Origin of the sequence: Falsiroseomonas sp. (genome assembly GCF_041690465.1) — a bacterium.
Classification (GTDB): Bacteria; Pseudomonadota; Alphaproteobacteria; order Acetobacterales; family Acetobacteraceae; genus Falsiroseomonas.
Map to the genome: position 1 here is coordinate 1 of NZ_JAWLHG010000041.1, position 44,581 is coordinate 44,581.

General features: G+C 71.0%; 45 protein-coding genes, 1 tRNA gene, 1 other RNA gene and 1 pseudogene. 17 read left to right on the forward strand and 31 right to left on the reverse strand.

The annotated features are described in order from the left end of the window. The 3 genes and pseudogenes from ACESM1_RS25010 to ACESM1_RS25020 form a co-directional block, all read left to right on the forward strand. Positions 1–185 (forward strand): integrase core domain-containing protein (locus tag ACESM1_RS25010; RefSeq protein WP_372623951.1); only part of this gene is annotated, 185 nt, incomplete at its 5' end. Positions 186–213: 28 nt separating this feature from the next. After that, positions 214–530: pseudogene (locus ACESM1_RS25015) on the forward strand (integrase core domain-containing protein); the annotation flags it as partial. Further along, positions 529–1,294 (forward strand): IS5 family transposase gene (locus tag ACESM1_RS25020; RefSeq protein ID WP_372623952.1). Its coding sequence is split into 2 segments (ribosomal slippage): positions 529–863 and positions 862–1,294, totalling 768 coding nucleotides; the frame shifts between segments, so codons are not numbered across the junction. The pseudogene ACESM1_RS25015 and the gene ACESM1_RS25020, both read left to right, overlap by 2 nt. Positions 1,295–1,310: 16 nt before the next feature. On the opposite strand, the gene ACESM1_RS25025 is transcribed toward ACESM1_RS25020, so the two are convergent. Continuing rightward, the gene (locus tag ACESM1_RS25025; RefSeq protein WP_372623953.1) at positions 1,311–2,018 is read right to left on the reverse strand and encodes a hypothetical protein; all 708 of its coding nucleotides are present in this window, start codon (positions 2,016–2,018) and stop codon (positions 1,311–1,313) included. A gap of 366 nt (positions 2,019–2,384) precedes the next feature. Between ACESM1_RS25025 and ACESM1_RS25030 the strand changes: the two genes are divergently transcribed. Continuing rightward, positions 2,385–3,319, forward strand: a protein-coding gene (locus tag ACESM1_RS25030) for an IS630 family transposase (RefSeq protein WP_372623954.1) whose coding sequence is annotated in 2 segments (ribosomal slippage) — positions 2,385–2,723 and positions 2,726–3,319 — 933 coding nt in all. Because the reading frame shifts where the segments join, the coding sequence is not laid out codon by codon here. Between the two features lie 24 nt (positions 3,320–3,343). Here ACESM1_RS25030 and ACESM1_RS25035 read toward each other — a convergent pair. The 7 genes from ACESM1_RS25035 to ACESM1_RS25065 form a co-directional block, all read right to left on the reverse strand. Further along, positions 3,344–4,324, reverse strand: a complete 981-nt coding sequence (locus tag ACESM1_RS25035; RefSeq protein WP_372623955.1) for a hypothetical protein — start codon at positions 4,322–4,324, stop codon at positions 3,344–3,346. 232 nt (positions 4,325–4,556) lie between these two features. Continuing rightward, positions 4,557–4,632 (reverse strand) — tRNA-Lys (locus ACESM1_RS25040). A 92-nt stretch (positions 4,633–4,724) separates the two neighbouring features. After that, positions 4,725–5,876, reverse strand: a complete 1,152-nt coding sequence (gene rodA / locus ACESM1_RS25045; protein ID WP_372623956.1) for a rod shape-determining protein RodA — start codon at positions 5,874–5,876, stop codon at positions 4,725–4,727. Between the two features lie 151 nt (positions 5,877–6,027). Then, entirely contained in the window at positions 6,028–7,887 is a 1,860-nt protein-coding gene (mrdA, locus tag ACESM1_RS25050; RefSeq protein ID WP_372623957.1) for a penicillin-binding protein 2, read from the reverse strand. Then, positions 7,884–8,417 carry a rod shape-determining protein MreD gene (mreD, locus tag ACESM1_RS25055; protein ID WP_372623958.1) on the reverse strand — a complete coding sequence of 178 codons (534 nt, stop codon included), beginning with the start codon at positions 8,415–8,417 and terminating at the stop codon, positions 7,884–7,886. Before mreD ends, mrdA begins: the two co-directional genes overlap by 4 nt. An 8-nt stretch (positions 8,418–8,425) precedes the next feature. Then, positions 8,426–9,289, reverse strand: coding sequence for a rod shape-determining protein MreC (mreC, locus tag ACESM1_RS25060; protein WP_372623959.1), 864 nt, complete (start codon positions 9,287–9,289; stop codon positions 8,426–8,428). A 74-nt stretch (positions 9,290–9,363) separates the two neighbouring features. Further along, on the reverse strand, positions 9,364–10,407 hold the full coding sequence (locus tag ACESM1_RS25065; RefSeq protein ID WP_372623960.1) for a rod shape-determining protein: 1,044 nt from the start codon (positions 10,405–10,407) through the stop codon (positions 9,364–9,366). Positions 10,408–10,645: 238 nt separating this feature from the next. Between ACESM1_RS25065 and ACESM1_RS25070 the strand changes: the two genes are divergently transcribed. Then, positions 10,646–10,879, forward strand: a complete 234-nt coding sequence (locus ACESM1_RS25070; RefSeq protein ID WP_372623961.1) for a YMGG-like glycine zipper-containing protein — start codon at positions 10,646–10,648, stop codon at positions 10,877–10,879. Positions 10,880–10,882: 3 nt separating this feature from the next. Here the strand turns inward: ACESM1_RS25070 and ACESM1_RS25075 are convergent, their stop codons facing one another. From ACESM1_RS25075 to ACESM1_RS25090, 4 genes are all read right to left on the reverse strand, one after another. Beyond that, positions 10,883–12,736, reverse strand: coding sequence for an ABC transporter ATP-binding protein/permease (locus ACESM1_RS25075; RefSeq protein WP_372623962.1), 1,854 nt, complete (start codon positions 12,734–12,736; stop codon positions 10,883–10,885). An 8-nt stretch (positions 12,737–12,744) separates the two neighbouring features. Beyond that, the gene (locus ACESM1_RS25080; RefSeq protein WP_372623963.1) at positions 12,745–13,416 is read right to left on the reverse strand and encodes a hypothetical protein; all 672 of its coding nucleotides are present in this window, start codon (positions 13,414–13,416) and stop codon (positions 12,745–12,747) included. A gap of 25 nt (positions 13,417–13,441) precedes the next feature. After that, positions 13,442–13,606, reverse strand: a complete 165-nt coding sequence (locus ACESM1_RS25085; RefSeq protein WP_372623964.1) for a DUF1328 domain-containing protein — start codon at positions 13,604–13,606, stop codon at positions 13,442–13,444. Between the two features lie 193 nt (positions 13,607–13,799). Beyond that, entirely contained in the window at positions 13,800–14,540 is a 741-nt protein-coding gene (locus ACESM1_RS25090; protein WP_372623965.1) for a PhyR family response regulator anti-anti-sigma factor, read from the reverse strand. 91 nt (positions 14,541–14,631) lie between these two features. Between ACESM1_RS25090 and ACESM1_RS25095 the strand changes: the two genes are divergently transcribed. From ACESM1_RS25095 to ACESM1_RS25110, 4 genes are all read left to right on the forward strand, one after another. After that, positions 14,632–15,135: a sigma-70 family RNA polymerase sigma factor gene (locus ACESM1_RS25095; protein WP_372623966.1), complete on the forward strand. Its 504-nt coding sequence runs from the start codon at positions 14,632–14,634 to the stop codon at positions 15,133–15,135. 65 nt (positions 15,136–15,200) lie between these two features. Next, positions 15,201–15,776, forward strand: a complete 576-nt coding sequence (locus tag ACESM1_RS25100) for a sigma-70 family RNA polymerase sigma factor (RefSeq protein ID WP_372623967.1) — start codon at positions 15,201–15,203, stop codon at positions 15,774–15,776. A 63-nt stretch (positions 15,777–15,839) separates the two neighbouring features. Continuing rightward, positions 15,840–16,091, forward strand: coding sequence for a hypothetical protein (locus tag ACESM1_RS25105; protein ID WP_372623968.1), 252 nt, complete (start codon positions 15,840–15,842; stop codon positions 16,089–16,091). 97 nt (positions 16,092–16,188) lie between these two features. After that, complete coding sequence (locus ACESM1_RS25110; RefSeq protein WP_372623969.1) at positions 16,189–17,766, forward strand: sensor histidine kinase; 1,578 nt, start codon at positions 16,189–16,191, stop codon at positions 17,764–17,766. A gap of 111 nt (positions 17,767–17,877) precedes the next feature. Here the strand turns inward: ACESM1_RS25110 and ACESM1_RS25115 are convergent, their stop codons facing one another. Then, a complete protein-coding gene (locus ACESM1_RS25115; protein WP_372623970.1) occupies positions 17,878–19,464 on the reverse strand; it encodes a 2-isopropylmalate synthase in 1,587 nt (528 codons plus the stop codon). 350 nt (positions 19,465–19,814) lie between these two features. Here ACESM1_RS25115 and ACESM1_RS25120 point away from each other — a divergent pair, with 350 nt between their 5' ends. Then, the gene (locus ACESM1_RS25120; RefSeq protein WP_372623971.1) at positions 19,815–20,768 is read left to right on the forward strand and encodes an endonuclease/exonuclease/phosphatase family protein; all 954 of its coding nucleotides are present in this window, start codon (positions 19,815–19,817) and stop codon (positions 20,766–20,768) included. Between the two features lies 1 nt (position 20,769). Here ACESM1_RS25120 and puuE read toward each other — a convergent pair whose 3' ends face one another. The 8 genes from puuE to miaA all read right to left on the reverse strand — a co-directional run bounded on the left by puuE (position 20,770) and on the right by miaA (position 28,246). Further along, complete coding sequence (gene puuE, locus ACESM1_RS25125) at positions 20,770–21,711, reverse strand: allantoinase PuuE (RefSeq protein ID WP_372623972.1); 942 nt, start codon at positions 21,709–21,711, stop codon at positions 20,770–20,772. Positions 21,712–21,743: 32 nt separating this feature from the next. Continuing rightward, positions 21,744–22,367 carry an SOUL family heme-binding protein gene (locus ACESM1_RS25130; protein ID WP_372623973.1) on the reverse strand — a complete coding sequence of 208 codons (624 nt, stop codon included), beginning with the start codon at positions 22,365–22,367 and terminating at the stop codon, positions 21,744–21,746. Between the two features lie 40 nt (positions 22,368–22,407). Further along, on the reverse strand, positions 22,408–23,028 hold the full coding sequence (locus ACESM1_RS25135; RefSeq protein WP_372623974.1) for an aspartate/glutamate racemase family protein: 621 nt from the start codon (positions 23,026–23,028) through the stop codon (positions 22,408–22,410). An 80-nt stretch (positions 23,029–23,108) separates the two neighbouring features. After that, positions 23,109–24,125: a ketol-acid reductoisomerase gene (gene ilvC / locus ACESM1_RS25140; RefSeq protein WP_372623975.1), complete on the reverse strand. Its 1,017-nt coding sequence runs from the start codon at positions 24,123–24,125 to the stop codon at positions 23,109–23,111. 17 nt (positions 24,126–24,142) lie between these two features. Next, on the reverse strand, positions 24,143–24,727 hold the full coding sequence (locus ACESM1_RS25145) for a hypothetical protein (RefSeq protein ID WP_372623976.1): 585 nt from the start codon (positions 24,725–24,727) through the stop codon (positions 24,143–24,145). 57 nt (positions 24,728–24,784) lie between these two features. Next, positions 24,785–25,309, reverse strand: a complete 525-nt coding sequence (gene ilvN, locus ACESM1_RS25150; protein ID WP_372623977.1) for an acetolactate synthase small subunit — start codon at positions 25,307–25,309, stop codon at positions 24,785–24,787. 71 nt (positions 25,310–25,380) lie between these two features. Then, positions 25,381–27,183 carry an acetolactate synthase 3 large subunit gene (locus ACESM1_RS25155; protein WP_372623978.1) on the reverse strand — a complete coding sequence of 601 codons (1,803 nt, stop codon included), beginning with the start codon at positions 27,181–27,183 and terminating at the stop codon, positions 25,381–25,383. Between the two features lie 100 nt (positions 27,184–27,283). Further along, positions 27,284–28,246, reverse strand: a complete 963-nt coding sequence (miaA, locus tag ACESM1_RS25160; protein WP_372623995.1) for a tRNA (adenosine(37)-N6)-dimethylallyltransferase MiaA — start codon at positions 28,244–28,246, stop codon at positions 27,284–27,286. Positions 28,247–28,353: 107 nt separating this feature from the next. Here miaA and serB point away from each other — a divergent pair, with 107 nt between their 5' ends. Then, on the forward strand, positions 28,354–29,244 hold the full coding sequence (serB, locus tag ACESM1_RS25165; RefSeq protein WP_372623979.1) for a phosphoserine phosphatase SerB: 891 nt from the start codon (positions 28,354–28,356) through the stop codon (positions 29,242–29,244). A gap of 78 nt (positions 29,245–29,322) precedes the next feature. Here serB and ACESM1_RS25170 read toward each other — a convergent pair whose 3' ends face one another. The 4 genes from ACESM1_RS25170 to hflK all read right to left on the reverse strand — a co-directional run bounded on the left by ACESM1_RS25170 (position 29,323) and on the right by hflK (position 33,503). Beyond that, positions 29,323–30,858 carry a DegQ family serine endoprotease gene (locus tag ACESM1_RS25170; protein ID WP_372623980.1) on the reverse strand — a complete coding sequence of 512 codons (1,536 nt, stop codon included), beginning with the start codon at positions 30,856–30,858 and terminating at the stop codon, positions 29,323–29,325. A 166-nt stretch (positions 30,859–31,024) separates the two neighbouring features. After that, entirely contained in the window at positions 31,025–31,216 is a 192-nt protein-coding gene (locus ACESM1_RS25175; protein ID WP_372623981.1) for a DUF2065 family protein, read from the reverse strand. A 17-nt stretch (positions 31,217–31,233) separates the two neighbouring features. Beyond that, a complete protein-coding gene (hflC, locus tag ACESM1_RS25180; protein ID WP_372623982.1) occupies positions 31,234–32,274 on the reverse strand; it encodes a protease modulator HflC in 1,041 nt (346 codons plus the stop codon). After that, the gene (gene hflK / locus ACESM1_RS25185) at positions 32,271–33,503 is read right to left on the reverse strand and encodes an FtsH protease activity modulator HflK (protein ID WP_372623983.1); all 1,233 of its coding nucleotides are present in this window, start codon (positions 33,501–33,503) and stop codon (positions 32,271–32,273) included. Before hflK ends, hflC begins: the two co-directional genes overlap by 4 nt. Before the next feature lie 250 nt (positions 33,504–33,753). Here hflK and ACESM1_RS25190 point away from each other — a divergent pair, with 250 nt between their 5' ends. Continuing rightward, positions 33,754–34,866: an Mrp/NBP35 family ATP-binding protein gene (locus tag ACESM1_RS25190; RefSeq protein ID WP_372623984.1), complete on the forward strand. Its 1,113-nt coding sequence runs from the start codon at positions 33,754–33,756 to the stop codon at positions 34,864–34,866. Here the strand turns inward: ACESM1_RS25190 and ACESM1_RS25195 are convergent. From ACESM1_RS25195 to thyX, 4 genes are read right to left on the reverse strand one after another with little or no spacing between them, the layout of a single operon-like run. Beyond that, positions 34,856–35,746 (reverse strand): ribokinase, encoded by an 891-nt coding sequence (locus ACESM1_RS25195; protein WP_372623985.1) that lies wholly within the window; start codon positions 35,744–35,746, stop codon positions 34,856–34,858. The two genes, ACESM1_RS25190 and ACESM1_RS25195, sit on opposite strands and share 11 nt — an antisense overlap. Further along, positions 35,743–36,348 (reverse strand): HD domain-containing protein, encoded by a 606-nt coding sequence (locus tag ACESM1_RS25200; protein WP_372623986.1) that lies wholly within the window; start codon positions 36,346–36,348, stop codon positions 35,743–35,745. Before ACESM1_RS25200 ends, ACESM1_RS25195 begins: the two co-directional genes overlap by 4 nt. Before the next feature lies 1 nt (position 36,349). Next, entirely contained in the window at positions 36,350–36,592 is a 243-nt protein-coding gene (locus ACESM1_RS25205; protein ID WP_372623987.1) for a hypothetical protein, read from the reverse strand. Continuing rightward, positions 36,585–37,526, reverse strand: coding sequence for an FAD-dependent thymidylate synthase (thyX, locus tag ACESM1_RS25210; protein ID WP_372623988.1), 942 nt, complete (start codon positions 37,524–37,526; stop codon positions 36,585–36,587). Before thyX ends, ACESM1_RS25205 begins: the two co-directional genes overlap by 8 nt. A 38-nt stretch (positions 37,527–37,564) precedes the next feature. Here thyX and ssrA point away from each other — a divergent pair. Beyond that, positions 37,565–37,921: a transfer-messenger RNA gene (ssrA, locus tag ACESM1_RS25215) on the forward strand. Positions 37,922–38,061: 140 nt separating this feature from the next. Continuing rightward, the gene (locus ACESM1_RS25220) at positions 38,062–38,565 is read left to right on the forward strand and encodes an SspB family protein (RefSeq protein ID WP_372623989.1); all 504 of its coding nucleotides are present in this window, start codon (positions 38,062–38,064) and stop codon (positions 38,563–38,565) included. Between the two features lie 24 nt (positions 38,566–38,589). On the opposite strand, the gene ACESM1_RS25225 is transcribed toward ACESM1_RS25220, so the two are convergent. Both ACESM1_RS25225 and ACESM1_RS25230 read right to left on the reverse strand, forming a co-directional pair. Further along, a complete protein-coding gene (locus ACESM1_RS25225; protein ID WP_372623990.1) occupies positions 38,590–39,582 on the reverse strand; it encodes a Bug family tripartite tricarboxylate transporter substrate binding protein in 993 nt (330 codons plus the stop codon). Next, entirely contained in the window at positions 39,552–41,822 is a 2,271-nt protein-coding gene (locus ACESM1_RS25230) for a DUF3604 domain-containing protein (RefSeq protein WP_372623991.1), read from the reverse strand. Before ACESM1_RS25230 ends, ACESM1_RS25225 begins: the two co-directional genes overlap by 31 nt. A gap of 98 nt (positions 41,823–41,920) precedes the next feature. On the opposite strand from ACESM1_RS25230, the gene ACESM1_RS25235 reads away from it, so the two are divergent. From ACESM1_RS25235 to ACESM1_RS25245, 3 genes are all read left to right on the forward strand, one after another. Then, complete coding sequence (locus ACESM1_RS25235) at positions 41,921–43,570, forward strand: fumarate hydratase (protein WP_372623992.1); 1,650 nt, start codon at positions 41,921–41,923, stop codon at positions 43,568–43,570. A gap of 64 nt (positions 43,571–43,634) precedes the next feature. Next, positions 43,635–44,033, forward strand: a complete 399-nt coding sequence (locus ACESM1_RS25240) for a RidA family protein (protein ID WP_372623993.1) — start codon at positions 43,635–43,637, stop codon at positions 44,031–44,033. After that, positions 44,033–44,452 carry a VOC family protein gene (locus tag ACESM1_RS25245; RefSeq protein ID WP_372623994.1) on the forward strand — a complete coding sequence of 140 codons (420 nt, stop codon included), beginning with the start codon at positions 44,033–44,035 and terminating at the stop codon, positions 44,450–44,452. Before ACESM1_RS25240 ends, ACESM1_RS25245 begins: the two co-directional genes overlap by 1 nt. Positions 44,453–44,581: the final 129 nt, after the last annotated feature.

Consider the following 44,581-nt stretch of genomic DNA (forward strand, 5'->3'; position numbering starts at 1 on the left):
CGCCAATGGAGAGCTTCTTCGCCACGCTGAAGGGCGAACTGGTGGAGAAAGCCGACTACCAGAGCCGCAGCCAGGCGAGGGTCGACGTGTTCCACTACAATCGACGCCGCTTGCACTCCGCGCTCGGCTATCTCACACCCGAGCAGAAGGCAGCGGCGTTCCATCCAGCGGCATCCGCCGCGTAACCGTGTCCGCGAAAGCGGGGCAAGCCCAGCCCATGCCGGGTTTGTCCTCGATGCTCTTGAGCAGGCGCTGCACGACCGGCGGCCTGTTCAGGGCACGGGTCTCGTGCACCACAGCGACCGCGGGGTCCAATACGTGTCCATCCGCTACACCGAGCGCCTGGCCGAAGCCGGGATCGAGCCTTCGGTCGGCAGCGTCGGCGACAGCTATGACAACGCGCTGGCCGAGAGCGTCATCGGCCTGTTCAAGACCGAGGTCATCCGCCGCCGCGGCCCGTGGCGTGGCCTGGAGGGCGTCGAGTTCGCTACCCTCGAATATGGGTGGACTGGTTCAACACCCGCCGCCTTGGCGGTGCTGGATCGGCTCGTTTTGAACGATGCGCAGTGGGATCGGATGGCGGGTTTGATCCTCGGTCTGCCGGAGGCGCCCGGCTCGACCGGCCGGGACAATCGGATGTTCGTGGAAGGCGTGCTCTGGGTTGTGCGGACCGGCGCGCCCTGGCGCGACCTGCCGGAGATCTTCGGCAACTGGAACAGCGCCTTCCGCCGGTTCAGCCGCTGGGCGGCGAAGGGCGTGTGGCACCGCATCTTTGCCGCCATGTCGGACGACCCGGACTTCGAATACCTGATCCTCGACAGCACGATCGTGCGGGCCCATCAGCATGCAGCCGGGGGAAAGGGGGCCTGCCGCTCAGGCCATCGGCCGCTCGCGCGGCGGCTTCACCAGCAAAATCCACCTCGCCGTGCGTGGCCTGGGCTGCCCGGTCGGCATCGTGCTGACCGCCGGCCAGGCGGGCGACGCGCCCCGCGCACACGACCACCTCGACCACTTGCCCGCCGAAGGTGGGGTGGTTATCGCCGACACCGCCTTCGACGCCGACCATCTGCGCGAGAAGGTCGCAGCCAGCGGCGCCATCGCCGTCATCCCGAGCAATCCCTCCCGCACCCGGCGCCTGCCGCTCAACAAGGCGCTCTACAAGGAACGCCACCTCGTCGAGTGCTGCTTCAGCAAGCTCAAGCACTTCCGCCGGGTCGCAACGCGCTACGAGAAGACGGCCAGAAATTACCTCGCCGTCGTCACACTCGCCGCCACCATCCTCTGGCTCAGGTGACTGTCCACAGAACCTACTACACCGGCTGCGGCGGCATTGCTCCCGGGGTGCCCTTCGTCTGGATGGTGGGACTGGGATCGACCCTGTTGTTCCGGCGGGCCGCCGCGTTCGGCGTGATGATGATCTTGTCCCAGAGCGCGTGGTACCGGCCCGCGACCGAGTTGTAGGAGGGCATGTCCCCCTCGGCGCGGCCGCCCTCGCCATGGCTGGCAAGGTAGTGGGTGGTGCCCCAATCCGTGCGCGCCGTCACCTGCCCCACCTGCCCCATGAAGGCCGCGAAGGCGAAGGCGAACGACTGTCCCGGCTGCACCGTCCAGGTGTCAAAGTTTCCTTCAACACCATTCCCCTTGTTGCCGCCGCTGTAGCAGGCGTCGAGGCTGACCGTGCCGATGCGGTAACCCCCCGTCCACTGCCAGACCAAGCCGGCCAGCTCCTCGGGTGCGTACCTCCTCGCGTTCAGTGTAGTCCCGTCCGCGAGAATGGTCGAACCGGCGTTGCCATGGGCGACGATGATGAGCCGGTTCGGCAGGCCGTCGACGACGACGGAGAAGAAGGCTTCCAGGTTGACCGGGGCACCGGCGAGGAACAGCGTGACGTCGTCTGCGTCGTCTCCGGCGAGTAGTCGCTTGACGTTTCTTGACGTGGCCGCCCTGTTCAGATCCGCCGCCAGGCAGACGATGGCCGAACGGCCGTATTTCATTTTTTTGGGCGCCGCATACGACATCTCTCGCTCCTGTGGGTGTGTCGGGCAGGCGGGTCGGTCCTCGCGCGACCGGCACGATGCCGGACTTGGGTCAGAGGGAGCCGGGGGGCTCGGCCGCCGGCGCGTCGCAACCTAGGTGGTGCCGTCGCGGGCCTTCAACGACTCTGTGCCGAAGCGGGCGGCGCTGACGGAGACGTGTGGCGCGTGCGGCCGCAGGTCCGCTCCCCCCTTCCCCTCCGCGCATGATGACGTTGCCCGCGCGCGGAGATGCGTTGGATCTGGCAATGGTGATGGTTCGGGAGCGATTTGCGCACGCCTAGACCACTTTGAGGTTGCACGGAATCGCGGGTTCTGATTCGACGCTGCTGGTTGAGCGTCGAGGTAGCGATGACGGCACCCTTGTCGGCGGATCTGCGGCGGCGGCTGGTCCGCGCGGTCGAGGCGGGCAGTTCGGTCCGGGAGGCGGGGCGGCGCTTCGAGGTGAGTGCCTCGGCGGCGATCAAGCTGGTGCGGCGAGTGCGCGAGACCGGCAGTGCTGCGCCGGCCAGGATCGGCGGCTACCGCAAGCCGCTGCTGGCCGACCACGAGGACCTTCTGCGGGAACTGACCAAGGCCAAGCCCGGCATCACACTGGCGGAGCTCCAGGCGGAGTTGACCCGGCGTGGGATCCGGGCTGGCTCGCTGACGACGATCTGGGCAACGCTGCGCCGGCTCGGCTTGCGACGTGAAAAAAGTCGCTGAGGGCGGCGGAGCAAGATCGGCCCGATATCGCCATCGAGCGCCGCCACTGGCGCGTCTGGCAGCGCTACATGGACCCGGCCCGCTTCGTGTTCCTCGACGAGACCGGGGCGAGCACGAACATGGTGCGGCGCTACGGCTGGGGGCCGCGGAGCGGGCGCCTGGTGGATGCCGCGCCGCACGGCCACTGGCGCACCACCACCTTCGTCGCCGGCCTGCGCAGCTCCGGCTTCGTCGCGCCCCTCGTGCTGGACGGGCCGATGACCGGCGAGGCCTTCCGCGCCTATGTCGAGCAGTTCCTCGCCCCGGCCCTCGAGTCCGGCGATATCGTGGTGATGGACAACCTCGCCGCCCACAAGGTTGCCGGCGTCCGTGAGGCGATCGAGGCCGCCGGTGCCAGCGTGATGCCGCTGCCGGCCTACTCGCCGGACCTGAACCCGATCGAGCAGGCCTTCGCCAAGCTGAAGGTCGGGCTGCGCAAGGCAGGTGCGCGATCGCGCGACGCCCTCTGGACCACCGTCGGCCGCCTGCTCGGCGAGTTCAGCTCCAGCGAGTGCCGGAACTACATCGCCAACTCAGGCTAGGCGTTCGACTAACCCGAAAATGCTCTAGCCGGTAGTGGCCGTTCTCCGAAGCCGCCGGACTGGCGGGCCTGCAACCGCAGTCGGCGCTGCTTCCGCTACAGCGCAGGCAGCTTGATACGCAAGCTTGAACCGGTCGCTCTTGGGGTGTTGCTGCGTCAGATACGTCAGGTGCTCCAAGGCCTCGGCGGCGCGCCCCACCCGGCATAGGAACTGTGCAAGATGCCACCGAACCAGCACGTTGTGCGGCGCCAGCGCAAACGCCGCCCGTAGCTCCGGCTCCCGCTGCCGCATCGGCAGTTTCTGCGCGCGAGTGATGTGGAATCTCGCGCTGCGCTCGGTCCCTGAGATCATCGCGGCCAGATCATCCGCGGTCGGCTCGGCGGCCAGGATTGCCCGCGTGATGGTCGCGAGGCACCCGGCCTCGGCGAGCACCGCCGCAACCACATGGCCACCGCACTCCACCGGGACCAGAGCAACAGCCCGGCCGCGCTCGGCGATCATGCGCGCGTGCTTCGCATCCTGGGTCAACGGATCGAAGAAGATGTAATGACGGGCGTTCTGCGCCACGTCGAGGTCGTCGGGGCGGAACGCTATGCTTTCCGCTGCCTTGTGCCATCGGTGCTCAAACGGCACCGCGGCGCGTTGAATGGAGAACTGCGGGCCAAAGCTGATGGTCTTGGCGACGCCAATTCGGTCGCCGTAGGTCGTCGCCGCATACCCGCCCATGCTGCTGCCGGTAGCCGTCGCGCCGGGCGCCGTCACGGCCGCCACAGCCGCCAAGCAGTCGTCGAGGTCGGGGTACTGATACCAGTGCCAGCCGGCGGGGATAATGTGGACGGCGTTCAGTCCGTATTTCGTGGCGAAGCCGGCACCGAAGGGCGGGCGACGCGCGTTCCGCGCCGCCAGCGGCTCGAAGGTTACGAGATCGGCCAGCGGGCGATCCGGCGCGCCTCGCGTCCAGACCGCGCGGAGGTAGTCGGAATGGTAGATTGCCGAAGGCTCCATAGAACCATGTAAGCGAACCGGCTGGCGCTCGCTAGGGCGGTCCTGAGTGCATGCGCGACCCTCCACTAGGATGATCGGCAGGGTGAATGTCGGCAGGGCGGTGGACGCTGCCGGGTGATCTAAGCCGAATTGCCCGAGGCGATGCCAAGTGCGAGGCACTGAAAATTCGCCTCAGAGGGTCCGCCCGGGGTCCGCAGCCCAAATCCGCTTGTGGGCAACTTCGGCCAAGTGATGGTGGGCGCACTAGGGCTCGAACCTAGGACCCGCTGATTAAGAGTCAGCTGCTCTACCAACTGAGCTATGCGCCCGCCGAGATGCGGGAATTAGTGGCTTGCGCCGGCTTTGTCCAGCCCACCCGCGCAAGGCTGCCGCGAGGCCGCCGCAGGGCTTGGCCGGCGTGTCATCGTTCCGCCTCGGCGGAACCGAGATCGGCATGCCGGTGCACATGCGCCGACATCAGCAGGCCGAAGCCGAGCATCGCGGTCAGCATCGCGGAGCCGCCATGGCTGATCAGCGGCAGCGGCACGCCGCCCACAGGGATCGTTCCGGTCACCATGGCGATGTTCACGAAGACGTAGAGGAAATAGTTCGTCGCCAGGCCAACCGCCAGCAGCCGGCCGAACTGGCTGCGGCTGCGCAGCGCCACCAGGAAGCCGAAGCCGATCACCGCCGCCAGCAGCCCGAGCACCGAAAGCGCGCCGACCAGCCCGAACTCCTCGGCCAGCATGGTGAAGATGAAGTCGGTCTGCTTCTCCGGCAGGAAGTTCAGATGACCCTGCGTGCCCTGGAGGAAGCCCTTGCCCCAGAGACCGCCCGAGCCGAGCGCGATCTTCGACTGGATGATGTTGTAGCCGGCGCCGAGCGGGTCGCTCTCCGGATCAAGGAAGGTCGTGATGCGCGCACGCTGGTAGTCGTGCAACTGGTCGTAGGCGATCGGGGCGATCAGCGCGATCGCACCCAGCACCAGCGCGAACTTCCACAGCCGCACGCCGGCGGCGAAGAACACCGCGCCGCCGACCATCAGGGTGATCAGCGCGTTTCCGAGGTTCGGCTGCTTGAAGATCAGCGCCGCCGGGATCGCCACGGCGATCAGCGGCGGCACGAGGAACAGCGGGTTGCCCATCCGCTCCCAGCTCGCCCCGTGGAACCAGGAAGCCAGCGCAACCACCAGCAGGATCTTCATCAGCTCCGAGGGCTGCAGCTGCAACGGGCCGAGATCGATCCAGCGCTGCGCGCCCTTCCCTACCTCTCCATGCAGGGCCACCAGCACCAACAGCCCGATGCCGGCCGCATAGCCGAGCCAGGCCAGGCGCTGCACCAGGCGGATGTCCACCAGCGCGATGCAGAGCATCATCACCAGGCCGAAGCCGAAGCGGATGGCATGGCGCGACGCATAGGGCTCCGCCGCGCCGCCGCCGGCCGAATAGAGCGCGACGTAACCAACCGCCGCCAGCGCGCAGAGCAGCAGCACGTAGATCCAGGGGATGCGCCAGAACTTCTCCAGCACCCCGGTGCCACGCTCGCGCAGCAGCAGCCGCCGCTCGAAGATCATGTCTTCACGCCTTTGGACGCCGGGTGCGCGTCTCGCCGCAGGCGTGCTGAAGCACGACGCGCTTGGCTTCCGCCGCTGCAGCGCGGCGGCCATTCGGCCGTTCGGCCCGTCAGGCGGGCCGCTGTCGGATCACGACCGGAGCGCAATGGCGTCATCCCCGCGTCGCCTCCGCCACGCGCGGCGCCGGGCGCAGCCGCTGGAAGGCCTCGACCAGCACGTCGCGCGCCAGCGGCGCCGCGGCGGCGGAGCCGCTGGTGCCGTGCTCCACCACCACCGAGACGGCGAACACCGGGTTGTCGTGCGGGGCATAGGCGACGAACAGCGCATGCGGCCGCCATTCGCGCGGCATCTGCTCCACCCGGAAGCCGCGCTCCCGCTGCTCGCGGGAGACGCGGCGCACCTGGGTGGTGCCGGTCTTGCCGGCCATCTGCACACCGAGATCGGCCGGCAGCTTCGCCGCCAGCGCGGTGCCGCCCGGCTCATTCACCACCGCCCACATCGAGTCCCGCATCAGCCGCAGATGCGCCTCCGGAATACCGAGGCTCGGCCAGTCCTCGGCGCGGGTCCCGCGCACCGGACGATCGCCGATGCTGCGCGTCAGGTGCGGCTGCACGGCGCGGCCGGTGGCCAGCCGCGCGGCCATCGTCGCCAGGGAGAGCGGCGTCAGCTGGTAGAAGCCCTGGCCGATGCCGTGCACCACCGTGTCGCCCGGCGACCAGGAGCCGCCCTGCGCGCGGCGCCATTCGCGCGTCGGCACCAGCCCGTCGCGCGCGCCCGGCAGCTCGATCTCGAGCGGCACGCCGAGCCCGAAGCGGCGTGCCATCGCGGCGATCCGGTCGATGCCGAGCCGCTTCGCCATCTCGTAGTAGTAGATGTCGCAGGAGACCTTCAGCGACTGGCGAAGGTCCACATGGCCGTGGCCGCCGCGGCGCCAGCAATGGAAGCGCGCATTGCCGAGGTCCATGTGCCCGGGGCAGAACACCCGCTCGCCGGGGGTGGCGACGCGGGCCTCCAGCGCGGCGAGGCCGACCATCATCTTGAATGTCGAGCCCGGCGCGTACAGCCCGTTGGTCGGCTTGTTGATCAGCGGCGTCGCGCGGTTGCGCGTCCATTCCCGCCACTGCGCGGCGGAGACGCCGGAATTGAAGATGTTGGGATCGAAGGAGGGCTGGCTGGCCATCGCCAGCACCTCGCCGTTGCGGGCATCCATCAGCACGACGGAGGTGCCTTCCTCGATCTTCCCGCGGATCGCCTTCTGCAGCTCGGCATCCACGCTGATCTGCACGTCGTCGCCCTGCACGCCCTCGCGCCGGTCGAGTTCGCGGATCACCCGGCCGACCGCGTTCACCTCCAGCTGCACCGTGCCGGCACGGCCACGCAGCGCGCGGTCGTGGTGGCGCTCCACGCCGGAGCGGCCGACCCGGATGCCCGGCAGTTCCAGCAGCGGGTCGCCATCCATGTCGCGCTCCGAAGGGGGCGCGACATAGCCGACGACATGCGCCAGGTGCTCGCCTTCGGGATAGACGCGGGTGGTGCCGACATCGACGCTGATGCCGGGCAGGTCCGGCGCGTTCAGCTCGATCCGCGCCATCTCCTCCCAGGTCAGGAATTCCCGCACCACCACCGGCACGAAGCGGCGGCGGCGGCGCACCTCGCGCTCGATGCGGGCGCGTTCGGCATCGGTCAACGGGACGATGTGGGCGAAGGTCTGCAGCGTGGCCGCGACATCGGTGGTCTGCTCGGCCACCAGCAGGGCGCGCCAGTGCTGCTGGTTGCCGGCGACCACCCGCCCCGCGGCGTCCAGCACGCGGCCGCGCGGCGGCGCGAGCAGCCGTGCCGAGAGGCGGTTCTCCTCGGCCAGCGTCGCGTAGCGCTCGCCCTCCACCACCTGCAGCCGGTGCAGCCGGTGCGCGAGCACGGCGAGCAGGCCGAGCTGCCCGGCGCCGAGCAGCAGCGCCCGGCGCGCGAAGATGCCGCGTACCCGCTCCGCCTCCTTCTGGCGGCGGCTCAAGGCCCCTCCTCCGCGCGCAGCATCAGCGCGTGCATGCGGCCGAGCACGAAGGCGAGGGGTGGCCAGAGCCCGGCCGTCAGCGCCGCCTGGTGCAGCGCCGGCGCGGCCGGTGGCAGCGAGACGGACAGCAGCGCGGTCAGCAGCCAGCCGAGCGCCGCGGCGCCGGCGGCGAAGCCGCAGAAGACCAGCCAGGCGAAGAGGAAGCCCTGCCGCGCCAGGATGCGCCGCACGGCGACGGCGACCGCATGCGCCAGCAGCAGCGTCAGCACGCCGCTGCCGAGCGGCGCGAAGGTCAGCAGGTCGAGCAGCAGCCCCAGCCCGAAAGCGGCCGCCGGCGACATCGCACCGGGCCGCACCACCGACCAGAACACCACCTGCGGCAAGGCCACCGCCGGCACCAGCGCCGGCACGCCGGTCGGGCCGGCCGCCAGCACCATCGCCACGGCGGTGTAGAAGGCCGGCACGGCGGCCCGCGCCATGGCCTCGGACCGGCGCAGCAGGCCGCGCGGAGGCTCGGGCCGGCCGACCATGGCGCTGCTCACCGGCGCCCGCGCGGCTCCGGCCGCGCGACCGCCTCCGGCGGCAGCAGCGCGCCGAGGCCGAAATCGAACAGCCGCACCAGGTCCAGCCGATCCAGCCGGGCGAACAGCTCCACCTCGGCGCCGCCGGTCGGCGTCCTGCGGACCACGCCAACCGGCAGCCCGGCGGGGAAGGCAATGCCCTGCGCGCTGGTCACCAGCCGCTCGCCTTCGGCGGGGCGGGTGTCCTCGGTCCAGAACTGCAGCCGCGGACGGCCGCCGTTGGTGCCCACCATCATGGCGCGGGAGCGGCTGCCCTCCAGCGTCACCGGCACCCGGCTGTTGATGTCGGTGGCCAGCAGGATGCGGGCCGAGCGGTTGCCGACCTCGGCCACCCGGCCGACGAAGCCGCGCTCATCCAGCGCGATCTGGCCGCGGCTGACCTCGACCCCGGGCGGCAGCGCCACCAGCACCGCGCGGGCATAGACGCCGCCGCCATCGGCCACCACCCGCGCCGTCTGGAAGGCCGGCGCGCGCTCGGGGATGAAGGCGAGCTGGCCGCGCAGCTGCACATTCTCCGCCTCGAGCGCCAGCGCGGCGGCCTGCCAGCGGCGGAGTCGCTCGTTCTCCTCGCGCAGCCGGGCATTCTCCTCCCGCAGGGCGAGCAGGCCGGGCAGTTCCGCCACGGCATCGCGCACCGCGCGGGCCGGCTGGGCGAAGGCGGCGTAGAAGGGGGTGAGCACATCGGCCAGCACGGTGCGCGCCCGCTCCGCCAGCAGCGCATCGGCCTTGCCGAGCAGCATCGTCCCGAAGGCCGCGGCGACCAGCACGGGCAGCGACAGGCGCGAGAGCGTCTGGCGCAGCGGGATGCTCAGACGGATCAACCGGCCGGTCCCCCAGGGTGAGAAAGCAGGACGAGAAGGCAGTCAGCCCGGGCGACTCAACCGCCCGTTGCGAATCAATACATCGAAGTGAGCACGTGGCGAAGCCGCTTCAGCTCCTCGAGCGCACGGCCGGTGCCGAGCGCCACGCAGGACAGCGCATCCTCGGCCACCACCACCGGCAGGCCGGTCGCCGTGCGCAGCACCGCATCCAGCCGGTTCAGCAGCGCCCCGCCGCCGGTCAGCACGATGCCCTTGTCCACGATGTCGGCGGCAAGCTCGGGCGGCGTGTTCTCCAGCGCGACCTTCACCGCCTCGACGATGGCGCTGACCGGGTCGTACAGGCTTTCGGCGATCTGGCGCTGGCTGACCACCACCTCGCGTGGCACGCCGTTCATGAGGTCGCGGCCCTTGACCTCGGTCATCGGCCCCTCGTCGCCCTCGCCCGGCGGGGCGGCGGCGCCGATCTGCATCTTGATCCGCTCCGCGGTGCTCTCGCCGATCAGCAGGTTATGGTTGCGGCGGATGTAGGAGATGATCGCCTCGTCCATCTTGTCACCGCCGACCCGGACGCTGCGGGCATAGACGATGCCGCCGAGCGAGATCACCGCAACCTCGGTGGTGCCACCGCCGATGTCCACGATCATCGAGCCGGAGGGCTCGGTCACCGGCAGGCCGGCGCCGATCGCGGCGGCCATCGGCTCCTCGATCAGCAGCACCTTGCGCGCGCCGGCGCTCTCGGCGCTCTCCTGGATCGCACGGCGTTCCACCGCCGTGCTGCCGGACGGGACGCACACCACCACCATGGGCGAGGCAAAGCTGCGGCGGTTGTTCACCTTGCGGATGAAGTGCTTGATCATCTCCTCCGCCGCCTCGAAATCGGCGATGACGCCGTCGCGCAGCGGGCGGATGGCAGCGATCGAGCCGGGCGTGCGGCCGAGCATCAGCTTGGCCTCCTCCCCCACCGCCAGCACCTGCTTCTTGCCTCGTACGTCGGAGATGGCGACCACCGAGGGCTCGTTCAGCACGATGCCGCGCCCCTTCACGTAGACGAGGGTGTTCGCCGTGCCGAGATCGATGGCCAGGTCGGCCGAGAAGAAGCCGAACAGCCGGGAGAACATGCAGGGGACCTTCCGATCGGGGGCAGCGAACCGAATTCTTCCGCCCACCCGCGACCGTACGCCAGCCCGGCGCGGCGACCGGGGCCCGCCGGCGCCTGCTGCTCACGGTTTCGCGGGGGCGCGAGCGCGGTGCTTAGCCTTCCCCCGCCCCGCGCTCAAGCCCAAACCGCTGCGGCCGAACCCTCGGCTTCGGAGGGCGTTACGCGGGCGTCACCGGACGAAGAGAGGAGACGGGAACATGCGCAGACTTCCCCTGGCGATCGGGCTCGCCGCCATGCTGGCCGCCTGCGGCCAGACCACGGGCGACCGGGCGGTTTCGGGCGGGCTGCTCGGCGCCGGCACCGGCGCCGCGATCGGCTCGCTGACCGGCAGCGCGGGCACCGGTGCGCTGCTCGGCGGCGCCGCGGGTGCGGCCGGCGGCGCGCTGACCAACCCCGGCACGGTGGATCTCGGTCGCCCGGTCTGGCGCTGAAGCTCACCCGCGCCTCAGCATCCGGCGCAGCGCCCCGCTGCCGGCCGCCACCAGCGGCCCGGCCCGGCGGGGCGGCTTGTGCGCCATCCGCCGCCGCACCTCGAGCCTGGCGCCATCCGGCGCGCGCAGCAGGTGCAGCGTGCGGTCATGATAGACGTCGAGGCCAGGCCGGTGGCCGATCGAGACCAATGCGCTGTCGGCCAGTTCCTCACGGAACAGCCGCATCATCTGGTCCTGGTTGTCGTCGTCCAGCGCGGCGGTCGCCTCGTCCAGGAACACCCAGCGCGGCCGGTGCAGCAGCAGCCGCGCGAAGGCTAGGCGCTGCTGCTCGCCGAGCGACATAACCCGGTCCCAGCGATCCTCCTCGTCGAGGCGGGACATGAAATGCGGCAGCGCGCAGCGTTCCAGCGCAGCCTGGATCGCCGCATCGGCGAAGCGCTTCGGGCCGGCAGGGTAGGCGATGGCGGCGCGCAGCGTGCCGAGTGGGATGTAGGGGCGCTGCGGCATGAAGAACATGCGCTCCCGCGGCGGCGTGCGGAGCTCGCCGGATCCCCAGGGCCAAAGGCCCGCGATGGCGCGGAACAGCGTGGACTTGCCGGTCCCGCTCTCGCCGACGATCAGCACCTTCTCGCCGGCGCGGATGGTCGCGGTGGCGTCCTGGATCACCACGTTGCCGTCAGCATGCCCGACCTGGAGGTCGCGGAAGGTCAGCACCTCCTCGCCATTCTCGTCGGGTCCGACCTTCAGCGTGATCGCCTCGTCCGCCTCCAGCCCCTCGGCGGCTTCGAAGCTGTCCTCCAGCACGGCGACGCGCTCGATATGGCTGCGCCAGTCGGCGAGCAGCGGATACTTGTCCACGAACCAGTTCAGGCTGCGGGTCACTTCCAGGAAGGCCTGGGTGATCTGCATCAGAACGCCGAGCGTGATCGCGCCGGCGAAGTAGCGGGGGCTGGCCACGATGATCGGCACCACGCCGGCGGCCATACCATAGGCGGAGGTGAGATACATCAACGCCCGCTCGCGCGAATAGAGTTCGTGCATCACCGCGACCACGCGGCCGAAGGCGGCGCGCAGGCCACGATCCTCGTCCGGCTCGCCGCGGATCAGCGCGATGCCCTCGCTGTTCTCGCGGATCCGGATCAGCGCGAAGCGGTGGTCGCCCTCCGCCTGGTTGCGGCGCATGTTGATCTCGACCAGCGGCCCGCCGAGCAGGAAGGTCAGCACGCTGCCGAGGGTGGCGTAGAGCAGCGCCGCCCAGACCATGTAGCCGGGAATGGTGAACTCGGTCGCCGCCATGGCGACATGCAGGGGGCCGGAGAGCGTCCAGAGCACGCCGAGGAAGGTGGCCAGCGTCAGGATGGAGCCGAGCAGCCCGACCAGCAGGTCCACCGCCATCGCCGTCGCCCAGCGGGTGTTCTCGGTGATGCGCTGGTCCGGGTTGTCCGCCGCGTCGGGCATGAAGTTGAGCTGGTAGTGCACGCCACTCTTCAGCCAGCGCCCCTGCAGGCTCTGCACCAGCGCGCGGCGCCAATCGAGCGAGAGCATCTGCTTCGCCCAGAGCTGCGCCACCGCGCTGACCATGGCGGCGAACAGCAGCAGCAGCAGCGTCCAGAGCTGGCCGTAGAACTCGGCGCGGTCGCGCGCCTCCAGCGCGTTGAAGAAGTCACGATTCCAGATGTTGAACCGCAGTTGCACCAGGATCTGCAGCAGCGTGAGGCCAACCACCGCCACCGTGTAGCCCCAGGCGCGCAGGCGGTCGCCCGGCGAGCCGTAGTAGATGCGGATGATGCGCCAGAACTGGCCGAAGAAGCCGCGCCGGCGGGCGTCGGCGGCTCCCGCGGTTCCGGCATGGTCCATGGTTCCGCTCAGGGCTGGCGCGGCGCAGGCCGCGGCACCGGGCGCAAGGCGTCGGCGGTTTCGCCGAGCCGCTCGGCGGCAAGTGCGCGCCCCGCATCGCTGGCCACGCCGCGCCCCTCGGCCGCGAGCCGCGCGCCGCGGCGCAGCAGGTGGCGGAATGGTTCAACGCCGCCAGGAGGGACGGTGATGACGGTGCCGTCCTCCAGCACGGCGCCGGCGACCTCGCCCTGCGGCGTGTAGTAGGGAGTCTTGACCGTGCCGGAGACGCTCAACGACTCCGCCTGCTCGGCAGGGGCGCGGCCGAGCTGGCGCCAATAGACACGCTCCACCACCACCGGCGCTGCTTCGTCGCTGGGGGCGAAGGCCAGCACGGTGATCACCGGCGCATGCCGCGCGCGGATGCCCCAGACGATGATCGGCCGCCCCGGCGCGGCGGCCTGCCGCACGGCGTCGCCGAATTCCGGCGGGAAGACGATCTGCGGGCCTTCGCGGAACAGCAGCGCATCGGTCTCGCCGCGCGGATTGATCAGGTAGCGCTCGACCGTGCCGGTGAAGGCCGGCAGCTGGGTGGGATCGAACCAGAACTCGGCCACGGCACTGCGCGGCGGCGGCCCCTGCGCCAGCGCCGCGACAGGCATCGCGGCGAGCAGCAGCAGCAAAGGCAGGATCTTCGCGCGCATCGCCTCCCCCCCGCGTGCCCCCGCATCAGCGGCTGCGCAACGCACCAAAGACCAGGCTCAACAGGAACAGCACGAGGAAGACGGCGAACAGGATCTTGGCGATTCCGGCAGACGCGGAGGCGATGCCGCCGAATCCGAACAGCCCGGCGACCAGCGCGACGACAAGGAAGATCAGGGTCCAGTAGAGCATGCGCGGCCTCCGCCCGTAGGTGGGGCAGGAACGCGCCCCGCCGATACCGGTTGCCGTGCGCAACGGCGCCAAGGGCGCCCGTTGGGGTGCGCCGAGGTTGAACCGCCGGCGCTTCGCTCGGTCCGCTGCGCTGGCGGCGCTCGCGGCCTGGTCTGCTACCCGGCCCGCAGATCGATCCTCCCGGAGCCGGGCCTCAGCCGGTGCCGATCGGCAGGCCGCGCGTCACCGCTTGGTAGGTGGCTACCGCCAGCATGGTCGGCTCGAACGGCTTGGTGATGACGAAGGCCGGCTCCACGCGGCTGCCGGTGAGCAGCCGCTCCGGATAGGCGGTGACGAAGATCACCGGTGCCGCGTGCCGCGCCAGGATGCGCTCCACCGCGGTGGCGCCGTCGCCGCCCTGGCCGAGATTGACATCGGCCAGCACCAGGCTCGGCCGCTCGCTCTCGGCGATCGCCACCGCCTCGTCCTCGCTGGCCGCCACGCCGACCACATCGTGGCCGGCGCTCTCGACGAGCTGCTGCAGGTCCATCGCGATGATCGGCTCGTCCTCGATGATCAGCACGCGCGCGGTGCTCGCCGAGCGCAGCCGCTCGCGCGCGCTGGCCAGCATCGCCTCCGCCGAGTCGGGATCGAGCCCGAGCACGGCGGCCGCCATCGCGCTGTCGAGCTCCTCGAGCGAGGTGAGCAGCAGCAGCATGCGCTCGGTGCGGGAGAGCGCACCTGATGCCTCCTCCGGCCGTGCGCCGATGACGCGCGCGACTCCGGCGAACAGCGACAGGCGTGCGCCATCCGGCCCGGGCACCGGGCGGACGCCCTCGCGCAGCGCCTCGGCCACGATCGCGTCGCCTTCATTTTGCGTGCCGGACAGGGCGCGGGCGAAGCGCCTGGCATAGGGTAGGGCCGCCAGCAACGCCGCGCGGTCGATTTCGCTCATCGCCTTTTCATCTCCCGCTCCTGGCTTTGCGATGCCGGGCGTCGTGATCGTTGATATGCAGCGTACCGTGGACGGACAAGACAACTCTGACGTGTTGCGGGCCGGTATCGCGCAGTTGTTGCCGGAACTGCGCGCGGCCGCGCGCCTGCTCACCGCATCGCGAGCGGAAGCGGACGACCTCGTGCAGGAGGCGGTGCTGCGCATGCTGCGCGGATTGGACGGCTTCGCGCCACCCGATGCGCATGATGGCGACACCGCGGCAGCGCTGCGGCCCTGGGGACTCGCCGTGCTGCGCAACGCCTTCCGCGAAGGCTGGCGGCGGCGGCGGCGGGAACTCGCGCATCTCGAGACGCAGCCGCGCGACGAGGAGGGCCGCAGCGGCGGGCAGGAGACCGTGTCACGCATGCGCGAGCTTGCGCGCGCACTCGCGACGCTGCCGCCCCCGCTGCGCGAAGCGCTGGTGCTGGTCGGTGCACAGGGGCTGAGCCACGAGCAGGCCGCCGCGATCTGCGCCGTGCCGGTCGGCACGATGAAGGCGCGGGTCTCGCGCGCGCGCCGGCAGCTCGCCTCCACTCTCGGCGCTGTGATGGACTGACGGATCCGCGATGCAACCCGCCCCGGAGGCCATTCATAGAGAGGGTATCTGGACCGGAGAGAATGATGCCCAACGAGTTCCACGCCCAGCTGATCACTCTGCTGCCCCGGCTTCGCGTGCAGGCACTTGCCCTCACCCGCAACCGCGCCGCGGCGGAGGACCTGGTGCAGGATGCGGTGGCGAATGCGCTGGCAGCACAGGACAGCTTCACGCCCGGCACCAACTTCGCGGCCTGGATGCATCGCATCCTGCGCAACCGCTTCATCTCGACGCTGCGCAAGCAGCGCGACACCACGGACATCGAGGACCTGCCGGCAAGCGCCTTCGCCGTCGCCGCGACGCACGAGGACCGGCTGGTGCTGAAGGAGCTCGGCCGCGCGGTGAACCGGCTGCCGGTGGACCAGCGGGAAGCACTGTTCATGGTGGTGCTGCAGGGCATGTCCTACGAGGATGTGGCGAGCGCCACGGGTTGCGCGGTCGGCACCGCCAAGAGCCGCGTGTTCCGGGCGCGCCGGCAGTTGCAGGCCTGGCTGATGGGCGAGGACCGCGCGACGGGGCGCAGCGGCGAGGCCCAGCCCTCCGAGACCGACAGCCGGCGGGACCACCGCCTCCGCGCCGACGCGGCGGCGTCGGGCGCGTAGTCCGCGACCCATCGGCGCCGCCCCCTCCAGCGACGGGGGGCGGCGCCGTTCAGGGCGGTGGGGATGGACGACGACCGGCGGATTCCGCAGTTGCCTCGACGCGAGGATCGTGGCGCGCCGCACCGGCGGCGCGTCGAGGAGGCGTTTGCGGTGTGGCTCGAGCAGAAGCTGCACGAACTCTACGACAGCGTGACCAGGGAACCGCTGCCGCCCGAACTGCTGCGCCTGATCGAGGGGCAAGGCGCGGAGCACGAACCGGAAGAAGGTGCGGAGCGCAAACCGAGAGAAAACCCGGAGCGCGAGCCGAAAGACTGATACCTTCTCCCGCTGAGCGTGGCCGATCACGCGCCACCGGCGGGGGCAGGGTGGACTCGAAGAGAACCGGCACCACGCAGCGGGAAGGCGGCGTACCGTGAGGCGTCCGCGCCTGCCACCGACGCTGCGTGGCCGGATGCTCGGCCTGCTTCTGCTCGCCGCCTTGCCGGTTCTCGCGCTGGCGGCGCTCGGCATTGCCGCTTCCTGGCAGGCCGAGCGGGAGGAGGTGGAACACCGGCTCGCGCGGGATCGCGACCATGTGATTGCGCTCAACCGTGCGGCGGTGGAAGCCGCTGCGGCCGTGCTCGCGACCGTTACGGCGGCCGCGAGCACGGGCGGAGCACGCTGCGACGCGCTGCTCGCGCCGGCGCGCAGCCTGGGCCTGGCGCCCGTCGTCGTGGATGCCGAGGGCGCGGTGGTGTGCGGCACCGCGGTACCGCCGCCCGGACTGGCGCGGCTGCGGGGCGCGGCGCGGCCCGTGGTGGCGCCCGGGCAAGGCGCCGCCGTGCTGGTGGCGCAGCCGCTGGCCGGCAATGGCGGCTTCGTCGCGACCGAGGTGCCGCTGCGGACATCCGCGCCGGAACTTCGGCTATGGCTGCTCGACGCGACGGGCGGTGCGCGGGCGGTGCGCGCAGGCACCAGCGCGCCGCCGGCGCCCGAAGGCTCCGGTGCGGAGCGCCTGACCGCCGAGGACGGCACCACCTGGCTCGCCGCCGCGGGCACCATCGCACCCGGGATCAAGGTGCTGGTGGCGCGCCCGGACGCGCCGCTGCGCCGCGCCGCGCGGTTGATGGCGCTGCGCCGAATGAGCGAGCTGGCGGCGCTGCTCGCCTTGGGCGGGCTGGCCGTCTTCCTCGGCCTTGGTCACTCGGTGACCCGCCCGCTGGCGCGGCTGCGGGCCGCCGTGGCGGGCTGGATGGACGGGCAACCGCTGGATGCCGAGGCGACCGCACGGCTGCCCGAGGAGCTTCGCGACCTGGCGCAGGCCTTCAGCGAGGGCGCGGCGGTGCTGGCCGAGCGCGACGCCGCACTCAGCGCGGCGGTCTCACGCGCCGAGCTGCTCGCGGAGGAGGTTCACCACCGCGTCAAGAACAACCTGCAGATCGTCAGCAGCCTGTTGGCGCTGCAGGCCGGGCGCGTGGCCGATGCCGCCGCGCGCGCCGAGTTCGAGGCCACGCGCGACCGCGTCGCCGCGCTCGCCACGCTGCACCGGCACATGTACCTGCATCACGACCCGGATGCGATCGATCCGCGCGCCTTCCTGCAGGAACTTGGCGAGCAGCTCTTCGCGGCGGTGGGCGAACGGCCAGGGCGGCGCATCGCCTTCCAGGTGGATGCGTCGCCGCTGCGCATCGCCTCGGACCAGGCGGTGCCGCTGGCGCTGCTGATCACCGAGGCCGTCTCGGTGGCGCTGCGGCACGGCTTCCCCGGCGCGCGGCGTGGCCGGATCGCGATCCGCCTGGTCTCCACCGAGGCGCGCGCGGAGCTCACCATCGAGGATGACGGCGCCTGGCCGCGGGCGGATGACCGGCTGCGCACCTCGCTGATGCGCGGCTTCGCGCGCCAGCTCGGCAGCGAGCTGCGGATGGAGGAAGGCCGCCTCTCGCTGGACCTGCCGCTGCGCCCGCCGCTGCCGCGCCAGGTGCCGCGGCTGCGTGCCGGGAGTGCCACTTGAAGCGGCGCGCACGAATTCCGGCGCATTCATGCCTCGGACGCCGGCGCGCCTCCGGCGCCTGGCTTCGTCATGCCTTGCGGCGGGCCGCAGGTCCGAAGTCGGCCACGCCTCTCAGGCGGCCGGCGCCGCGAGTTCCGCCGGCGCGGTGCGGTCGCGCTTCACCAGCAGCTTGTTCAACGCATGCACATAGGCGCGCGCGGAGGCCACGATGGTGTCGGTGTCGGCACCCTGGCCGTCCACCAGCTTGCCGGCCTCCTCCAGCCGCACCGTCACGCGCGCCTGCGCATCGGTGCCGCCCGTCACGCTCTGCACGGCATAGAGCTTGAGGTTGACGTCGTGCGGGAAGGCGATGCGCAGCGCGTTGAAGGTGGCGTCCACGCCGCCATCGCCGCCCGCCACGCCCTCGCGCACCTCGCCATCCACGTCGAGCGAGATGGATGCGATCGGGCGGGTATGCATGCCGGTGGAAACGGACAGGCCGGTCAGCTTGATGCGGTCGTTGCCGCGCACGACCTCGTCGTCCACCAGCGCGGCGATGTCCTCGTCGTAGACGACCTTCTTGCGGTCGGCGAGATCCTTGAAGCGCTTGAAGGCGTCGTTGAGCGCGTTGTCGCCCAGCTCATAGCCCAGCGCCTTCAGCTTGTCGCGGAAGGCGGCGCGGCCGGAATGCTTGCCGAGCACCAGCGAGGACTTGTTCCAGCCGACGCTCTCCGGCGTCATGATCTCGTAGGTCGAGGCGTCCTTCAGCACGCCGTCCTGGTGGATGCCGGATTCGTGCGCAAAGGCGTTGCGGCCGACGATCGCCTTGTTCGGCTGCACGTCGAAGCCGGTGATGGTCGCCAGCAGGCGGGAGGTGCGCAGGATGCTCGGTGTCTTCACGCCGTTCTTCACCGGCACGGCGTCGTGGCGCGTGCGCAGCGCCATGACGATCTCCTCCAGGCTGGCATTGCCGGCACGCTCGCCGATGCCGTTGATGGTGCACTCCACCTGCCGCACGCCGGCGCGGATCGCGGCCAGGGTATTGGCGACGGCGAGGCCGAGGTCGTTGTGGTTGTGCGCCGAGAACACGACCTTCTCAGCACCCGGCACGCGCTCGCGCAGCATGGTGAAGACCCGGAAGATGTCCTCCGGCACCGCGTAGCCGACGGTGTCGGGGACATTGATGGTGGTCGCACCCGCCTTGATCGCGGCCTCGACGCAGCGGCAGAGGAAATCGTCCTCGGTGCGCGTGCCGTCCTCGGCCGACCACTCCACATCGGCGGCCAGGTTGCGCGCCAGCGTGACGGAGGAGGTGACGAGATCCAGCACCTGCTCCGGCTCCATGCGCAGCTTGACGCGCATGTGCAGCGGGCTGGTGGAGACGAAGGTGTGGATGCGGCCGCGCGCGGCAGGCTTGATCGCCTCGCCGGCGCGCTGGATGTCGCCCGGCGCGGTGCGCGCCAGGCCGCAGACCACCGGACCGTCCTTGGCGAAGCGCTGGGCGATCGCCTGGACGCTCTCGAAATCGCCGATGGAGGCGATGGGGAAGCCGGCCTCCATCACGTCCACGCCGAGCTCCGCCAGGGCCTCGGCCATGCGGACCTTCTCCTCCAGGTTCATGGAGAAGCCCGGCGACTGCTCGCCGTCGCGCAGAGTCGTGTCGAAGATGACGATGCGGTCGGGGTCCAGGGTCCCGAAGGATGGATGCTGGATGGACATGGTGGCGTTCCTTGCGTCGTCGTTCAGCCGTGGCGGCGGCGCGCCCGGCGCGCAGCAGCCCGTTGGGGCTTCCCCTGAGCGGTGCCGGCCGTCAGCGGCCGGGCGTCACGCCCAGGGGCGACGAAGTCGAAGGAGGAGCGCGCGCAGGCGCACGCCACCCTGGCGGGCGGCGGCAGGCTCGGTGCGGGGCGCGCGGAGCGTCATGACTGGCGGGAAGCTAGCGGCGCAGGGCGGCCGTTGCAAGCTTTCCGGTGCCGCGCCTCGCGCGGCGCGGCTTGATTTGGCACTGGAATGTCCCGCCCGCCCCGCGCGAAGCTGCAGGCCGCCACCCAGCACGCCGGAGGCCCGCCATGGCCGAGCGCCACTTCCTCGCCTTCTGGAACCTCGAGAACCTGTTCGACACCGCCGATGCGGCGCGCAGCGAAGGGCTGGCGAAACGGCTGGCCAGGGAGCTGAAGGGGTGGTCGGGCGCGGTGCTGGACCGCAAGATCGCCAACCTCGCCGGCGCGATCCGGGCGATGGATGGCGGCAAGGGGCCGGGAATCCTCGGCGTGTGCGAGGTGGAGAGCAAGGCGGTGCTGCACTGCCTGGCGGCGGCGATCGACGGCGACCGCTACGCCGTGGTGCACGCCGACAGCCTCGACCAGCGCGGCATCGACAGCGCCTTCCTGTTCGACACGCGCCGCTACACGCAGGTACCGAACGCCGTCTTCACCCATTTCGTGATGCGCCGCACCTATACGCGCGACATCCTGCAGGCGAGTTTCCGTACCGCATCCGGGCGGGAGCTGGTGCTGTTCGCCAATCACTGGCCCTCGCGCTCCGGCGGCCGGTTCGAAAGCGAGCCCTACCGCATGACCGCCGGCGAGACGCTCGCCCACTGGCACAACCGCGTGCATGAGGAGCGGGGCGAGAACATCACCGTGCTGGCGATTGGCGACTTCAACGACGAACCCTTCGACCGCTCGCTGGTGGATTACGCGCAGGCGACGAACACGCGCGGCCGGGTGACGCGGGCGCGCAGCGTGCGGCGCTTCCTGAACCTGATGGCGCCGCTGGTGGGTGCGGCCGAGGGCAGCTACGTCTTCGACGGCCAGCCGATCATGCTGGACCAGATCCTGGCCGGAAGATCAGCGGTGAGCGGGGCGGCGGGCCTTGCCGTGGACGGCCCGGCAACGATCCTGCGCCCGCCCGGCGTGAAGGCGGCACCGCGGCCTTTCAAGCGTCCGGCGGTGAAGGGCGGCGCCGATCCTGACGGCTTCAGCGATCACCACGCGGTCGGCGTGGTGCTGCGCGAGACGTGACTCACCGCGGCGGGTGATGCTGCCACCAGTGCCGTGCGATGTCGGCGCGGCGACAGACCCAGACCTCGTTGCGGTGCTGCGCCACATGCGCGAGGAAGCGCTGCAGCGCCCGCGCACGGCCGGGGCGGCCGACCAGGCGGCAATGCAGGCCGACCGACATCATCTTCGGGGACCCTGACCTGCCCTCCTCCAGCAACAGGTCGAAGGCGTCGCGCAGGTGGCGCTCGAAGCCATCAGGGTCGCCGAAGCCCGGTGGCACGGCGAACTTCATGTCATTGTTGTCGAGCGTGTAGGGGATGACGAGCTGCGGCCTGCCTTCGACCTCCACATAGTGCGGCAGGTCGTCGTCATATGAATCGCTGTCGTAGAGGAAGCCGCCATGCCGCGCAACGAGGCGGCGCGTGCGCGGACTGAAGCGACCGGTGTACCAGCCGACCGGGCGCGTGCCGGTGAGCCGCTCGATGGTCTCGACGCAGAGCGCGATGTCGGCGGCTTCCTCGGCCTCGTCCATCCCGTGATAGTCGAACCAGCGCCAGGCGTGGGAGGCGATTTCGTGCCCGGCCTCGGCGAAGGCGCGCGCGACATCGGGGTTCAGCTCCAGCGCGCGGCCGACGCCATAGACGGTGAGGTTGAAGCGTTGCTGCGCGAACAGGCGCAGCACGCGCCAGACTCCGGCGCGTGCGCCGTAGTCGAACTGCGTCTCCACGCTGCGGTTGCGCTCGCCGATCAGCGGCGCGCCGCCGGGCACCTCGTGCAGGTAGAGCTCGCTGCCCTTGTCGCCGTTGAGCACGGTGTTCTCGCCGCCCTCCTCGTAGTTCAGCACGAAGGAGAGGGCGAGCTTCGCCCCGCCCGGCCATTTCGGGTCGGGCGGCGTGGCGCCATAGCCGCGCAGGTCGCGCGGATAGCCGGAACCGTCATCGGGGAAGCGGGGCGCGTCGGTCATGGCGGAGTCTTGCGGGACCGGCGCCCGCGCGGTCAACCGTTCCGCCGCGTGACCGGCACGGCCACCTCGTTGCGGCGCAGCGCCGGGATGGTCCAGGGCGGATCGTAGAACCAGGCCACCGGCGCGCCCGCCTGGACCCAGCCCGTGGCAGGCAGGGCGGCGAGCAGCCGGTCGCGCGCCTCCGCCACGGCGGCCGGCGTGGTGGAGCCCGAGAAGCGCAGCACCGCCACGGTCTCGGGCGGCACCTGCACGATCGAAACGCGCGGATCCTGCGGCACGGGCGGGTCGCGCAGCGCGGCGGGCAGGAAGAAGCGGATGCGGTAGCCATCCGGCGTCGCCGCCTGCGCCACCGGCGCAGTCATGGCGATGCGCGTCGGCTGCTGAGCCACAGGCGCCGTCATGGCGATCTTCGCACTGCCCTGGTTGGCGCCGAAGATGTAGCGGGCAAGGCGCGAGAAGCCCTCGCTCCGGCTTCCGGTCTCATCGCCTTCCACCGCCGTCTCGGCGGCGAGGCGCGCCGCATAGCGACGGATCTCCAGCCCGGCTTCGATGCCAAGCGTCTCGTAGCGCGGTTCCTCCGTCCCTGCCCTCACGCCCACCACCGAACAGGCGCCGAGCAGCAGGGAGGAGGCAACGGCGGCCAGGCGAATGGGCATCGCGTGCTCCTTCCGGTCCCCGGCATCTGGGGTGCTTCGCTCATCCTGCCATGGCGGCGGCAAGGCCGACCGGCGGGCTCGCGAGCGGCTTGCGTCCCTTCGCCAGCGCCACGGCGCCGGTCATGCTGGCCTGGGCGAGCGCCACCTGGTCGGCGCCCTCGGCGAAGGCCGCCTCGGCCGCTTCGGCGACGATGCGGTGATAGCCCGCCGTGTCGCCACCGCGGAAGGCGGCCCAGGCGCCGGGAACGAGCCGCACGTCGAGCGTCGCGCCATGACGCGCCGCCGCCTCGGCGAAGATGGCGCGCGTCGGCTCGATGGTTGTCTCGACAGCGCAGAGCACGACGACGCGGCCACCGCCCTTCGTCGCTTCCTCGGCCAGCGCGGCGTCCACGCGCAGGACGGGGATCGCTGCGCGCGCCAGCGCGGCGCCGGGGCCCACGGTGGAGCAGGTGAGCAGCACGGCATCCACGCCCGGCTGGACCAAGGCCTCCAGCGCGCGGGCGGTGCGCTGCGCGATCTCGTCGGTGAGGCCGCCGGCGGCCTCGGCGTCCTTCAGCAAATCCTCGCGCAGCGTGTGGGTGAGCGTCACGCCCGGCGGGCAGGCGGCGTCGAAGACGGCCAGGTTGCCGGCGGCGGTGTGCAGGCAGGCGATGGTTGTCATGGCGGCGCTTCCTCCCCGAGAAACACGAAGGGCGGCAGGTTGCCCTGCCGCCCCGTGCGCGTCACCTGGATTGCGGCGGCTCAGTTCTTCGCCTTGTCCACCAGCTGGTTCTTCTTGATCCAGGGCATCATGCCGCGGAGCTTCTCGCCCACCTCCTCGATCGGATGCTCGGCGAGGCGGCGGCGGGTGGCCTTGAAGGAGGCCTGGTTGACCTTGTTCTCCAGCATCCAGTCGCGCGCGAAGCGGCCGGACTGGATGTCCTCCAGCACCCGCTTCATCTCCGCCTTGGTCTCGGCGGTGATGATGCGCGGGCCGGTGACGTATTCGCCGTATTCGGCGGTGTTGGAGATGGAGTAGTTCATGTTGGCGATGCCGCCCTCATAGATGAGGTCGACGATCAGCTTCACCTCGTGCAGGCATTCGAAATAGGCCATCTCCGGCGCGTAGCCGGCCTCCACCAGCGTCTCGAAGCCGGCCTTGATCAGCTCGACCAGGCCACCGCAGAGCACGACCTGCTCGCCGAACAGGTCGGTTTCGCATTCCTCCTTGAAGGTGGTCTCGATCACGCCCGAGCGGCCGCCGCCGATGGCGGAGGCGTAGGACAGCGCGATCTCCAGCGCATTGCCCGACGGGTTCTGGTGCACCGCAACCAGGCAGGGCACGCCGCCGCCCTTCTGGTACTCGCCGCGAACCGTGTGGCCCGGGCCCTTCGGCGCGATCATGAACACGTCGAGGTCGGGGCGCGGGTCGAGCAGGTTGAAATGCACGTTGAGGCCATGCGCGAAGGCGATCGCCGCACCCTGCTTCAGGTTGGCGTGCAGGTGGTCGCGGTAGAGGTCGCCCTGCAGCTCGTCCGGCGTGAGCACCATGGTCACGTCGGCCCACTTCGCCGCCTCGGCGGGCGTCATCACCTGGAAGCCGGCTGCCTCGGCCTTCTTCCAGGAGCCGCCGGGACGCAGCCCGATGACGACATCCTTGACGCCGGAATCGCGCATGTTCTGCGCATGGGCATGGCCCTGGCTGCCGAAGCCGATGACCGCGACCTTCCTGGCCTTGATCAGGTTCACATCCGCATCGCGGTCGTAGTAGACGCGCATCAACTCATCTCCTTCTTTCATCGGAACAGTTCGAGGAAGCCGTCTGGTCGGCACAAAGTCGCTAAGTAGATGCCGATCAAGGTTGGCGCCGCGCACAAACCGGGCCAGAGCATACGAGTCGGAATGGCTGCTGTGATCGGTCGCATCTGCTTATCCGTCGCCAGAGTCTGCAGATACAGATCGTTCAGCGTCTCGATGTGGATCGGGTCACTGTAGTGCCCGCCGAACTTGCTCTCGTACAGACGCGAGAAGTCAAGCGCGACGGGCTTGAAGCCGCTGGCGCGTAGAATAGCGGAAACTTGCGCTCCAAGCTGCTGGGCCAGCCACGTATGGCGCGTGTAGCGCTGGTGGATCTTCAGGAACAGCAATCCAAAGAGCACTCCGGTGATGACCAAGAGCCAGCCCAGCGCCCTCACCATCGCCAACTTGTCGCTGGCGTCTTCCCGAAGACCCACCACCGCAGCAACACCCAGCAGGATTGCGGCCACCAATGTGAAGAACACGGTGCCAAGCGCGACACGAAGCGTCTCGTAGTGACGCCCCATATTGAGGGCTTCAACATTGTACCGCATCAGCACATCGATGATGTCGCGGGGCTCCATGCGGCTGTGGCCGCTCCCCAACCCGCTAAGTCCCGGATCGCCCATTGAACGCCGGTGTCACGCTGACAGGCCGGCAGGCCCGCGCGCCATCGCCACGGCGCCGGTCCGCGAAACCTCCGCCAGCCCCACGGGCCGCATCAGTGCGCAGAAGGCGTCGATCTTCTCGGCATTGCCGGTCATCTCGAAGATGAAGCTCTCGGTGGTGGCGTCCACCACGCGGGCGCGGAAGGCATCGGCCAGGCGCAGCGCCTCGACGCGATGGTCACCCTTCCCCACCACCTTGATCAGCGCCAGCTCGCGCGTCAGGTGCGGACCTTCCAGCGTCAGGTCGCTCACCTTGTGCACCGGCACCAGGCGATCGAGCTGCGCCTTGATCTGCTCGATCACCATCTCCGTGCCGGTGGTGACGATGGTGATGCGCGACAGGCGCCGCTCGGCATCCACGGGCGCGACGGTCAGGCTCTCGATGTTGTAGCCGCGGCCGGAGAACAGGCCGATGACGCGCGCGAGCACGCCGGCCTCGTTCTCCACCAGCACCGCGATCGTCGCGGCGCGCAGGGTCGTTTCGGCAGGATCAGGCATCTTCGGTCATCCAGGCAATCGGCGAGAGGCGAGCCGCGCATGGCCCGCCACGGAGGATCAGGCGCGCAGGGTCAGACGAGGACCTTGCCCTCGTCCGTTACCAGCGCCGCATTCCCCTCCTGGTCCGGGCCCAGGATCATCTCGTTATGCGCCGCGCCCGAGGGGATCATCGGGAAGCAGTTCTCGTCCTTCGCCACGCAGATATCGGCGATGACGGGTGCATCCGTCGCGATCATCTCGCGGATCACGCGGTCCAGGTCGTCCGCCTTCTCCGCGCGCAGGCCGACGCCGTGGAAGCTCTCGGCGAGCTTCACGAAATCGGGCAGCGCCGCGGAATAGCTCTCGGAGTAGCGGCCGCCATGCAGCAGTTCCTGCCACTGGCGCACCATGCCCATATACTCGTTGTTCAGGATGAACACCTTCACCGGCAGGCGGTACTGCGCCAGCGTGCTCATCTCCTGGATGTTCATCAGGATCGAAGCCTCGCCGGCGATGTCGATCACCAGCGCATCGGGGTGCGCGATCTGCACGCCCATCGCGGCCGGCAGGCCGTAGCCCATGGTGCCCAGGCCGCCCGAGGTCATCCAGCGGTTGGGCTTCTCGAAGCCGAAATACTGCGCGGCCCACATCTGGTGCTGGCCGACCTCGGTGGTGATGAAGGTCTCCTTGCCGAGCTCGCGCGTGATCTCGAACAGTCGCTTGACCGCGTGCTGCGGCTTGATGATCGCGCCCTTCTGCGTGTAGCGCAGGCAATCCTTCGACCGCCAGGCATCGATCTGGCGCCACCAGCCGGCCAGCGCCTCGCGGTCCGGCTGGGTGGTGTCCTCCTTCCACGCCTCGATCAGCGCGGCGAGGATCTTCCCCGCATCGCCGACCACCGGCACGTCCACCTTGACGTTCTTGTTGATGGACGAGGGGTCGATATCGCAGTGGATCTTCTTCGAGTTCGGCGAGAAATGGCTCAGCTTGCCGGTCACGCGGTCGTCGAAGCGGGCGCCGATGTTCAGCATGACGTCGCAGTCATGCATCACCCAGTTCGCCTCGTAGGTGCCGTGCATCCCCAGCATGCCGAGGAACTGCGGATGGCTGGAGGGAAAGGCGCCGAGGCCCATCAGCGTGTTGGTGCAGGGAAAGCCCGTCATCTGCACGAACTGCGTCAGCAGCAGCGAGGCCTCCGGCCCGGCATTGATCACGCCGCCGCCGCTGTAGATCACCGGCTTCTTCGCCGCCTTCAGCAGCGCCACCGCCTTGCGGATCTGCGCCATGTCGGGCTCGGTCTGCGGGCGGTAGGAGCGGTGCGGCTGGTCGGGCGCCGGCGCCTCGGCATAGGGCGCCTTGCCGATCAGGATGTCCTTCGGCAGGTCGATCACCACCGGGCCGGGGCGGCCGCTGCGCGCGACATGGAAGGCCTCATGCACCACGCGCGCCAGATCGCCGGGCTTCTTGACGAGGTAGTTGTGCTTGGTCGCCGGGCGGGTGATGCCGGTGGTGTCGGCCTCCTGGAAGGCATCGTTGCCGATCAGGTGCGTCGGCACCTGGCCGGTCAGGCAGACCACCGGCACGCTGTCCATCAGCGCATCCAGCAGCCCGGTCACCGCATTGGTGGCACCTGGGCCGGAGGTCACCAGCACGCAGCCCACCTTGCCGGTGGAGCGCGCATAGCCCTCGGCGGCGTGCACCGCCGCCTGCTCGTGGCGGACCAGGATGTGGCGGATGGCGTTCTGCTGGAAAATCGCGTCGTAGATCGGCAATACCGCGCCGCCGGGATAGCCGAAGATGACCTCTACGCCCTGCTCCTTCAGCGCGCGGAGGACGACCTCGGCGCCCGACATCGTCAGGGGCGCGGCGTCGGCGTGCTGGGTGGTGGCAGACATCTTCTGGAGTGCTTTCCTCGGCTTTCGCGCGGATGGTTGCGCGCCCGGCAAGGCCGATCCTGGCCGGGGGCGGCACCCTTACGCCCCATGCCGCACTGCGTCAACGCCGCGTTTCAACGAAAGCTGCGAAATAATCTAACAAACTTTCCGAATCTTGCGCGCCATCGTCCCACCTCGCACGCAATATTCGTGCGCGCTCCGGGGATGCCAGCGCGTGGTGGCGGAACCAGGTCGCCTGCCGCTTGGTGTACTGCCCGGTGTTGAGGATCGCCCGCGCCGAGGCGGCTTCCAGCGAAGCCTGGCCGGCCAGATGCGCCAGCAATTCCGGCACGCCATGCGCGCGCATCGCCGGCAGCGCGGGATCGAGGCCGAGCGCGCCGAGCGCCCGCACCTCCTCCAACGCGTCCGCCTCCAGCATCGCCTGCCAGCGCGCGGCGATCGCGCCGCGCAGCGCGTCGCGCGGCGGATCGAGCAGCACGGCGGCGAAGTCCCATGGCGCCGGACCGGTTCCGCCCGCCCGCAGCCAGGCGCGCAGCCCCTGCCCCGTGCCGGTCGCGACCTCATAGGCGCGCGCGAGGCGCTGGCTGTCCGAAGGGCGCAGCGTCGCGGCGGTCTCAGGATCGAGCGCGGCGAGGCGCGCATGCAGCGCCGCCGGCCCTTCCTCGGCCAGCAGCCGCCGCGCCTCGGCGCGCGCCGTCTCCGGCACGGCGGGGATCGTGGCGAGCCCCTCGGTCAGCGCGGCGAAATAGAGGCCCGTCCCACCGCAGAGGATCGGCACGCGTTCGGCCGCCCGCGCCGCCGCCATCTCGGCCAGCGCCGCGCCGCGCCACCAGGCGGCCGTGCCGGCTTCGGCGGCCGCACGCACGCCATAGAGCGCATGCGGGGCGCGGGCGAGATCGGCCTCGGTTGGCCGCGCGGTGATGATCCGCAGCTCGCGATAGACCTGCATGGAATCGGCGTTGATCACCACGCCGCCGAGCCGTTCGGCCAGCGCCAGCGCCAGCGCACTCTTGCCGGATGCCGTGGGCCCCGCCACCAGGATGGCGGGTGGTCGCGCCGCCAGGCGCGCGGGATCAGGTCGCGCCGCCAGGCGCGCGGAATCAGGTCGCACCGGCAGGCGCGCGGGATCAGGTTGCGCCCCGTTCGTCACGGTGGCAGAGGGCGCGGCGCATGCCGCACATCCTGACCCTGATCGCTGCCCCCGGCGGCCTCGACACCGCGCTGGTCGCCCGCGTGCGCGCCGCGCTCGATGCACTCGGCGCCGCGCCCGGCAAGCCCGAATGGCTCGCCGAGGCAGAAGCCGTAGACCTCCCCTTCACCGGCGCCGCCGAGCAGGCCGTTGCCGCCGCGCGCGCCGCGCTGGCCGACGCGCCGGTGGATGCCATCGCCCAGCCGCGGGACGGCCGCCGCAAGCGCCTGCTGATCGCCGACATGGACAGCACCATCGTGACGTCCGAGACGCTGGACGAGATCGCCGCCTATGCCGGGCTGAAGGAGCGCATCGCGGAGATCACCCGCCGCTCGATGAATGGCGAGCTGGATTTCCGCGCGGCGCTGATCGAGCGCGTCGGCATGCTGGAAGGCCTCGCCGTCGCCGCGCTGGAGGCGACCTGGGAACAGACGCGGATGATGCCCGGCGCGGCCGAGCTGGTCGGCACGATGCGCGCGCATGGGGCGGTGTGCTGCCTGGCGTCCGGCGGCTTCACCTTCTTCACCGGGCGCGTCGCGGAGAAGCTCGGCTTCCACCACCACGTGTCCAACGTGCTGCTGGTCGAGGACGGGAAGCTGACCGGCCGCGTGGCGGAGCCGGTGTTCGATCGCAACGCCAAGCTCGCCACGCTGACGCGGCTGGCCAGCGAGAACGCGCTGCCGATGGAGGCGACGCTGGCCGTCGGCGATGGCGCCAACGACCTGGACATGATCCGCGCGGCGGGGCTCGGCGTGGCGTTCAAGGCGAAGCCGGTGGTGGCGGCGGCGGCGCGGGCGCGGGTGGACCATGGCGACCTGACCGCGCTGCTGTTCGCGCAGGGTTACCGGCGGAGAGACTTCGTCACGCATTAGAACAGCAGGAGAGCAGGATGCGGGGCGCCGCCCCGCGCCCCGCCGGGGACGATGATCGTCCCCGGCCCCCTGCGAAGATCAGCCGCGCTGGCCGCGGGGCGGCGCGTTCAGGCGCAGCGGCACCCAGCGCTGGCCCTGCGGGCCCTCGATCAGCAGCAGTGCGGTGGCGCGTCCCTGGCGACGCAGACGCTCGAGACGCTCCTGCACTTCCGTGGGCGTTCCCACCCGCTCCTGCTGGACCTCCACGATCACGTCACCGGGGCGCAGCTCACGCTCGGCGGCAGGGCTGTCCGGCGATACCTCGGTGATCACCACGCCGCGGCTATCAGCCCGCAGGCTGAAGCGCTCGCGCTGCTCCGGCGTGATCGGCGCGACCCGCAAGCCCAGGCCCGCAAGCTCGGTCTGCTGCGGCTGCGCCGGCTGGGTCGGCTGCACCGCGGCCTGCTGCTGCTCGCTCGGCAGCTCGGCGACGGTGATCTCCACCGTCTGCTCGCGGCCGTCGCGCCACACCACCACCTGCACGCGGTCGCCGACCGTCGTGTCGGCGACGATGCGCGGCAGATTGCGCATCTCGCGCACCTCGCGGCCGTTGAAGCGCAGGATCACGTCGCCGGCCTGGATGCCGCCGGCCGCCGCCGGGCCGCCTTCCTGCGCACGCGCCACCAGCGCGCCGCGGGCGCCGTCCTTCAGCCCGAGACTCTCGGCGATCTCGTCGGTCACCTGCTGGATGTTCACGCCGAGCCAGCCGCGCCGCACCCGGCCATTGTCGCGCAGCTGCGCGACGATGTTCTTCGCCAGGTTGGACGGGATCGCGAAACCGATGCCGATCGAGCCGCCGGTCGGCGAGTAGATGGCGGTGTTGATGCCCACGACCTCGCCAGCCAGGTTGAACAAGGGCCCGCCGGAATTGCCGCGGTTGATCGCCGCATCGGTCTGGATGAAGTCGTCGTAGAGGCCCTGGCGGATGTCGCGGCCGCGGGCCGAGACGATGCCTGCGGTGACGGAACCGCCGAGGCCGAAGGGGTTGCCGATCGCCAGCACCCAGTCGCCCACCTGTGCGGTGTCGCTGTCGCCGAGCACCACTGCCGGCAGCGGGCTTTCCGGCCGCACCCGCAGCACGGCGAGGTCGGTACGCGGATCGGCGCCGAGCAATTCGGCGCGCAACGTGGTGTTGTCCTGCAGCACGACATTGATCTCGTCGGCGCCATCTATGACGTGGTTGTTCGTCACCACGATGCCCGAGGCGTCGATGATGAAGCCGGAGCCGAGCGACTGGCCGCGGCGTGGCGGCATCGGGCGGCCGGGCTGGCCCGGAGCCTGCCCGTTGGGCCGGTTGCGCTCCATGAAGTCGCGGAAGAATTCCTCGAACGGGCTGCCGGGCGGCGCCTGGGGCACTTCCGGCGCGTCGCGGCCGGCACGCTGCTGGGCGCCGGCCTGGGTGGTCTGGATGTTCACCACCGCCGGCAGCAGGCGCTGCGACAGCGGCGCGAAGGAGGAGGGCGCGCCAGGCGGCGGCACCTGCGGCGCGATCTGCTGCGCCGGCGCGACGCCGGGCGGCAGCAGCGCAAGCGGCAGCGCCAGCGCGGTGGCGAGGGCGAGAGGGGCAAGACGCACGTGAGGCAACCTTCCCTGGTGTGACATCAGCAAGATGGGCCGGCCGGGCCGGCTGGCAACGAGATTGGCACGTTCCGACCTGGGTGGAACCCCGGCGGTGTGTGACGGCGTGTCACGAACCGCGCCGCGCGGCAACAGGCGGCCGCCGATGGTTCCGGTCGGCGAATCAGCCGGTCAGCAGCCAGGCGACGGCGATACCGATCGCCGCCGCCGCCAGGCCGCCGCTGCGCAGCCGCGCATCCGGCAGGGTGGCCAGCGCCGCGACGGCCCGGCGCATCGCACCGGGCGCCACGGCGTAGAGCAGCCCCTCCACCGCGAGCACCACGGCGACGCCGGCGAGCACCTGGTCGAGGCGCATGCCGGCCGCCGCCGTGGTCAGTTGGACGCGGCGCCGGCGGGCGCCGGCGGCGCGGCCGCAGGTGCCGCGGGTGCCGCCGCCGCCGGCGCGGGAACGGGCGCCGACAGCGCAGGCTGGCCCGGCGAGCCGGAGGCTGCCGGCGCCGCCTGGCGCGCCGCCGCGGCGGCGCCACCGAAGGCCGGCGTCGTGCCGTTGCCGGCCGGGCTCTCCCGGAAGAAGCGGAAGAACTCGCTGTCCGGCGAGAGCAGCAGGCGCGTCTCGCCCTCGCCGAACGCCTCGCGATAGGCCTGCATGCTCCGCCAGAACTGGAAGAAGTCCGGGTCGCGCTGGAAGGCGTCGGCGAGGATGGTGATCGATTCCTGCTCGCCCTGGCCGCGCAGGACGTCGGACTGGGCCTGCGCCTCGGCGAGCAGCACGGTGCGCTCGCGGTCGGCGCCGGCGCGCACGCGCTGCGCCACCTCCGCACCTTCCGCACGCGCCTCGCGTGCCACGCGCTCGCGCTCGGACTGCATGCGGCTGAGGATCGCCTGCGTGTTCTCCTCCGGCAGGTCGGCGCGGCGGATGCGGACATCCACGATCTCGATGCCGAAGCGCCGCGCCTCCTCGTTCACCTGGTTCTGGATCTGGGTCATGATCCGGGCGCGGTCGGTGGACAGCACCGAGAGCAGCGGCTCGTTGCCGAGCACGCGGCGCAGCGCGGAGGTGACGATCGAGTTGAACCGCGCGCGGATGCCCGCCTCGGTCGCGCCGACGGTCTGGTAGAACTCCAGCGGATTGGCGATGCGGTAGCGCGTGAAGCTGTCCACGATCAGCCGGCGCTGGTCGCCGAGGATCACCTCCTCGCCCTGCGCGTCGTAGTCGAGCAGGCGGCGGTCGAAGGCGATCACCGACTGGATGAAGGGGATCTTCGCGTGCAGCCCCGGGTCCGTGATCACGCGGATCGGCTGGCCGAACTGGGTGATCAGCACCTGCTGGGTCTGGTGCACGGTGAACAGCGTGGACGAGACGACGACGAGGATGACCGCCGCCACCGCCGCCAGGATGAGACCGCGGTTCATCGCCCGAACCCCTGCGGACGGCCCGACACGGAGCCGGATATGGCGCCCTGCGGCGGCACGGGCGCTGGCGCCCCAGGCGAGGGCGGAGACAGCTGGCGTTGCGCCTGCGGCGCCGCGACGGCGGCGCGCCCGGTGTCGCCGAGGTTCAGCAGCGGCACGATGTTCTGCAATCCGGTGTCAACCAGCACCTTCGGGTTACGGCGCAGGATTTCCTCCATGGTCTCGATGTAGAGGCGTCGCAGCGTCACGTCCTGCGCCGTCTGGTAGGCGGAGAGCACGGAGATGAAGCGCTGCCCCTCGCCTCGGGCGCGGGCGATCTGGCTTTCGCGCACGCCTTCGGCTTCCTGCACGAGGCGCGCAGCCTCGCCGCGGGCGCGGGGGATGATGTCGTTGCGGTAGCTCTCGGCCTCGTTGCGCAGGCGCTCGCGGTCGGCCTCGGCGCGCTGCACGTCGCGGAAGGCGTCCACCACCTGGGCCGGCGGGTCCACCCGCTGCAGCTGCACCTGCGTGACTTCGACGCCCGAGCCGTAGCGGTCCATGATCGCCTGGGTGCCGCGGCGGACCTCCTGCTCGATCTGCGCGCGCGCTTCGGTCAGCGCGGGCTGGATCGGCGTGCGGCCGATCACCTCGCGCATGACGCCCTCGGCGACGGACTTCACGGTCTGCTCGGGATTGCGGGTGTTGAACAGGAACTCGCCCGCATCGCTGATCCGCCAGAAGATCGCGAAGTCGATGTCGATGATGTTCTCGTCGCCCGTGAGCATCAGGCTCTCTTCCACCACGTCGCGCGCCGGAACCGGCCGGGTCGAGGTGCCACCGGCCTCGCCGGCGGTGCGGAAGCCCACATCGATGCGGTTGATGCGCGTCACGCGCGGCGTCGTCACGCTCTCGACCGGCCACGGGATGTGGTAGTTCAGGCCGGGCGGTGCGGTGCGGTCGAAGGCGCCGAAGCGCAGCACCACGCCCTGCTCGTCCGGGTCCACCCGGTAGAAGCCCGAGGCCGCCCAGAGCGCCGCCACCACCAGTCCGATCAGCGCAATGCCCTTGCCGCCGGTGCCACGCGGCAGGTAGCGCCGCACCGCGTCCTGCGCCTGACGAATGACATCGTCGAGGTCGGGGCCCCGTCCGCCGCCACCGCCGCCGCCCGAAGGCGGTTGCGGCGCTCCCCAGGGTCCGCCCGGCCGGGGATTCCCCCAGGGGCTGGGTCCGCCGCTGCTGTTCCACGCCATCGGGTGAAAAACCTCCTCTTCCCGGCAGTCTTGCACCGCATCCTCCCGCGCCCGCAGGGGGAGGGATGCAGCGGCCTCAGTGCTGGTCCATATGGGGACGGCCGGGCCGGGAGAAACCGGCGCGCGGCGCCCCGAGCGAACCAGGGTCCGGACCGGCCTATGGTCCCGGCTGGGAAGCCGGCGCGCAAGGGGGGCCCCGAACCCGGCGCGGCAGTGCGGATATCGAGGCATCCGGGAGGATTTTCAAGCGATGGGCGAAACCCTTGAGGCGGCGGTCCGCTCGGCGCTGCGCACGGTACGCGATCCCGCCACCGGTCGCGACGTGGTCGAGGCGGGCATGGTCGAGGGCCTGACCGTGCGGGATGGCATGGTGCAATTCGCCATCCAGGTTCCGCGCGAGCGCGCCCGCGACTCCGAACCGCTGCGCGCGGCGGCCGAGAAGGCGGCGGCCTCGGTGCGCGGGGTGCTCTCCGCCACGGTGGTGCTGACGGCGCACCGTGCGGAGGCGCCAAAGGCCGCGCCGCCGCCACCGGGCGGCAAGGCGCAGGCCGGCCAGGGCCAGATGCTGCTGCCGGAGGTGGGCGCGATCGTCGCCATCGCGTCCGGCAAGGGGGGCGTCGGCAAATCGACCACCGCGGTGAACCTGGCGGTGGCGCTGGCCAGCCAGGGCCTGAAGGTCGGGCTGCTCGACGCCGACATCTACGGCCCCTCCCTGCCGCAGATGCTCGGCACGCGCGAACGCCCGCGCACCGAGGGGCAGAAGATCATCCCGCTGCAGCGCTGGGGGCTGAAGGCGATGTCCATCGGCTTCCTGGTGGAGGAGGAGACGCCGATGATCTGGCGCGGCCCGATGGTGATGGGCGCGCTGGAGCAGCTGATGGGCCAGGTCGAGTGGGGTGCGCTCGACATCATGATCGTGGACATGCCGCCGGGGACGGGCGACGCGCAGCTCACCATGAGCCAGCGCGTGCCGCTGGCCGGCGCGGTGATCGTCTCCACGCCGCAGGACGTGGCGCTGATCGACGCACGGCGCGGGGTGCGGATGTTCGAGCGGGTGGGCGTTCCGGTGCTCGGCATCATCGAGAACATGAGCTTCTACTGCTGCCCGAATTGCGGCCACCGCGCCGACCTGTTCGGCCATGGCGGGGGGAAGCGGGAGGCGGAGCGGCTGGGCGTCGAGTTCCTCGGCGAGCTGCCGCTGAAGCTGGCGATCCGCGAGCTGGCGGATGCCGGCACGCCGATCGTCGCCGCCAGGCCGGAGACCGAGGAGGCGCAGGCCTACCAGACGATCGCGAACCGCCTGCGGGAGAAGCTCGCCGAACGCGCCGGGGCGAAGGCCGGGCCGCGCATCGTCATCGAGTAGCGAGCAGCGCCTCGGTTTCCGCCGCCTCCGGCATTGCCGCCGCCGCACCCGGGCGGGTGCAGGCGATCGCCGCCGCCGCCGCCGCCCGGCGCATCGCGGCGGCGAGCGGCAGGCCGCGGTCCAGCGCCGCGACCAGCACGCCGCACCAGCAATCGCCGGCCCCGGTGGTGTCCACCGGCGTAACCGGGAAGGCGGGCACGGCAACCAGGCCCGCGGCGGTAGCCGCTTCCGCGCCAGCCTCGCCGCGCGTGACGGCGACATCCGTCCGCAGCGCTGCCCGCAGTCCGGCGGCGTCCGCCGCGCAGCCGAGCCGCGCGGCCAGCACGGCGGCCTCGTGCTCGTTGACGACCAGGAGATCGAGCGCGCGCAGCGTCTCGGCCGGCAGTTCGCCGGGCGGGGCGAGGTTCAGCACCACCCGTGCGCCGCGCGCCTTCGCCCGCGCGACCAGCGCGGCGATCTCGGCGGCGGGCACTTCCATCTGCAGCAGCAGCACCACGCCGGGATGCAGCGCTGCGTCCTCCACCTGCGCAGAGCGGGCGGCGAGGTTGGCCCCGGGTGCCACGGCGATCTGGTTGCGGCCCGCGTGATCCACGCAGATCGCGGCACAGCCGGTCGGCTGATCCACCACCACGAGGCGCGAGAGATCCACGCCCGCTTCGCGCAGCGCGCCGGTCGCGACCGCGGCGAAGCCGTCGCGGCCGACGCAGCCGGCGAAGGCGACCATGGCGCCGTCGCGCGCCGCCGCCACCGCCTGGTTGGCGCCCTTCCCGCCAGGAAAGCTGCGCACACCCTCGCCCAGCACCGTCTCACCCGGCAGCGGCAGGTTGGGAACCGCGAAGACCAGGTCGGCATTGGCGGAACCGAAGACGAGCACGGTCATGCGCGCGGCTCCGCGAACATCCCGCCCTGCCGCGCCCGCTCGTAGAGCGTCTCGATGAGCGCCTCGAAGACCGGTGCGACGGCGCAAGCGGGGTCCATGCGACCGCGGGTCTGTGCCTCCGTCACGCCGGCACCGCGCCAATGGCCGGTGCCGATCACGCCCTGAAGGAAGCCCTGGGCGCGGTCGCAGGCCATGGCGAAGCGGGCCGCCGCCGTCCGCCCTTCCTCGAACTCCTCCCATAGCGCTCGAAGCCGGGCGCCGAGATCGGGCGGCAGGCCGCCGAACACCACATCCGCCGCGGCGCGTTCGCGCTGGGCCTGGGTCAGCACATGCGCCTCGTCATAGGCGAAGGTGTCGCCGGCCTCGATCTCCACCAGGTCATGCGCGGCGATCATCGCCAGCACATGTCCGAGGTCGGGCGGCTCCGCCACCTCCCGGTGCAGCAGCAGCGCGACGAGGGCGACGTTCCAGCAATGCTCGGCCGAATTCTCGGCCCGCGCAGCGCCATCCGGCCCGACGGTGCGGCCGCGCCGCTCGACATGCTTGAGCCGGTCGGCGAGCGCCAGGAAATCGATCACCGCGGCGATGCGGCCGGCGTCCATCTCAGCGCGCCGTCCAGCGGCCGAGCAGGAAGCCGAGCAGCACGGCGCCGCCAAGCAGCGCCACCACCTCGCCGAACAGCGCATGGGCGACCGGCAGGCCGATGGTGGCGAGCACCACCAGCAGCGCCACCTTCCACCAGCGCACCAGGCCGATGCGCGCCTTGGCCGCCGCCTTGCCGCGCGGGCGCGCGGGCGCGCGCCTCGGCGTGCCCTCGCCGCGCCTGGCCGCGGCGGCGTTAGCCATCGGCGCGGCCGAGCGCGTCCATCAGCTCGCGCCATTCGCGCTTCGACAGGCCCGAGCCCTCCTGCGCCACCTGCTCTCCGGCGACCATCCGCCGGACGATGCCGAGCATCTGCGCCGAGAAGGTGACGGCGCCCAGCCGGTAGTCGCGGAAGGCGGCGGCGGCCATCGGTACCCAGGCCTCGGTCGCGGCCATCATCGCCTCGGCATAGACGCGGATCTCGTACTGCGCATGCGCATCTGCGCGCAGCGAGAGGAAATGGAACAGGTTGTGCAGGTCGGTCTTCCAGTACCACTGCGTATAGGCATTGAGCGTGAGGTTCATCCGCGCCAGCTCCCGCGCCAGGCCGGCGCGGGCGGGATCCAGCGGCGCACCCTGCTCGTCCTCGTTCAGCATCTCGAGGTAGTGGTCGTAGTTGCGCGTGGCGTCCTCGCGCAGCAGGTCCAGCACGCGGCTGGCCTCGGCACCTTCCAGTACCGTGCCGCGGCCCTGCCGGTTCACCGCCGATTGCGCGGCCAGGTGCTCGGGCGCGGGGATGTAGAACTCGCGATCCAGGATGGAGTAGCGCGCGCTGTATTCGTTCACGTTGGCGGTGCGATGGCGGATCCACTGGCGCGCGACGAAGATCGGCAGCTTCACGTGGAACTTGATCTCGCACATTTCGAAAGGGGTCGAGTGGCGGTGGCGCATGAGATAGCGGATCAGCCCGCGATCCTCGTTCGCCGCGCGGGTGCCGCGGCCGTAGGAGACGCGCGCGGCCTGCACGATTGCGGCATCGTCGCCCATGTAGTCCACCACCCGCACGAAGCCGTGGTCCAGCACGGGCAGCGCCTGGAACAACAGCGCTTCCAGCGCCGGCACGGTCGGGCGCCTGGTGCGGCCTTCCGCCGCGCGCGCCGCCTCGATCTCCTGTAGCTGTTCGGCCGTGAGCGCCATTGCCGCCGGTTCCTGTGGTCGGGCCTTCCTACGGCACCCCCCTCGATTCCGGAAGCGGCAGGCCCTATATGCGGTCGTGCCGGCTTGCCGGCTATGGCGATAAACACGACTCGACATAAGCGTTGCGGACCCGGGGGCAGTGCCCGGCGCCTCCACCAAATGCAAGCCGCCCCACCGGGGCGGCGGGCAATCAGCCACCCTTGTCGGGGCGGCCGGAGCGGGGGCGAAACAGGCTCGACGCGCGTGGTAAAGGGGTCGCTTTTGCCCGGCATGGTTCCGCCGTCATCGGGCCGAACAACAAGTGCGAACGACAACAGCCGCGAGGCTGTCGCACTCGCTGCCTAACACTAGGTAAGCGCGGCTCGGGGGGCGCCGGGCAACAGAAGCCCCCCACTTCGCCCTTCCGCCGCCATCCTGTGCGCCGGGCCGGTTTCGCGGCCGGCAAGGTGGCCGTGGACGGCCGCGTCACGATCGGGCGGCGCCCCTTTTCCAGGCGGTTGCCTCGCCCTATGGTTGGTGCGACAGGGAAGCCTTGATGAGCGACGACGCCAGCCCCGGCCCGAGCCTGATTCCATACGAACGCTGGACGGATGACGCCCTGCGCGAGGTGGTCGCGCGTGCGCTGGAACTCGCGGCCAGGAAGGGCCTGCCGGGCGAGCACCACTATTATCTGACCTTCCGCACCGACCACCCCGAGGCGAAGCTGCCCGGCCATCTCCGCGCCCGCTACCCGCAGGAGATGACCATCGTCCTGCAGCACCAGTTCGAGGCGCTGACGGTGGACCGGGCGCAGAACCTGTTCAGCGTGCGGCTCTATTTCGGCGGCGTGCCCAGCACGCTCGTCGTGCCCTTCGACGCACTGACCGGCTTCGCCGATCCGGCGGTGCGCTTCGGCCTGCGCTTCCAGCCCCTGATGGACGCAGCCGCCGAGCCTGCGCCGGCCCAGCCACCGGCCGCCGAACCACCCGCGGCGCCCGAAGCCCCGGCCCAGGTGGTCAGCCTCGACGCCTTCCGCCGCAAGCCCGCGCGGGACGGCTGAGCGGCCCCGCGCCGCCGGCGCGGATCACTCCCGCCGGGCCCCAGTGGCGCGGATAACCGGCTCCCACCTCTCCTTCTCCGCCCGCACGAAGGCCAGCATCTCCGGCTGCGGGATCGGCGGCAGCACCTCGAATCCAAGTTCCACCAGGCGCCGCTGCACGGCCGCATCGGCCAGGGTCGCCTGCGTCACCTCCACCATGCGCGCGAGCACCGGGGCCGGCACGCCGGCCACCGTGGCGATCGCGACCCAGGTGGTCATCACGTAGTCCGGGAAGCCGAGCTCCTTCATCGTCGGCACCTCCGGCAGGAAGGGCGAGCGCTCGGCGGAGGTGACGGCAAGCGGCCGGAAGGTGCCGGCGCGGATGCCGGGCAGCAGGGTCGAGATGTTGAAGTAGGCGAAATCCACCTCGCCGGTCTGCGCCGCCAGGATGCCCTGCGGTGCGCCGCGATAGGGCACGTGCAGCACGTCCAGCCGCGCCTGCTGCGCCAGCATCGCCGAGGAGATGTGGTGCGTGGTGCCGACGCCGCCCGAGGAATAGGTCAGCTTGCCCGGCTGCGCGCGCGCGGCCGCCAGCAGATCGGCCAGGGACTGGATCGGCGAGGCGCTGCGCACCACCAGCGCGTTCGAGATGCCGGCGACCCGGCCGATATAGGCGAAGTCCTTCAGCGGGTCGTAGGGAATGGAGGGGTAGAGCACCGGGTTGAAGGCCACGCTGGTCTGCCCGGTGATGGTGATGGTGTATCCATCCGGCGCCGCGCGGGCGACCTGGCCGAGCGCCAGGTTGCCGTTCGCCGCCGGTCGGTTCTCCACCGGCACGGGCTGGCCGAGCCGCTGCGACCATTGCTCCGCCATCAGCCGCGCCAGGATGTCCACCGAGGAGCCGGCGGCCAGCGGCGCGATCATCGCGATCGGCCGCGTCGGCCAGGCCTGGGCGCGGGCGCCGGCGGCGGGCAGCAGCAGGCCGGCGGCGAGCGCCGCCCGGCGGGTTAGCGCAGCAGGTATACGGGGCTGGTCCACAGCACGCTCCCATCCTCGAAGGTTGCACGGAGATAGAGGGCGTTGTCGCCCGGCCGCAGCGCGACCCGTCGGCTGATCCGCATGGAAGACGGCGCCGCATCGGGCAGCAGGAAGGCGCGCATCCCGCGGCCGAGGCCGCCGGCCTCCCAGCGCCGCTCGCCGGCGAGCAGGTCGCGCAGAGGCAGTTCGGCCTTCACCAGGCCGGTCTCGATGCGCAGCACGCCGTCGAGGTCGGAGAGCGGTGCCTCCATGGCCTGGAAGCCGCCGGTGGTGACGCCCTGGAAGCGCAGCGTGGTGGCATCCGCCTCGAAGCGATGGTCGAGGTTGAAGCGGTTGATCGGCCGCACCGCGCCCCATGTGGTGCCGCCGCCCACGCCGATCTCACCGATCCAGGAGGTCTCGCGCCCGCGGCCGCGATACTCGCTGCCTTCCCACACCACGCGCAGCCGCTTGCCCGGGGGGCCGTCGGGGCGGATCACGTCCAGCAATTCGCGGCCGTTGCGCAGCTCGATCCGCTCGATCGGCGAGCCGGCCATGATCTCGGCCTCGAACAGTGCGCCGTCATCGGTCACGCCGGCGAGGATGTCGCCCATTATCGCCTGCGCCGCGCTGCCATCCGCGGCGCCACCCAGCGCCGGGTCATCGATGTGCAGCGCCGCCGGATTGGCAAGGCGCACCGCGACATCGGCATGGATGCGCGCGGCATTGGTGGTGGCGTAGTGGTGACGCCGGCGCAGCGCCTCGAACACGCCTTCGCGCGAGAGCTCCTCCGCCAGCAGGCAGGTCAGGCCGCCATAGGAGCCGAATTGCGAGGCGCCGGGATGCGAGGCGCCCTGCCGGCCCTTGTGCCCGTCCGACCCCGCCGCGATGCCGACGCGCGCGCCGATGGCCAAGGCGTCGTCCAGCAGCCAGTCGAAGGTGCCCCAGTCGGAATGAACCTCCACCGCGCGCTCCAGGGCGCGGTCATGCGCGTAGTGGAGGTTGGCGTAGCGGCCGCCGACATGCGGGATGCAGAAGACCGGGCGACCCTCGGCGCGCAGCGCCGCGTGCAGGGCGCGGGCGTCCAGCGCATCCGTCGCCTCGTCCTCCAGCGCCTCGATCAGCGCGTGGCAGGAGCGGCGGATGGTGCGGCCCGCCTCGGGGAAGATCACGTTGCGGTCGCCGCCGAGCGCGGTGTTGCCGGACCATTCGTAACCCGGCAGGAAGACGAAGCGGCCGGGCCGGTCGAAGGCGTCGAAGGCCCGGTTGAAGTTGGCCCAGCCTTCCTGCGTGATCTGGAAGTCGTTGCCTTGATGGCAGATCGCGTCCACGCCGGCCAGGTCGCGCGCATAGCTGGCCAGCGCGTCGATCGTGCCGGTGCCGACCGTCTCGCCGGACTGCCCGTGCAGGTCCGCCCAGTAGGGGCGCAGCGGGGCGGGTGCGACGCGCATCGGGTTGGAGGGCGTGTCGTCCCATTGGACGGTCAGCACCTCGGCGGCCCCGGCGGTCAGGCCCTCGATGCGGAGGGCGCGCGCGCCCTCCGGCCAGGTGAAGCTCTCGGGCAGGCCGGCGACCGGGGCGCTGGCGCGCAGGCGATGGGTGCCGGCCGGCAGCACCGCCGGATTGCCCCAGCGGTCATCTGCACGGAGCAGCAGCGCGAAGGGCTCGCCCGGCGCGCGCCGCGTCGGCAGGATCGCGAGCGGCCGCACCGGCGGGCCGGGGACGATCGGGAAGTTCGGCTGCTCCGGCAGCAGCGCCCAGTTGCAGGTGGCGAAGACATCGGCCAGCACGAGGTAGTGGAAGCGCGCCTCGCAATAGGTCTGCATCCGCATCCCCGGCGAGCCGCCGCGCCGGTCGCCGAGGCGGATGGTGATGGTGTCGCCCGGCGAGAGGAAGCCGCGCGCGACCGTCACCGTAATGGTGCGGGACCACGGCCGCATGGCGAGCTTCGGGTTGTACTCCAGCACCAGCTTCGCGCCGTTGGAGGCCTCGGCCGTCACGTAGTTCGGCGCCTTGGGGTCGGTGAATTGCGGGCGGCCATTGTCGCTGACCTGCCGGGTGCAGATGCGCAGGCTGCCGGTGTCGTCCACGCCGAAGCGGCCGGCGGTGAAGACCAGGGTGTGGCTGGCAAAGCTGCCGGCTTCCACCGGGCCGTCCGGCGAGATGGTGACGCTGCCGACCTCGGCTGCCCGGTAGTCGGTGAAATGTGCAGTGTGCCCGGCATGGGCGTTGGGCAGGTCGAGGTGTCGCGGGCGGCGCATCACGCAGTCTCGCCATGTGCGACACGGCTTGGCAAGCCCGGCTGACGCGGCGGCCCGGCTGGGCTATGGCTGCGCGAAAGCAGATCTGGAAGGCCGGCATGCCGCTCGATCATTCCGCCCGCCCGCCGGGCTTCCTCTACAGCCCGATGTACCCGCTCGGTGCGGACCCGACGCCCTATCGCAAGCTGGACATCGCCGGCGTCTCCACCGCCACCTGCGACGGCCGCACGGTCCTGAAGGTGAAGCCGGAGGCGCTGGAGCAGCTGGCCTTCGCCGCCTGCAAGGACGTCTCCCACCTGCTGCGACCGGGCCATCTGCGGCAACTCGCCAACATCCTGAAGGACCCGGAGGCGTCGCCGAACGACCGCTTCGTTGCGCTCGACCTGCTGAAGAACGCCAACATCGCCGCCGGCGGCGTATTGCCGATGTGCCAGGACACCGGCACCGCCATCGTCTTCGGCAAGAAGGGCCAGCGCGTCTGGGTGGAAGGCGACGAGGAGGAGGCGCTGTCCTTCGGCGTCCACCGCACCTACACCGAGACCAATCTGCGCTATTCGCAGATGGCGCCGCTGACCATGTGGGAGGAGAAGAACACCGGCAACAACCTGCCGGTCGAGTTCTCCATCATGGCGAGCCCCGGCGACCATCACGCGGATGAGCTGCACCTGATGTTCGTGCTGAAGGGTGGCGGCAGTGCGAACAAGACCTTCCTGTTCCAGCAGACCCGCGCGGTTCTCTCGAAGGAGAAGCTGCTGAAGTTCCTGGACGAGAAGATCAGGACGCTCGGCACCAGCGCCTGCCCGCCCTACCACTTGGCGATCGTCATCGGCGGCACCAGTGCGGAGGCGAACCTCAAGACGGTGAAGCTGGCCTCCACCCGCTGGCTCGATGCGCTGCCCACCGAGGGCAGCATGGCCGGCCACGCCTTCCGCGACGTCGCCTTCGAGCAGGAGGTGCACAAGCTGACGCAGAACCTCGGGATCGGTGCGCAGTTCGGCGGAAAGTATTTCTGCCACGACGTGCGCGTGGTGCGGCTGCCGCGGCACGGCGCGTCCCTGCCCATCGGCATCGGCGTCAGCTGCTCGGCCGACCGCCAGATCAAGGCGAAGATCACGCCGGAGGGCGTGTTCCTGGAGGAGCTGGAGCACGACCCGGCGAAGTACCTGCCGGAAGCCACCGACGACATCCTCGGTGGCGAGGTCGTGAAGATCGACCTCACCCGGCCGATGAGCGAGATCCGCGCAATGCTGTCGAAGTATCCGGTGAAGACCCGCGTCTCGCTCACCGGCCCGATGGTGGTCGCGCGCGACATCGCCCATGCCAAGCTGCAGGAGCGGCTGGACGCCGGCCAGGGCCTGCCCGACTACATCAAGAACCACTCGGTCTATTACGCCGGCCCCGCCAAGACGCCGACCGGCATGGCCACCGGCAGCTTCGGCCCGACCACCGCGGGGCGCATGGACAGCTATGTCGAGGCGTTCCAGAAGGCAGGCGGCAGCTTCGTAATGCTGGCCAAGGGCAACCGCAGCAAGGCGGTGCTGAACGCCTGCAAGACCTATGGCGGGTTCTACCTCGGCAGCGTCGGCGGCCCGGCGGCGCGGCTGGCGCAGGACTGCATCCGCAAGGTGGAGGTGCTGGAATACCCCGAGCTCGGCATGGAAGCCGTCTGGCGCATCGAGGTGGAAGACTTCCCCGCCTTCATCGTGGTGGACGACAAGGGGAACGATTTCTACGAGGGGCTGGAGTGATGGATGACCTGATCGGTCTGAGGTCTCGCTGGACCGTCGCAGCCCCGCAGGCGCGAGCATCCAGATGACCCGCCGCCACATCTCCTCCGGCTCCGCCTTCGAGGAGGAGCTCGGCTATTCCCGCGCCGTCGTGGACGGCGACTTCATCTTCGTCTCCGGCACCACCGGTTACGACTATGCCAGCATGACCATCGCGCCGGACGTGGTGGCGCAATGCGAGCAGGCCTTCCGCAACATCGCCGCCGCGCTGCAGCAGGCCGGCGCAGGCATGGACGACGTGGTGCGCGCCACCTTCATCCTGCCCAACCGCGCGGACTGGCCGCCCTGCCGGCCGGTGGTGAAGAAATGGCTCGGCGGCGCGCGGCCGGCGGCGACCATGCTCGTCGCCGGGCTGCAATCGCCCGACATGCTCATCGAAGTCGAAGTCACCGCGCGGTTCCACCCGATCCGACAGGAAAGCTGATGCGCTTCGCCGTTGACCGCCTGGACCACCTGGTCATCACCTGCCGCGACGTGGAGGTCAGCGCCGGCTGGTACCAGCGCGTGCTCGGCATGGAGCGCCACGCCTTCGGCTCCAGCGAGCGCCGCACCGCGCTGCGCTTCGGCGGACAGAAGATCAACCTTCGCCCGCAGGGCGCAACGCAGGAGGCATGGTTCACCGGCGCCGCCGGCGGCGTGCCCGGCACCGCCGATCTCTGCTTCGTGGTCACGGTGCCGCCGGACGAGGTGGTGGCGCATCTCGACCATTGCGGCGTGACGGTGGAACTCGGGCCGGTGGCGAAGCAGGGCGCGCTGGGGCCGATCCGCTCGGTCTATTGCCGTGACCCGGACGGCAACCTGATCGAGATCGCCAGCTACGGCGAGGGCACGCTGGCGCCGTAGGCGGCGCGCGGGAGGGCAGCGCCCTCCCCGCCTACGCGTTCGCCGCCCGCAGCGCCCGGTCGAGGTCGGCGAACAGGTCGCCGGCGTCCTCGATGCCCGTCGAGAGCCGCAGCAGGTCCGGCGGGCAGG

What these genes read in the sequence shown, in the direction of transcription:
- ACESM1_RS25025 (WP_372623953.1), bottom strand. Translation starts at nt 2,018, where the DNA reads ATGTCGTATGCGGCGCCCAAAAAAATGAAATACGGCCGTTCGGCCATC.
- ACESM1_RS25035 (WP_372623955.1), bottom strand. Translation starts at nt 4,324, where the DNA reads ATGGAGCCTTCGGCAATCTACCATTCCGACTACCTCCGCGCGGTCTGG.
- rodA (WP_372623956.1), bottom strand. Translation starts at nt 5,876, where the DNA reads ATGATCTTCGAGCGGCGGCTGCTGCTGCGCGAGCGTGGCACCGGGGTG.
- mreD (WP_372623958.1), bottom strand. Translation starts at nt 8,417, where the DNA reads ATGGTCGGCCGGCCCGAGCCTCCGCGCGGCCTGCTGCGCCGGTCCGAG.
- ACESM1_RS25065 (WP_372623960.1), bottom strand. Translation starts at nt 10,407, where the DNA reads ATGTTCTCCCGGCTGTTCGGCTTCTTCTCGGCCGACCTGGCCATCGAT.
- ACESM1_RS25070 (WP_372623961.1), top strand. Translation starts at nt 10,646, where the DNA reads ATGCGCAGACTTCCCCTGGCGATCGGGCTCGCCGCCATGCTGGCCGCC.
- ACESM1_RS25075 (WP_372623962.1), bottom strand. Translation starts at nt 12,736, where the DNA reads ATGGACCATGCCGGAACCGCGGGAGCCGCCGACGCCCGCCGGCGCGGC.
- ACESM1_RS25080 (WP_372623963.1), bottom strand. Translation starts at nt 13,416, where the DNA reads ATGCGCGCGAAGATCCTGCCTTTGCTGCTGCTGCTCGCCGCGATGCCT.
- ACESM1_RS25085 (WP_372623964.1), bottom strand. Translation starts at nt 13,606, where the DNA reads ATGCTCTACTGGACCCTGATCTTCCTTGTCGTCGCGCTGGTCGCCGGG.
- ACESM1_RS25090 (WP_372623965.1), bottom strand. Translation starts at nt 14,540, where the DNA reads ATGAGCGAAATCGACCGCGCGGCGTTGCTGGCGGCCCTACCCTATGCC.
- ACESM1_RS25100 (WP_372623967.1), top strand. Translation starts at nt 15,201, where the DNA reads ATGCCCAACGAGTTCCACGCCCAGCTGATCACTCTGCTGCCCCGGCTT.
- ACESM1_RS25105 (WP_372623968.1), top strand. Translation starts at nt 15,840, where the DNA reads ATGGACGACGACCGGCGGATTCCGCAGTTGCCTCGACGCGAGGATCGT.
- ACESM1_RS25115 (WP_372623970.1), bottom strand. Translation starts at nt 19,464, where the DNA reads ATGTCCATCCAGCATCCATCCTTCGGGACCCTGGACCCCGACCGCATC.
- ACESM1_RS25120 (WP_372623971.1), top strand. Translation starts at nt 19,815, where the DNA reads ATGGCCGAGCGCCACTTCCTCGCCTTCTGGAACCTCGAGAACCTGTTC.
- puuE (WP_372623972.1), bottom strand. Translation starts at nt 21,711, where the DNA reads ATGACCGACGCGCCCCGCTTCCCCGATGACGGTTCCGGCTATCCGCGC.
- ACESM1_RS25130 (WP_372623973.1), bottom strand. Translation starts at nt 22,367, where the DNA reads ATGCCCATTCGCCTGGCCGCCGTTGCCTCCTCCCTGCTGCTCGGCGCC.
- ACESM1_RS25135 (WP_372623974.1), bottom strand. Translation starts at nt 23,028, where the DNA reads ATGACAACCATCGCCTGCCTGCACACCGCCGCCGGCAACCTGGCCGTC.
- ilvC (WP_372623975.1), bottom strand. Translation starts at nt 24,125, where the DNA reads ATGCGCGTCTACTACGACCGCGATGCGGATGTGAACCTGATCAAGGCC.
- ACESM1_RS25145 (WP_372623976.1), bottom strand. Translation starts at nt 24,727, where the DNA reads ATGGAGCCCCGCGACATCATCGATGTGCTGATGCGGTACAATGTTGAA.
- ilvN (WP_372623977.1), bottom strand. Translation starts at nt 25,309, where the DNA reads ATGCCTGATCCTGCCGAAACGACCCTGCGCGCCGCGACGATCGCGGTG.
- ACESM1_RS25155 (WP_372623978.1), bottom strand. Translation starts at nt 27,183, where the DNA reads ATGTCTGCCACCACCCAGCACGCCGACGCCGCGCCCCTGACGATGTCG.
- serB (WP_372623979.1), top strand. Translation starts at nt 28,354, where the DNA reads ATGCCGCACATCCTGACCCTGATCGCTGCCCCCGGCGGCCTCGACACC.
- ACESM1_RS25175 (WP_372623981.1), bottom strand. Translation starts at nt 31,216, where the DNA reads ATGCGCCTCGACCAGGTGCTCGCCGGCGTCGCCGTGGTGCTCGCGGTG.
- hflC (WP_372623982.1), bottom strand. Translation starts at nt 32,274, where the DNA reads ATGAACCGCGGTCTCATCCTGGCGGCGGTGGCGGCGGTCATCCTCGTC.
- hflK (WP_372623983.1), bottom strand. Translation starts at nt 33,503, where the DNA reads ATGGCGTGGAACAGCAGCGGCGGACCCAGCCCCTGGGGGAATCCCCGG.
- ACESM1_RS25190 (WP_372623984.1), top strand. Translation starts at nt 33,754, where the DNA reads ATGGGCGAAACCCTTGAGGCGGCGGTCCGCTCGGCGCTGCGCACGGTA.
- ACESM1_RS25195 (WP_372623985.1), bottom strand. Translation starts at nt 35,746, where the DNA reads ATGACCGTGCTCGTCTTCGGTTCCGCCAATGCCGACCTGGTCTTCGCG.
- ACESM1_RS25200 (WP_372623986.1), bottom strand. Translation starts at nt 36,348, where the DNA reads ATGGACGCCGGCCGCATCGCCGCGGTGATCGATTTCCTGGCGCTCGCC.
- ACESM1_RS25205 (WP_372623987.1), bottom strand. Translation starts at nt 36,592, where the DNA reads ATGGCTAACGCCGCCGCGGCCAGGCGCGGCGAGGGCACGCCGAGGCGC.
- thyX (WP_372623988.1), bottom strand. Translation starts at nt 37,526, where the DNA reads ATGGCGCTCACGGCCGAACAGCTACAGGAGATCGAGGCGGCGCGCGCG.
- ACESM1_RS25220 (WP_372623989.1), top strand. Translation starts at nt 38,062, where the DNA reads ATGAGCGACGACGCCAGCCCCGGCCCGAGCCTGATTCCATACGAACGC.
- ACESM1_RS25230 (WP_372623991.1), bottom strand. Translation starts at nt 41,822, where the DNA reads ATGCGCCGCCCGCGACACCTCGACCTGCCCAACGCCCATGCCGGGCAC.
- ACESM1_RS25235 (WP_372623992.1), top strand. Translation starts at nt 41,921, where the DNA reads ATGCCGCTCGATCATTCCGCCCGCCCGCCGGGCTTCCTCTACAGCCCG.
- ACESM1_RS25240 (WP_372623993.1), top strand. Translation starts at nt 43,635, where the DNA reads ATGACCCGCCGCCACATCTCCTCCGGCTCCGCCTTCGAGGAGGAGCTC.
- ACESM1_RS25245 (WP_372623994.1), top strand. Translation starts at nt 44,033, where the DNA reads ATGCGCTTCGCCGTTGACCGCCTGGACCACCTGGTCATCACCTGCCGC.